At 76.0% G+C, this 47,966-nt stretch carries 41 protein-coding genes; 20 read left to right on the top strand and 21 right to left on the bottom strand.

All coding sequences use genetic code 11. The features are described from left to right. Window positions 1–66: 66 nt before the first annotated feature. Genes ACRYM6_RS19050 through ACRYM6_RS19040 form a run of 3 tightly spaced genes read right to left on the bottom strand, consistent with a single transcriptional unit; the run spans window position 67 to window position 3,045 of the window. Complete coding sequence (locus ACRYM6_RS19050; RefSeq protein WP_432544461.1) at window positions 67–1,488, bottom strand: glycosyltransferase family 2 protein; 1,422 nt, start codon at window positions 1,486–1,488, stop codon at window positions 67–69. Beyond that, complete coding sequence (locus ACRYM6_RS19045; protein WP_432544460.1) at window positions 1,481–2,056, bottom strand: hypothetical protein; 576 nt, start codon at window positions 2,054–2,056, stop codon at window positions 1,481–1,483. Before ACRYM6_RS19045 ends, ACRYM6_RS19050 begins: the two co-directional genes overlap by 8 nt. Further along, entirely contained in the window at window positions 2,053–3,045 is a 993-nt protein-coding gene (locus ACRYM6_RS19040) for a nucleotidyl cyclase domain-containing protein (protein WP_432544459.1), read from the bottom strand. The genes ACRYM6_RS19045 and ACRYM6_RS19040 overlap by 4 nt, the downstream gene beginning before the upstream one ends. A gap of 121 nt (window positions 3,046–3,166) precedes the next feature. On the opposite strand from ACRYM6_RS19040, the gene ACRYM6_RS19035 reads away from it, so the two are divergent. From ACRYM6_RS19035 to ACRYM6_RS19015, 5 genes are all read left to right on the top strand, one after another. Continuing rightward, window positions 3,167–5,044: an ATP-binding protein gene (locus tag ACRYM6_RS19035; RefSeq protein WP_432544458.1), complete on the top strand. Its 1,878-nt coding sequence runs from the start codon at window positions 3,167–3,169 to the stop codon at window positions 5,042–5,044. A gap of 120 nt (window positions 5,045–5,164) precedes the next feature. Continuing rightward, entirely contained in the window at window positions 5,165–6,628 is a 1,464-nt protein-coding gene (gene ahcY / locus ACRYM6_RS19030) for an adenosylhomocysteinase (protein ID WP_432544457.1), read from the top strand. A gap of 103 nt (window positions 6,629–6,731) precedes the next feature. Further along, entirely contained in the window at window positions 6,732–6,974 is a 243-nt protein-coding gene (locus ACRYM6_RS19025) for a hypothetical protein (protein ID WP_432544456.1), read from the top strand. Between the two features lie 41 nt (window positions 6,975–7,015). Next, the gene (gene glgX, locus ACRYM6_RS19020) at window positions 7,016–9,025 is read left to right on the top strand and encodes a glycogen debranching protein GlgX (protein WP_432544455.1); all 2,010 of its coding nucleotides are present in this window, start codon (window positions 7,016–7,018) and stop codon (window positions 9,023–9,025) included. Continuing rightward, window positions 9,022–9,495 carry a hypothetical protein gene (locus ACRYM6_RS19015; RefSeq protein ID WP_432544454.1) on the top strand — a complete coding sequence of 158 codons (474 nt, stop codon included), beginning with the start codon at window positions 9,022–9,024 and terminating at the stop codon, window positions 9,493–9,495. Before glgX ends, ACRYM6_RS19015 begins: the two co-directional genes overlap by 4 nt. 33 nt (window positions 9,496–9,528) lie before the next feature. Here the strand turns inward: ACRYM6_RS19015 and ACRYM6_RS19010 are convergent, their stop codons facing one another. Then, window positions 9,529–10,341 (bottom strand): RDD family protein, encoded by an 813-nt coding sequence (locus tag ACRYM6_RS19010; protein ID WP_432544453.1) that lies wholly within the window; start codon window positions 10,339–10,341, stop codon window positions 9,529–9,531. Window positions 10,342–10,373: 32 nt separating this feature from the next. On the opposite strand from ACRYM6_RS19010, the gene ACRYM6_RS19005 reads away from it, so the two are divergent. Then, window positions 10,374–12,326, top strand: a complete 1,953-nt coding sequence (locus ACRYM6_RS19005; protein ID WP_432544452.1) for a S9 family peptidase — start codon at window positions 10,374–10,376, stop codon at window positions 12,324–12,326. On the opposite strand, the gene gap is transcribed toward ACRYM6_RS19005, so the two are convergent. Then, the gene (gene gap, locus ACRYM6_RS19000) at window positions 12,313–13,311 is read right to left on the bottom strand and encodes a type I glyceraldehyde-3-phosphate dehydrogenase (RefSeq protein ID WP_432544451.1); all 999 of its coding nucleotides are present in this window, start codon (window positions 13,309–13,311) and stop codon (window positions 12,313–12,315) included. The genes ACRYM6_RS19005 and gap overlap by 14 nt on opposite strands. A 182-nt stretch (window positions 13,312–13,493) precedes the next feature. Here gap and ACRYM6_RS18995 point away from each other — a divergent pair, with 182 nt between their 5' ends. Then, window positions 13,494–14,018 carry a DUF4383 domain-containing protein gene (locus ACRYM6_RS18995; RefSeq protein WP_432544450.1) on the top strand — a complete coding sequence of 175 codons (525 nt, stop codon included), beginning with the start codon at window positions 13,494–13,496 and terminating at the stop codon, window positions 14,016–14,018. 39 nt (window positions 14,019–14,057) lie between these two features. Here ACRYM6_RS18995 and ACRYM6_RS18990 read toward each other — a convergent pair whose 3' ends face one another. Continuing rightward, a complete protein-coding gene (locus ACRYM6_RS18990) occupies window positions 14,058–14,993 on the bottom strand; it encodes a GlxA family transcriptional regulator (RefSeq protein ID WP_432544449.1) in 936 nt (311 codons plus the stop codon). A gap of 34 nt (window positions 14,994–15,027) precedes the next feature. Here ACRYM6_RS18990 and ACRYM6_RS18985 point away from each other — a divergent pair, with 34 nt between their 5' ends. Beyond that, a complete protein-coding gene (locus tag ACRYM6_RS18985) occupies window positions 15,028–16,026 on the top strand; it encodes a stage II sporulation protein M (protein WP_432544448.1) in 999 nt (332 codons plus the stop codon). Window positions 16,027–16,036: 10 nt separating this feature from the next. Here ACRYM6_RS18985 and ACRYM6_RS18980 read toward each other — a convergent pair whose 3' ends face one another. From ACRYM6_RS18980 to ACRYM6_RS18925, 12 genes are all read right to left on the bottom strand, one after another. Next, window positions 16,037–16,876 (bottom strand): serine hydrolase domain-containing protein, encoded by an 840-nt coding sequence (locus ACRYM6_RS18980; RefSeq protein WP_432544447.1) that lies wholly within the window; start codon window positions 16,874–16,876, stop codon window positions 16,037–16,039. Then, window positions 16,873–17,373 carry a hypothetical protein gene (locus ACRYM6_RS18975; RefSeq protein ID WP_432544446.1) on the bottom strand — a complete coding sequence of 167 codons (501 nt, stop codon included), beginning with the start codon at window positions 17,371–17,373 and terminating at the stop codon, window positions 16,873–16,875. The genes ACRYM6_RS18980 and ACRYM6_RS18975 overlap by 4 nt, the downstream gene beginning before the upstream one ends. A 78-nt stretch (window positions 17,374–17,451) precedes the next feature. Then, window positions 17,452–17,835, bottom strand: a complete 384-nt coding sequence (locus tag ACRYM6_RS18970) for an ATP-binding protein (protein ID WP_432544445.1) — start codon at window positions 17,833–17,835, stop codon at window positions 17,452–17,454. Window positions 17,836–17,888: 53 nt separating this feature from the next. Next, on the bottom strand, window positions 17,889–19,751 hold the full coding sequence (locus ACRYM6_RS18965; RefSeq protein ID WP_432544444.1) for an ABC transporter ATP-binding protein: 1,863 nt from the start codon (window positions 19,749–19,751) through the stop codon (window positions 17,889–17,891). Further along, window positions 19,748–21,319, bottom strand: coding sequence for an ABC transporter transmembrane domain-containing protein (locus ACRYM6_RS18960; protein WP_432544443.1), 1,572 nt, complete (start codon window positions 21,317–21,319; stop codon window positions 19,748–19,750). Before ACRYM6_RS18960 ends, ACRYM6_RS18965 begins: the two co-directional genes overlap by 4 nt. Window positions 21,320–21,373: 54 nt before the next feature. Further along, window positions 21,374–23,170 carry an ABC transporter ATP-binding protein gene (locus tag ACRYM6_RS18955; protein ID WP_432544442.1) on the bottom strand — a complete coding sequence of 599 codons (1,797 nt, stop codon included), beginning with the start codon at window positions 23,168–23,170 and terminating at the stop codon, window positions 21,374–21,376. Further along, window positions 23,170–24,894 carry an ABC transporter ATP-binding protein gene (locus ACRYM6_RS18950; RefSeq protein ID WP_432544441.1) on the bottom strand — a complete coding sequence of 575 codons (1,725 nt, stop codon included), beginning with the start codon at window positions 24,892–24,894 and terminating at the stop codon, window positions 23,170–23,172. Before ACRYM6_RS18950 ends, ACRYM6_RS18955 begins: the two co-directional genes overlap by 1 nt. A gap of 73 nt (window positions 24,895–24,967) precedes the next feature. Next, window positions 24,968–26,269, bottom strand: coding sequence for a DUF58 domain-containing protein (locus ACRYM6_RS18945; RefSeq protein ID WP_432544440.1), 1,302 nt, complete (start codon window positions 26,267–26,269; stop codon window positions 24,968–24,970). A 9-nt stretch (window positions 26,270–26,278) separates the two neighbouring features. Continuing rightward, window positions 26,279–27,256, bottom strand: coding sequence for an AAA family ATPase (locus ACRYM6_RS18940; protein WP_432544439.1), 978 nt, complete (start codon window positions 27,254–27,256; stop codon window positions 26,279–26,281). Next, window positions 27,253–28,386 carry a DUF4350 domain-containing protein gene (locus ACRYM6_RS18935; RefSeq protein WP_432544438.1) on the bottom strand — a complete coding sequence of 378 codons (1,134 nt, stop codon included), beginning with the start codon at window positions 28,384–28,386 and terminating at the stop codon, window positions 27,253–27,255. The genes ACRYM6_RS18940 and ACRYM6_RS18935 overlap by 4 nt, the downstream gene beginning before the upstream one ends. Further along, a complete protein-coding gene (locus ACRYM6_RS18930; RefSeq protein WP_432544437.1) occupies window positions 28,383–29,078 on the bottom strand; it encodes a DUF4129 domain-containing protein in 696 nt (231 codons plus the stop codon). The genes ACRYM6_RS18935 and ACRYM6_RS18930 overlap by 4 nt, the downstream gene beginning before the upstream one ends. After that, complete coding sequence (locus tag ACRYM6_RS18925; protein ID WP_432544436.1) at window positions 29,075–30,175, bottom strand: glycerophosphoryl diester phosphodiesterase membrane domain-containing protein; 1,101 nt, start codon at window positions 30,173–30,175, stop codon at window positions 29,075–29,077. Before ACRYM6_RS18925 ends, ACRYM6_RS18930 begins: the two co-directional genes overlap by 4 nt. Window positions 30,176–30,254: 79 nt before the next feature. On the opposite strand from ACRYM6_RS18925, the gene mtrA reads away from it, so the two are divergent. The 9 genes from mtrA (at window position 30,255) to secA (ending at window position 43,347) form a co-directional block, all read left to right on the top strand. Beyond that, window positions 30,255–30,932, top strand: coding sequence for an MtrAB system response regulator MtrA (gene mtrA, locus ACRYM6_RS18920; protein WP_432514816.1), 678 nt, complete (start codon window positions 30,255–30,257; stop codon window positions 30,930–30,932). 2 nt (window positions 30,933–30,934) lie between these two features. Continuing rightward, a complete protein-coding gene (gene mtrB, locus ACRYM6_RS18915) occupies window positions 30,935–32,536 on the top strand; it encodes an MtrAB system histidine kinase MtrB (protein ID WP_432544435.1) in 1,602 nt (533 codons plus the stop codon). After that, window positions 32,533–34,251: an LpqB family beta-propeller domain-containing protein gene (locus ACRYM6_RS18910; RefSeq protein WP_432544434.1), complete on the top strand. Its 1,719-nt coding sequence runs from the start codon at window positions 32,533–32,535 to the stop codon at window positions 34,249–34,251. The genes mtrB and ACRYM6_RS18910 overlap by 4 nt, the downstream gene beginning before the upstream one ends. A gap of 53 nt (window positions 34,252–34,304) precedes the next feature. Further along, window positions 34,305–34,967, top strand: a complete 663-nt coding sequence (locus ACRYM6_RS18905) for a ComF family protein (protein ID WP_432544433.1) — start codon at window positions 34,305–34,307, stop codon at window positions 34,965–34,967. Between the two features lie 267 nt (window positions 34,968–35,234). Beyond that, complete coding sequence (gene hpf, locus ACRYM6_RS18900; protein ID WP_432544432.1) at window positions 35,235–36,020, top strand: ribosome hibernation-promoting factor, HPF/YfiA family; 786 nt, start codon at window positions 35,235–35,237, stop codon at window positions 36,018–36,020. Between the two features lie 100 nt (window positions 36,021–36,120). Further along, a complete protein-coding gene (locus tag ACRYM6_RS18895) occupies window positions 36,121–36,792 on the top strand; it encodes a response regulator (protein ID WP_432544431.1) in 672 nt (223 codons plus the stop codon). Continuing rightward, window positions 36,792–38,015 (top strand): winged helix-turn-helix domain-containing protein, encoded by a 1,224-nt coding sequence (locus ACRYM6_RS18890; RefSeq protein ID WP_432544462.1) that lies wholly within the window; start codon window positions 36,792–36,794, stop codon window positions 38,013–38,015. Before ACRYM6_RS18895 ends, ACRYM6_RS18890 begins: the two co-directional genes overlap by 1 nt. Window positions 38,016–38,053: 38 nt before the next feature. Continuing rightward, the gene (locus tag ACRYM6_RS18885) at window positions 38,054–40,600 is read left to right on the top strand and encodes a putative bifunctional diguanylate cyclase/phosphodiesterase (RefSeq protein ID WP_432544430.1); all 2,547 of its coding nucleotides are present in this window, start codon (window positions 38,054–38,056) and stop codon (window positions 40,598–40,600) included. 59 nt (window positions 40,601–40,659) lie between these two features. Then, window positions 40,660–43,347, top strand: a complete 2,688-nt coding sequence (secA, locus tag ACRYM6_RS18880; protein ID WP_432544429.1) for a preprotein translocase subunit SecA — start codon at window positions 40,660–40,662, stop codon at window positions 43,345–43,347. A 3-nt stretch (window positions 43,348–43,350) separates the two neighbouring features. Here secA and ACRYM6_RS18875 read toward each other — a convergent pair whose 3' ends face one another. Together ACRYM6_RS18875 and ACRYM6_RS18870 are read right to left on the bottom strand one after the other, a co-directional pair. After that, window positions 43,351–43,842: an Rv3235 family protein gene (locus tag ACRYM6_RS18875; RefSeq protein WP_432544428.1), complete on the bottom strand. Its 492-nt coding sequence runs from the start codon at window positions 43,840–43,842 to the stop codon at window positions 43,351–43,353. 47 nt (window positions 43,843–43,889) lie between these two features. Further along, a complete protein-coding gene (locus tag ACRYM6_RS18870) occupies window positions 43,890–44,483 on the bottom strand; it encodes a LysM peptidoglycan-binding domain-containing protein (RefSeq protein ID WP_432544427.1) in 594 nt (197 codons plus the stop codon). 159 nt (window positions 44,484–44,642) lie between these two features. Between ACRYM6_RS18870 and ACRYM6_RS18865 the strand changes: the two genes are divergently transcribed. After that, window positions 44,643–45,155, top strand: coding sequence for a hypothetical protein (locus ACRYM6_RS18865; protein WP_432544426.1), 513 nt, complete (start codon window positions 44,643–44,645; stop codon window positions 45,153–45,155). Between the two features lie 3 nt (window positions 45,156–45,158). Here the strand turns inward: ACRYM6_RS18865 and ACRYM6_RS18860 are convergent, their stop codons facing one another. Then, entirely contained in the window at window positions 45,159–45,380 is a 222-nt protein-coding gene (locus ACRYM6_RS18860; protein WP_432544425.1) for a helix-turn-helix domain-containing protein, read from the bottom strand. 197 nt (window positions 45,381–45,577) lie between these two features. Between ACRYM6_RS18860 and ACRYM6_RS18855 the strand changes: the two genes are divergently transcribed. Both ACRYM6_RS18855 and ACRYM6_RS18850 read left to right on the top strand, forming a co-directional pair. After that, window positions 45,578–46,285, top strand: coding sequence for an SAF domain-containing protein (locus tag ACRYM6_RS18855; protein ID WP_432544424.1), 708 nt, complete (start codon window positions 45,578–45,580; stop codon window positions 46,283–46,285). Continuing rightward, window positions 46,282–47,541 (top strand): AAA family ATPase, encoded by a 1,260-nt coding sequence (locus ACRYM6_RS18850; protein ID WP_432544423.1) that lies wholly within the window; start codon window positions 46,282–46,284, stop codon window positions 47,539–47,541. Before ACRYM6_RS18855 ends, ACRYM6_RS18850 begins: the two co-directional genes overlap by 4 nt. The last annotated feature ends 425 nt before the right edge of the window (window positions 47,542–47,966 follow it).

Here is a 47,966-nt window from a genome sequence, read left to right as displayed (position 1 = left end):
CGCCCCCCCGGCCTTCACCACCCCACCCAAGGGGCGGCGGGGTGTGGTGTGGTCATTGTCGCAACATCAGCTCCTGGGTAGGGGGAGGGGGCGGGGGGGGGGGGCGGGGGGGGGGGGCTCCACGACGGGCCGGTCGTTGGCCCGGGCGGTCTTGTGCCACTCGGTGTGGCCCTTGAGGACGCGGAACAGCGCGCGCCAGGCGCAGATCTGCAGCAGGTAGCCGTAGCCGATGTTCGCCACGGCCATCCACAGGGCGCCGCGGCGGGTGACGAACGTGCCGCAGTGCGTCCGGTAGAAGAACCCCCACAGGGCGTGCGGGAGGACCCCGAACAGCAGGCCCAGCGGGATCAGGCCCCAGGCGCCGGCCAGCAGCCACCGGTCCGGGCCCTGCGGGTCGGTGAAGGCGTAGTAGCAGGTGACGACCGACGTCAGCGGGAACACGACGCTGCCGAACACCTGGGAGAACGGGACCCACATGTAGTGCGCGATCTCCAGCGCGCCCGGGATGGAGATGCGCTCGGAGTTCAGGACGCGCCACAGGTAGCGCAGGCACTGGATGTTCCCCTGCGACCACCGGGTCCGCTGGCGCAGCAGGGGTTTCACCGCGCTGAGGCCGTCCTGCGCCACGAACGTGTCGTGGCAGTACTCGGTGCGGTGACCGGCGAGCAGGACGTGCAGCCCCAGTTCGAAGTCCTCCAGCAGCGCGCCGTGCCACGGGGTGCCGTTCTCGCGGGCGACGTCGTCGAGGGCGGTGAGCCGGGTGAACTGCCCGTTGCCGCCCATCGCGACGCTGCCGGTGCGCCGCCGCAGGAACTGCATGGCGGCGATGGGGCCGGCGAACTCCAGGTCCTGCAGGCGGACCAGGATGTGGTCGCCCTTCGTGCGGGCCCGCGAACCCACGAGGCGGTCCAGGTCGGTCCCGACGAGGGCGTCGACGTCCTCGGTGATGCGCACCTGCACCTGCACCGCGCCGACTGTCGGGTCCCCGAACAGCGTCGGGCCGGCGATCACGTCGGGGCAGAACTGCTCCAGGCGCCCGTCGGCGTCGACGACGCCCACGACGACGCGGGAGCGGTCGGCCCCCTCGGGCAGTTCCGCGCAGATCCGCCGGTAGGCGTCGTTCAGGGCGTCGCCCTTGCCCTTGCGGGCCTCGGGGGGGCGGCGGCTGACGACGCGGACCTTCTCGTGCCGGGTCGCCAGCCAGGTGATCAGCTCGTGGGTGTGGTCGCGGGAGTCGTCGTCGATGCACCACACGGTCGCCTCGGGGAAGGTGTCCAGCAGGTGCTGCACGGTCCCGACGATGACCGTCTCCTCGTTCAGGCAGGGGATGAGGATGTGCCAGTCGAAGTCGGCCCGGTCCCCGAGCTCCACCTCGCGGTGGCGCAGGAACGGGCGCAGGACGACGACCACGTAGCTGAGGAACAGCACGCACAGCACGAAGGCCGCGGTGTTCAGCAGGGCCAGGCCGAGGTGGACGCTGCTACCCACGGCGCACCACCTGCGCCCCGCGGGTCAGCAGCACGAGGAACGTCAGCCCGCCCAGGACGATCCCGACGGTGCTGACGATCGAGCCGCCGAGGACGTGCGTGAGGCCGTACCCGCGTTCCAGCCCCCAGAAGTGGACGCCGGAGGCGATGGTCAGCAACCGCAGCTGGTTGACGGCCGCCACGACGAGGGCGGCGAAACCCAGGGCGCCGAGGGTGACGACGGCCGGCATCCGCCGGACCGGCAGCAGCAGCGCGGCGACGGCCACGAACGGCACGAGCAGCACGACGGCGCTGCACCCGATGGTCACGGTGTGCCCGACGAGCAGCCCGTCGACGCGGTAGAGGGTGTTGTCCGCCACGCAGCGGGCGCCGCTGTCCCACGCGGTCCGCACCAGCAGCGCCGACGCGCACGCCTCGGCGTGCCGGACGGCGCGGTCGTGGGTGAGCAGGACCACCGTGGCCACCAGCAGGCCGGCGGTGAGGGCGCAGCGCACCGGGCCGATCCCGCGCAGGGTGCCGGCGACGCGGGCGGCGCGGGCGGCGCGGGGCGCCGCGGCGGCGGCGCTCACGCGCCGTCCCCGTCGCGGCGGGCCCGGTAGAGGCGCTGCTCGGCCAGGGTCCACACGGTGCTGAGGTCCGCGGCCTCCCCGGACGCGGCCCAGGCCGTGGTGGCGTCGAACCCGGCGGCGCGCAGGCTCGTCGCCACCTCGCGCGCGGTGGCGTCGACCTCGTCGGGTTCGACGTCGGGCAGGATGACGCCGAACTGGCGGGCGGTGAGGCGGGAGACGGTGGCCTCGGGCAGCGCCCGCACGACGGTCTCGGTCGCCTTCTGCAACCGGGTCGAGGAGCGGACGCGGCCGATGTCGACGACGAGCAGGGCGACCGGCAGCCCGCGCTCGGCGGTGCGCCGGTCCTCCTGCTGCAGCAGCGAACCCCAGCCGACGCGGCTGGACAGCGCGGTGACCTTGTCGGAGGCGTCGCGGCGCACCGACAGCCGCTCGGCCTCGCGCTGGGCGTCGTCGGCGGCGACCTCGGCGGCCAGGGTCTGCGTGAGGAGCGCGGCGAAGGCGTCCATGAGCGCCTCCAGGCCGGGGGTGGGGACCGTGCCGGGGCGCGAGCTCCAGCCGGCCATCGCCCCCAGCAGCCGGCCGCTGTCGTCGCGCAGCGCCGTGCCGGCGTAGGCGGTCATCCGCAGCGCGATCGCCGAGGGCGCCCGCACGTAGTTCGGCACGAGGGTGATGTCGGGGGCCACGGCCGGTCCCAGGCCGTTGACCATGCGCCGGCACACGGTGTCCGACCACGGGATGCGCCGCCCCACGAGCACGCCGGTGGCCTCGTCGGAGACCGCCAGCGGCAGCATCGCGGCGCCGTCCAGGCGTCCCAGGTACCAGGTGTCCAGCCCGCTGCTCGCCGCGAGGGCCTCGACGACCTGGCGGGCGCTGCGGCGCAGCGAGGTGTCGGCCGCCCCCCGGGCGGCGGGCGGGCGGGCGACGGTGCGCAGCACCGCCGTCCCCGGTGCCGGGGACGGGGCGCGCCTCGCCAGTTCGACCATGCTCACGGGAGAGGCATCGGCCACCGGCTCGGGGTCCCTGAGGGGCTGAACGAGTAGTAGAAGTTCCCCGAGGCAGGTACTAGCGAACAGGCTGCAGCGCGGCAGCGGGGATGCCGATGGGGAGGGGGTGACCGACACCTCCGCGGGGACCAGCGGGTCCCGCCGCCGTCTGCTGGCCCACCGCGCCGCCGTCCTCGGGCTGCCCCTCGCGCTGCTGGGGGCCGGGATCGGGTCGAGCGCCGTCGTGAGCCACGTGCTGGAGCGTTCCGGGACGGAGCACGCCCGCGTCGCCGCCGACGAGCTCGCCGCCGGTGAGGCCACCGCGCTGGGCGAGGCGGTCCGCAGCTACACCAGCACGCTCGAGTCGCTGGCCGCCGTCGTGGGCAACCAGCCGGCGCTCACCGACGACCAGTTCCAGGACCTCACCGCCACGATGACCTCGCTGCCGGGCGTGGCCAACCTGTCCTACACCGTCCCCGTCGCCGACGACCCGCAGGCCGTGGCCCGGGCGCAGCAGGACCTGCGGGCCCAGCTCGGCACGCAGCTCACCCTCAAGCCCCAGCCCGTCACGATCGGGGAGCACCGCTTCGTCGTCAGCTACCGCGCGGTGGACGCCGTCGGGTCCTCCCTCGGCGCCGACGCGGCCGCGGTCCCGCAGATCGCCGCGGCGGCGACGGCGGCCCGCGACACCGGGCGGGTCGCCGTGACGGCGCCCTACGTCCTCATCGCCGACCGTTCCCTGCCGGTCGAGGAGCAGCAGCAGTCCGTCCTGTTCGTGGCCCCCGTCGTCGGCGGGCCCGGCCAGGCCGACAAGGGCGCCTTCCGCGGCTGGGTCTCCGCCGCGTTCCGCACCGGCACCGTCCTGGAGTCCACCGCGGAACGGCCCAGCGCCCTGGGGGCGGAGCTGACGCTGTGGGACACCACGGACGCGGCGGACCCGAAGGAGCTCACCGTCGTCGACCCCGAGGCCGCGCTGGCGGAGCACTCCACCGGCGCCGACGTCATCGCCGCCTCGCGCCGGTGGCGGCTGCAGGTGACGCCCACGGCCCGCGCCCACGCCGAGGAGGTCGGCCAGGGCCCGGTGGTCGCCTTCGCCGCGGGTGGCGCCGCGTCGCTGCTGCTGGCCGCGCTGCTGTTCTCGGTGACCGCCGGCCGCGAGCGGGCCCGGCGCAAGGTGGAGCAGGCGACCCTCGACCTCGCCGCGGAGGTGGCCTCCCGGCGCCGCAGCGAGGAGGCCCTGCGGACCCGCGAGTCCGAGCTCGGCGCCTACACCACCGTCGTCGCGGACCGGTTGCGGCTGCCGCTGTCCCGGTTGTCCGCCCTGGCCGACGCCGCCCGCGAGACCGAGTCGTGGACGTCCGCGGACTGGCACGAGCGGCTCGACGCCGTGGACCGCCGCCTCGACCGGGCCCGCCGGCTCGTGGACGACCTGCTGCTGTACGCGCAGGTCAGCGAGATGGCGCTGTCCGAGCGCGCCGTCGACCTGTTCGCCACCGGCACGCTCGTCGCCGACGAGCAGGAGGCCCTGAGCGCCCACCTGCCCGAGGAGCTGCAGCCGCGGATCGAGGTCGGCCCGCTGCCCGAGGTCGTGGGGGAGCCGTGGCTGCTGCACCAGCTGCTGGCGCGCCTGGTCGACAACGCGGTCGTCCACGCCCCCGCCGGGCAGCCGGCCGTCGTCACCCTCGGCGCGGAGCTGACCGGCTCCCGCTTCCGCGGGGAGGTCTGGCGCATCGAGGTCCGCGACCGGGGCCTGGGCGTGCCCTCGGACCGCCGCGCCAGCGTCTTCGAGCCGTTCGCGGGCGAGGCGGCCGACGTGGAGCTGGGCGGCAACCACCTCAGCCTGGCCCTGTGCCGGCGCATCGCCCTGCGCCTGGGCGGGGACATCGGCCTGGAGGACGACCCGCGCGGCGGCAGCGTCTTCTGGTTCACCCTGCCGGTGCGCAGCACGGCGGGGGTCCCGGTCGCCGCGGCCGCACCGGCCCCGCCGGTGCCCGCCCTCGCCTGAGGCCGGGGGCCCGGCGGCGGCCCGGCGCGTACCCTGGGAACTGCTCCGGCGTGCGGTGATGCCGCGAGGGGCCCAGAGGGGCTGCGCCGGGAACGTCACGAACCGCACGAGAGGGCTTCCATGTCTTTCGAGTACCGGGTCCGGGACCTCTCCCTGGCCGAGGCCGGACGCCACGAGCTGCGTCTGGCCGAGCACGAGATGCCCGGGCTGATGGCGCTGCGCGCCGAGTTCGGCGACTCCCAGCCGCTGGCCGGCGCCCGCATCGCCGGCTCCCTGCACATGACGGTCCAGACGGCCGTCCTCATCGAGACCCTCGTCGCCCTCGGCGCGCAGGTCCGCTGGGCCAGCTGCAACATCTTCTCCACCCAGGACCAGGCCGCCGCGGCGGTCGTCGTCGGCACCGGGACCCCCGAGGAGCCCGCGGGCGTGCCCGTGTTCGCCTGGAAGGGCGAGACGCTCGAGGAGTACTGGGCGCTGGCCGACCGGATCTTCGACTGGGGCACCGACGCCGAGGGCCACCGCGTCGGCCCGAACATGATCCTCGACGACGGCGGCGACGCCACCATGCTCGTCCTGGAGGGCAAGCGCTTCGAGGCCGCCGGCGTCGTCCCGGCGACCACCGAGGAGCACTCCGAGGAGTACGCCGTCGTCCTGGAGCTGCTGCGGAAGTCCCTCGCCGAGGACCCGCAGCGCTGGACGCGCATCGCCGAGGGCATCCAGGGCGTCACCGAGGAGACCACGACGGGCGTGCTGCGCCTGGCCGAGTACCACCGCGGCGGCGTCCTGCCCTTCCCGGCGGTCAACGTCAACGACTCGGTCACCAAGTCGAAGTTCGACAACAAGTACGGCACCCGCCACTCCCTCATCGACGGGATCAACCGCGGCACCGACGTCCTCATCGGCGGCAAGACGGCCGTCGTGTGCGGCTACGGCGACGTCGGCAAGGGCTGCGCGGAGTCCCTGCGCGGCCAGGGCGCGCGCGTCGTCGTCACCGAGATCGACCCCATCAACGCCCTGCAGGCCGCGATGGACGGGTACCAGGTCGTCCGCCTCGACGACGTCGTGGAGACCGCCGACCTCTTCATCACCGCGACCGGCAACAAGGACGTCATCATGGCGGCCGACATCGCGCGGATGAAGCACCAGGCGATCGTCGGGAACATCGGCCACTTCGACAACGAGATCGACATGGCCGGCCTGGCCCGCATCCCGGGCGTGGAGAAGGTCGAGATCAAGCCGCAGGTCCACGAGTGGCGCATCCCCGCCTCCGGGGACGTGCCGGCGCACAACGTCATCGTGCTGTCCGAGGGGCGGCTGCTGAACCTGGGGAACGCGACGGGCCACCCGAGCTTCGTCATGTCGAACTCGTTCGCCAACCAGGTCCTCGGCCAGATCGAGATCTTCACCAAGCCGGACAGCTACCCGATCGGGGTGCACCGCCTGCCCAAGCACCTGGACGAGAAGGTCGCCCGGCTGCACCTGGACGCCCTGGGCGTGCGGCTGACCGAGCTGACCAAGTCGCAGGCCGACTACCTCGGCGTCGACGTGGCCGGCCCGTACAAGACGGACCACTACCGGTACTGATCACCCGGTACCGATCACCCGGTACCGGTACCGGTCCCGGACCCGGCGCGCCCGGCACCCCCTCGGGGTGCCGGGCGTCGTCGTGGCTGGCACAGTGTCCCGGATGTCGCTGGAGGACGCCGCTTCCTGGGCCACCATCCTCGGTGGCGTCGCCGTGCTGGCCGCGTTCGCGCGCGGGTGCGTCCTGGTCGCGCTGAAGTACCACGCGCGCGAGGTCCGCCGCTGGCAGCAGACCGAGCAGGGCCTGGACGGCGGCCGGCTGCGCTGGTGGCTCTGGGTCCGGGCGCGCTGGCGGCTGCTGTGGGCCACGGGCCGGCTGCGGACCCGCCGGGAGGTGCAGGAGTAGTTCAGCGCGCGGGAACGCCGTGCGGGCCGCACGATCGATCGGTGGATGACAGCACCCCCTACCCCCTCGGCGTCTCGCTGCGCGAGAACGGGTTGAACGTGGCCGTGTACTCCGAGACGGCCGAGGCCGTCGACGTCGCGGTCTTCGACCCCGCCGGCGCCGAGACGGCCCACCGCCTGACGCAGCGCACCGGCCACGTGTTCCACGGCCTCGTCCCCGGAGGGGTCGGCACCCGGTACGGGTTGCGCGTCCACGGGGAGTGGGAACCGGGGGAGGGCCTGCGGCACAACGCCGCGAAACTGCTGCTCGACCCGTACGCCCGGGCCGTCGAGGGCTCCTGGGGCGCCGGGGAGGAGACGTTCGGGCACACGTTCGACGACCCCGAGCAGCGCAACGACGCCGACTCGGCCGCCTCCGTCGCCAAGGCCGTCGTGGTGGACCCCGCCTTCGACTGGGACGGCGACACCGCCCCGCGGGTCCCGCTGGCCGACACCGTCGTCTACGAGGTCCACGTCAAGGGCTTCACGAAGCAGCACCCCGACGTCCCGGAGGAGATCCGCGGGACGTACGCGGGCCTGGCGCACCCGGCCGCGATCCAGCACCTCGTGGACCTCGGGGTCACCACCGTCGAGCTGCTGCCCGTGCACCAGTTCGTCCAGGACTCCCACCTGGCCGAGAAGGGCCTGCGCAACTACTGGGGCTACAACTCCATCGGCTTCTTCGCCCCGCACAACGAGTACAGCGCCGCGGGCGACGACGGCTCCCAGGTCCGGGAGTTCAAGGAGATGGTCAAGGCCCTGCACGCCGCGGGCCTGGAGGTCGTCCTCGACGTCGTCTACAACCACACCGCCGAGGGCAACCACATGGGCCCGACGCTGTCGCTGAAGGGCATCGACAACGGGTCCTACTACCGGGTCGTGGAGGAGGAGCCGGAGAACTACTTCGACACCACCGGCACCGGGAACTCCCTCAACGTCTCCCACCCGGCCGCGCTGCAGCTGATCCTGGACTCGCTGCGCTACTGGGTCAGCGAGATGCACGTCGACGGGTTCCGCTTCGACCTGGCGACCACGCTGACCCGCCAGTGGGGCGACGCGCACGTGCACTCCGCGTTCCTCGACATCGTCCACCAGGACCCGGTGCTGGCCCCGGTCAAGCTCATCGCCGAGCCGTGGGACACCCAGGGCTACCAGGTCGGGGGTTTCCCGGCCCGCTGGTCGGAGTGGAACGGGAAGTACCGCGACGACGTCCGCGACTTCTGGCGCGGGCAGGGGACGCTGGGGGCGCTGACCCAGCGCATGACCGGCAGCCCCGACGTGTACGAGGCCGACCGGCGCTCGCCGCTGTGCAGCGTGAACTTCCTCACCGCCCACGACGGGTTCACCCTGGCCGACCTCACCGCCTACGACGAGAAGCACAACGAGGCCAACGGCGAGGGCAGCCGGGACGGCGAGAGCGACAACCGGTCCTGGAACTGCGGCGCGGAGGGCCCGACCGACGACGAGGGCGTCAACGCCCTGCGGGCCCGGCAGCGGCGGAACCTGCTGACGACGCTCCTGCTGAGCTCCGGGGTGCCGATGCTGCTCGGCGGCGACGAGTTCGGCCGGACCCAGGGCGGCAACAACAACGCCTACTGCCAGGACGACGAGATCTCCTGGTTCGACTGGGCCTCGGCCGACCGGGACCTGCTGGGGTTCACCCGGGAGCTGCTGCGGCTGCGCCGCGAGACGCCGGCGCTGCGCCCGACGTGGTTCGGCCCGAACACGGTGTCGCTGCGGGCCGACGGGGAACCGATGGGCCAGCAGGAGTGGGACGACGCGAACGCCCGCGCGTACTCCGTGCAGTTCGCCGCCGAGGGGTCCCCGACGGTGCTGCTGCTGGTGAACGGGGCCACGAACCCCGTGGAGTTCACGGTGCCGCCGGCGCCGGGCGGTCCGTGGAAGCTCGTGGTGTCCTCCGACCCGCAGCAGGAGGTCGGCCGGGAGGTCGCCGAGCTCCTGGTGGGGGAGTGGTCGACGACGGTGCTGAGGTCCGACATCATCGACGGGTGAGACCGCACCGCTGGCCACCGGCCGTCGCCCCCGAGGGTCTGGGCGCCGTCGTCCACGGGCCGGTGGTCCTGGCCCGGGCGACGGGCATCGTCGCCGGGCTGCGGTGCGTCTTCGCCCACGCCGACGGCCTGTGGCTGCCGTTCGTCCTGCGGGCCGAGGGCGTCCAGGCCGAGGCGGCGGCCCGGCAGAGCGCGTGGGGCGACGTCGGGGAGGACGGCCCCCAGGGCTGGTCCGAACCGGTCGTCGCGATCGAGGTCGCCGGCCGGGAGGGTCTGGCCGACCCGGCGCAGGCGAGCGGTTCGGCCGGGGAGGACGCCTACGACCTCGACGCCTGGTTCTGGGTGGACGTGCTGCCCACCGACGGCCGGCTCACCCTCACGGTGAGCTGGCCGCAGGCGGGGCTGCCGCTGACCCGCACGGAGCTGCGGCTGCGGCCCTGGTCGGGCGAGGAGGTCCTGCCGCTGCTGTGAGGGCCGCCTCCCGGGAGGCTCCCGCGGTGGGGGTCAGGTCCGCCCGATGGACCGTTCGAGGTCGCGGGTGCGGGCCTCGCGCCGCTCCAGCCGGGTCAGCTCGCGGTCGCGGCGCTCGACGAGCACCGCGACGAGGAACCGCTCGGGGTCGGTGCCCGGCGGCGGGGCGGGGGAGACGTGCGGCAGCAGGGCGTCGGCGAGCTCGACGCGCAGCGCGGCCCGCGAGGCCGGGTTCAGGCTCGCGGTGCGGGCCAGGAACTGCCGGGCCGCGGTCGCCGTCGCCAGCGGCAGCCGCCCGATGTCGGCGGTCCGGGCCCAGCCCGCCAGCTCCGGGGGCATCGGCGGCAGCGGCACGTGCCGGGCGGCGGTGCGCTCGCGCACGACGTACGTCCCGGCGAGCAGGTCGCCGACCCGCTTGCCGCGCGCGTTGACCAGCGAGCACACGATCGCGGGACTGCCGGCCAGCGCCCACAGCTCGAAGAACCCCACGACGTGCCGCACCAGGGCGTGCCGGAACCGGACCGGGCCGCCGTCGTCGCGCACGGCCCGCACCCCCAGGACGAGCTTGCCGACCGAGCGGCCCCGCGTGGCGGTCTCCACGGCCGTGGGGATGCCGACCAGGCACAGCACGCTCAGCGCCAGCCCGATCGCCGTCACCGTCGCCTCGGTGCTGTCGCTCAGCAGCGACGACGCCCCGAGGATCGCGGCCACGAGGACGATCCCGACGATCACGGCGTCCAGGAGGGCGGCCAGCATCCGGGACGCGAACGACGCGGCGCGCAGCCCCAGGACGACGGCCTCCCCGGTGACGATCTCACCGACGGGTTCCCCGGAGGACAGGCTCACCCGGTCACGGTACCCGGGGCTACGGTGACCGGGTGGGAGGTGCCGAGCGTCGCACCGGGCCCCGCGCCGCACCCCACGGGGCGTGGGCGTCGCCGCTGCGCGCCGCCGACGTCGCCGCCGCCGGGCGGCGGCTGTCGGGGGTGGCGCTGGCCGCGGACGGGGCGCTGTGGTGGGCCGAGGGCCGTCCCGCCGAGCACGGCCGGGTCGCGCTGGTGCGGCGCGGCCCCGACGGGCGGGTGCGGGAGGCGGCGCCCGCCCTGGACGCCCGCACCCGCGTGCACGAGTACGGCGGCGGGGCGTGGGGGCTGCTGCCCGGCGGCGGGGCGGTGCTGGCCTCGGCCGCCGACCAGCGCTGGTTCGCCGTCGAGGCCCCCGGGGCGCGGCCGCGGCCGCTGGTGCCCGCCGACGGCGTCCGGTACGCCGACCCGGCGCCGTGCGGCGAGGGGGTGGTCCTCGTCGCGGAGGACCACCGCCCCGGGTGGCCGCGGCGCAGCCTCGTGCACGTCCCGCTCGACGGGTCCGGGCCGCGGGAGCTGTTCGCCGGCCCGCGGTTCCTCGCGGCCCCGCGGGTCAGCCCGGACGGGACGCGGCTGGTGTGGATCAGCTGGGAGCACCCGGACATGCCGTGGCAGCGGACGCTGCTGTGGACGGCCGACCTCGCCGGGGGCGCGCTGTCCGCGCCGCGGGTGCTGCTGGGCGGGGACCGGCGCGAGTCCCTGGTCCACCCCGGTTTCACCCCCGACGGCACGGTGCTGGTGGTCGGCGACCGCAGCGGCTGGTGGAACCTGCTGGAGGTGCGCGAGGGATCCGGTGGTGCGCGCGTGCGCCCGGTCCACCCCGAGGCCGCCGAGCAGGGTTTCCCGCCGTGGACGTTCGCGACGACGTCGTGGGCCGCGCTGGACGAGGACCGCGTCGCGCTGGTCCACGCGGCGGGGGTGGGGTACCGGCTGGACGTCGTGGACCGCCGCACCGGCCGCCTGACGCCCCTGGACCTGCCGTTCACCGCGTACGCGCCGGCCCTGGCCGCGGGCGGTGGGCGGGTCGCCGCGGTCGCGGCGTCCCCGACGAGCCCGCCGGCGGTGGTGCTGGTGGACGTCCCCGGCCCGGGCGGCGGTGCGGGCGCGGTCGAGGTGGTGCGCGCGTCGGCACCGGCACCGGAGGCGGGGTTCCTGCCCGTGCCGCGGGCGCTGGAGGTCCCGAGCGCGGGCGGGCGCACGGTGCACGCGCACCACTACCCCCCGACCCACCCCGACCACCCCGACCCCGGCCCGGCCCCGCACGTCCTGTTCGTGCACGGCGGGCCGACGGCGCAGTCGCAGGCGGCCTGCTCGCCCGAGGTCGCGTTCTTCACCTCCCGCGGGCTCGGCGTCGTCGACGTCCAGTACGGCGGGTCGACGGGGTACGGCCGGGCCTACCGGGAGGCCCTGGACGGGAACTGGGGCGTCGTCGACGTGGAGGACTGCGCCGCGGTCGCGCGGTGGCTGGTGGAGCAGGGGCTCGCCCCGCCCGGGCGGGTCGCGATCCGCGGCGGCAGCGCCGGGGGTTTCACGGTGCTGGCCGCGCTGACGGGGACGGACGCGTTCTCGGCCGGGACGAGCTGCTACGGGGTCGCGGACCTGCGGGCGCTGGTGCGCGACACCCACGACTTCGAGTCGCGGTACCTGGACTCCCTGGTGGGCCCGTTGCCGCAGGCGGCGGACGTGTACGCCGAGCGGGCCCCGCTGAACCACGTCGACGGGCTGGACCGCCCGGTGCTGCTGCTGCAGGGCGAGCAGGACCCGGTGGTGCCGCCGAACCAGGCCCGCGCGTTCGCGGACGCGCTGCGCCGCAGGGGGGTGCCGCACGCCCTGGTGGTGTTCCCCGGCGAGCAGCACGGGTTCCGGCGGGCCGAGAACGTCGCCGCCGCGCTGGAGGCGGAACTGTCGTTCTACGGGCAGGTCTGGGGTTTCGACCCGCCGGGGGTGCCGCGGCTCAGCCTCGGCTGAGCAGTTCCAGCGTGTCGATCACGCGGTTCGAGAAGCCCCACTCGTTGTCGTACCAGGCGACGACCTTGACGTGCCGGCCGTCGACCCGGGTCAGGGCCGAGTCGAAGATCGACGAGTGCGGGTTGCCGGTGATGTCGCTGGAGACGAGCGGTTCGTCGGAGAACTCCAGGACCCCCCGCAGCGCGCCGGACGCCGCGTCGCGGTAGGCCGCGACGACCTCCTCGCGGGTGACCTCGCGGGACACCGCGGTGTTGAGCTCCACGATCGAGCCGACCGGGACGGGCACCCGGATGGAGTCGCCGGACAGCTTGCCGTCCAGCTGCGGCAGGACCAGGCCGATGGCCTTGGCGGCGCCGGTGCTGGTGGGGACGATGTTCACGCCGGCGGCGCGGGCGCGACGGGGGTCGCGGTGCGGGCCGTCCTGGAGGTTCTGCTCCTGGGTGTAGGCGTGGACGGTCGTCATGAACCCGTGCTCGATGCCGGCGAGGTCGTCGAGGACCTTCGCGAGCGGGGCGAGCGCGTTGGTGGTGCAGGACGCGTTCGAGACGACGACGTGCCGCGCGGGGTCGTAGGCGTCGGTGTTCACGCCGTACGCCAGGGTCACGTCGGCGCCGTCGGAGGGCGCGGAGACGAGGACCTTGCGGGCCCCGGCGGCCAGGTGCGCCTTCGCGGCGTCGGCGGAGGTGAACCGGCCGGTGGACTCCAGGACGAGGTCGACGTCCAGGTCGGCCCAGGGCAGGTTCGCGGGGTCGCGCTCGGCCAGGACGCGGATGACCCGGCCGTCCACGACGAGGTTCGCGCCGTCGACCTCGACGGTGCCGTCGAAGCGGCCGAGGGAGGAGTCGTAGCGCAGCAGGTGCGCCAGGGCGTCGGGGGCGGTGAGGTCGTTGACGGCGACGACCTGCAGGCCGGTCTCGCGGGCGAGCAGGGCGCGCAGGGTGTTGCGGCCGATGCGGCCGAACCCGTTGATGGCGATCCGAGTCATGGCTCCAGGGTCGGCGCCGCCGGGGGGCCCGGCCAGTGGCGAGGGAGCCATCGTCCGCAAGCTTCTCGCCACCTCGTGCGGGGGCCGCCCCCGTTCGGAGATGCCCTCCGCCGACGCCCTGCCTACCGTGGGTGACGGGTCGAGCCGGGGCCCGCCGCGTCCACCGAGCCCAGGAGACGACCGTGAGCAGGAACACCGAGAACGCCCGCAGCGCCGACCGCACCACGACGTCCGGGCTGTCCGTCAGCCGTTCCCCCGTGTCGCTGACGTCCCTGCTCGTCGGCGCCGCCTTCCTCCTCGTCGGGGTCCTCGGGTTCGTGCCCGGGATCACCACGAACTACAGCGCCCTCGGCGGCGCGGGCCACCACTCCGGGGCGATGCTGCTCGGGGTGTTCCAGGTGTCGGTCCTGCACAACGTCCTGCACCTGCTCTTCGGCGTCCTCGGCGTCGCGCTCTCACGGGTCCCGACGCTGGCCAAGGCGTACCTCGTCGTCGGCGGGGTCGCCTACCTCGGGCTGTGGGTCTACGGCCTGGTCACCGCCGACGACAGCGCGGCGAACTTCGTGCCCCTCAACGCCGCCGACGACTGGCTGCACCTCGCCCTCGGGCTGGGCATGCTCGTGCTCGGCCTCGTCATGCCGCGCCGCGCCTCCCGCGGGACCGCCGCCACCTACTACGGGCCGACCGCCGGCGGCCGCATCCAGTGACCGCCCCGGGCGCGCTGACCGGCTGACCGGCTGACCCGATCACGCCGAGAACGTGTGCCGGTACTCCGTGGGGGACGTGCCCAGGATCCGCTGGAAGTGGGTCCGCAGGTTCGCCCCCGTCCCCAGCCCCACCCGGTCGGCGATCTGCTCCACGCCCAGGTCGGACCGCTCCAGCAGTTCGCGGGCCGCGTCGACCCGGGCCCGCAGCACCCACTGCATCGGGGTGTACCCGGTGTTCTCCACGAACCGGCGGGAGAACGTGCGGGCCGACACCCGCGCGTGCCGGGCCAGGGCGTCCAGCGTCAGCGGTTCGTCCAGGTGGGCCAGCGCCCACTCCCGCGTCCCGGCGAACACCTCGCCCACGCCCTCCGGCACGCTGCGCGGCACGTACTGCGCCTGCCCGCCGCTGCGGTACGGCGCCGCCACCAGCCGCCGCGCGACGTGGTTGGCCGCGCCCACGCCGTGGTCGCGGCGCACCAGGTGCAGGCACAGGTCGAGGCCCGACGCCGCACCCGCCGACGTCAGCACCTGACCGGAGTCGACGAACAGGACGTTCTCGTCGACCTGCACCCGCGGGTGCCGCCGGGCCAGCGCGCGGGTGTAGTGCCAGTGCGTCGTGGCGCGCTGACCGTCCAGCAACCCCGTCGCGGCCAGCGCGAACGCCCCCGTCGAGATGGCCGCCAGCCGCGCCCCGCGCCGGTGCGCGGCCCGCAGCGCCTCCACGACGGCGGCCGGCGGTTCGGTCGCCGCCGGTTCCCGGTACCCGGGGATGAAGATCGTCTGGGCCCACGCGAACGTCTCCAGCCCGGAGTCGACGTGGTACGACAACCCCTCCCCGCCACGCACCCGCCCCGGCGCGGCCCCGCACACCCGCAGGTCGTACGGCATCGAGGGCCGGTTCGAGAACACCTGCGCGGGGATCCCCACGTCCAGGGGTTTCGCCCCGTCGAGGACGAGGACCGCGACCCTGTGCACCCCCGGACGGTACCGCCGCCGATACCCTCGGCGGGTGGACGTCGACGCCTTCCGGGCCGTGCACGAGCACGAGTGGACGCGGCTGCGCCGCCTGGTCTCCCGGCGCACCCTCGACGGCGACGAGGCCGACGAGCTCGTCGTGCTCTACCAGCGCACCGCCACCCACCTGTCGGCGCTGCGCTCGGCCCAGTCCGAACCGGTGCTCCTCGACGAGCTGTCCACGCTGCTGGTCAAGGCCCGCGCCCGGCTCACCGGCTCGCGGTACACCGCGTGGCGGCAGCTGGTCCACTACGCCACCCGCGGGCTGCCCGCGGCCCTGTGGCGGCTGCGGTGGTGGACGACCGGCACCTTCCTGTTCACCACCGTCCTCGCCGTCGTCGCCGGGGTGTGGATCGCGGGGAACCCCACCGCCCAGGCCAGCGTGTTCGGTTCCGACGAGGAGATCCGCCAGCTCGTCGAGTCCGACTTCGCGGGCTACTACTCCGAGTACGGCAACGCCGCCTTCGCCGGCCGGGTCTGGACGAACAACGCCTGGGTCGCGGCCACCTGCGTGGCCCTCGGCATCGCCGGGGTCCCCGTCGTCGTCGCGCTCGCGGTCAACGCCCTGAACGTCGGGCTGCAGGGCGGGCTGCTCATCGACAACGGCCGGGGGGAGCTGTTCTTCGGGCTCATCGCCCCGCACGGCATCCTCGAGCTCACCGCCGTGTTCGTGGCCGCCGGCGCCGGGCTGAAGCTGTTCTGGTCGTGGGTCTCACCCGGCCCGCGCAGCCGGTCCGTGGCCCTGGCGACCGAGGGCCGGGCCATGATGGGCGTCGCCCTCGGGCTCGTGTTCGTGCTGTTCGTCTCCGGCGTCATCGAGGGTTTCGTCACCCCCTCGGGCCTGCCGACGTGGGCGCGGGTCGGGATCGGCGTGCTCGCCGGGGTCGTCTTCTGGAGCTACTGCCTGCTGCTGGGCCGCCCCGCCGCGCGCGCCGGGGAGACCGGTGACCTGGAGGAGCGGTACGCGGGGGACTCGGTGCCCACGGCGGGCTGAGCCCCGGCGGTCAGCCGGCCGCCGCGGGCCGGTCGGTCAGCAGGACCCGGCAGGTGCCCGCGGCGGGGTCCAGCACCAGCGACGCCCCGGGGGAGCCCGTCCCGGCCGCGCCGGCGGTGCGCCACCCGCCCCCCAGCGTCCCGGCCAGCAGGGCCCGGCCCAGCGCGTGGACCTCCCCGGCGGTCCCGCGCAGCCCGGTGTGACCCACCGGACGGGCCAGCGACCGGGCCAGCTCGTCGCCGGGGGCGCTGCTCCCCGCTCCCAGCACGGGCCCGGGCACCGGGCCGAACCGCGGGCCGTCCAGGCCCAGGGGGAGCGTGACGAACTCCTCGACGAGGGAGTCCAGCCCCTGCCCCGTGGCGTCCTCCAGCAGGTCGCCCAGCACGACGAACCCCACGTCGGAGTCGCGGACCACCTCCCCGGGGGCCGACAGCAGCGGGGAGTCCAGGACCCGCTGGAGCTTCTGCGCCGGGCGCAGGTCGGTGCGCCGCCACGCGTCGCTGCCCGCGGGCAGGCCCGAGGTGTGCTCCAGGAGCTGGCGGGGGGTGAAACCCCGTGCGGTGGGCCGGTCGAGGTCGACCGCGCCGACCTGCGCGAGCTCGTGCGCGACCGCCGCCGTCCACACCCGCGTCAGCGGCCCCAGGTCCGCGCGGGTCGCGGGGGTGACGGGGGTCGGGTCGCCGGGCGCCACCGTCCCGGCCGCGGCGCGGTGCACCCGGCCGTCCGCGCCGGACCACGCCGCGCTCGCGCCGCCGAACCGCCCCCGGCGCACCCCCTCGGCGAGGTCGCCGGCGAGCTCGCCGGCGAGGTCGCCGGCCGGGTCGCCGGTCAGGTCGTGCGCGGGGTTCACGGCGCCCCCCACGGCGCCAGCCGGTCGGCGCGGGAGGGGTCCAGGGCGATCTCGGCGCGCAGGCCGCCGTCGAACTCGACGGTCCAGACCCGCCAGCCGGGCGACAGCCACAGCAGCTCGGCGCCCCGTGCCGGGCGCGACCCGCCCGGGGCGAGCCGCCCGCCGCGCAGTTCGCGCCCGCGCCAGCGCAGCGTCCCGTCACCGGTCACGACGGCCGCCCCGAGCGCGCCCCAGGACCGGCTGATCCCGCCGCTGGGGGAGGCCAGGGACCGGACGCCCGCGTCGAACGCGGTGTCGCCGTGCACCGAGCGCAGCGCCCGCGCCCGCAGGACCCGCCCCGCCCGGGCGCCGGCGGTCCCGAGGAGCAGGCCCGTGAGCAGCCCCCGCACCCACCACGGCCCGCCGAGGGCGTCCACGACGTACCCGGCCGCCAGCGCCCCGCCGATCCCGAGCAGCAGCCACGGCCAGACGCGGGGGCGGCGGGGTCCGGGAGGCACCGCGCCAGGGTGCCAGGGGGGCGACGGCCCGGCGACACCGGCGCGGCGGCCGGGTCAGGCGGCGGGTCAGGCGGCGGGTCAGGCGCTCAGGGTGAACCAGACGGTCTTGCCGTCCGCGTGCGGCAGCACCCCCCAGTCGTCGCTGATGTAGTCGACGAGCGTCATGCCCCGCCCGTCCTCGGCGTCGGCCGCGGCCCGGCGGGGGCCCGGCGCGTTCGGCTCGCCGTCGCTGACGTGGACCTGCAGGCCGCTGCTGCCGTCGCAGGCCACCTCCAGGGTGATCGGCGGGGCCGCGTGCCGCACCCCGTTGCCGACCAGCTCGGAGACCAGCAGCTCCGCGCTGTCGAGCACCGAGGCGGCGTGCGCCCGGCAGATCGCGGCCCGCAGGAAGCGGCGGGCTTCGCCGGCCGCGCGCGGGTGCAGGGGCAGCGTCGTCCGCACCGCGGGTGTCTGTTCACACACGGTAATGAGAATGCCACTTTCTGTTATGGCGCGCTGGGTGGGCGCCGCCGGGCCTACGCGTCGGCCACCCGCTGCGGGGCGTGCGCCGGCCGCGACCACGTCTCCCACAGCCGGGCGTACCGGCCGCCGAGGGCGAGCAGCTCGGCGTGGGTGCCGATCTCGGCGATCAGCCCGTCGGCCATGACCGCGATCCGGTCGCACGCGGCGGCCTGGCTCAGCCGGTGCGCCACCACGAGCGCGGTCCGGCCCCGCACGACCGCGACGGCGGCCTGCTCCAGGTCGCGGGCCCCGGCGCTGCCGGCCTCGGCGGTGGCCTCGTCGAGCACGACCACGGGCGGGTCGCGCAGCACCAGGCGCGCCAGCGCGAGCTGCTGGGCGCGGGCCTGCGACAGCGGCAGCTCCCCGGGACCGACGCGGGTGCCCAGCCCCTCGGGCAGCGCGGCGACCCAGTCCTCGGCGCCCACGACGTCCAGCGCGTGGTGCACCTGCTCGTCGGTGGCGTCCGGGCGGGCCAGGGTGAGGTCCTCGCGCAGCGTGCCGGTGAACACGTGCGACTCCTGGGCGATGACGCCGATGCGGTCGCGGACCGCCTCGGCGTCCAGGTCGGCCAGCGCGACCGGCCCGTGCTCCCCGGTCAGCTCGACGGTCCCGCCGGTGGCGGGGAACACCCCGCCCACGATCGCGGCCAGCGTCGTCTTGCCGGCCCCGCTCTCCCCGACGACAGCCAGCGAGGTGCCCGCGGGGACCTCCACGTCGATGCCGCGCAGGACCAGCGGCCCGTCGGGGGCCTCGCCGCCGGTCGTGGCGTGGGGGTAGGAGTGGGTCAGGCCCCGCACGACGATCCCGACGTCGCGCCGGGCGGCGCGGGCCAGGACGGCCGGGTCGGCGGCCGGGTCGGCGGGCAGGTCGACGACCCCGACGAGCCGGTTCAGCGCGGCCGCGGCCCGCGACACCTCGTCGAAGGACAGCAGCAGCACCCCCAGCGGCCCGAACAGCCGGTGGAACAGCAGCGCGGCGGCGGTCACGGCCCCGACGGTGACGAGGTCGGCGCGGGCCAGCCAGAACCCGGTGAGCAGCAGCGCCGACAACCCCACGGCCTCGGCGCCGTTCATGGACATCGAGAACCGCGCGAAGGTGCCCAGCGCCCTGCGCGAGGCCCCCACGGTGCGGGCCGAGGCGGTCTCGACGCGGTCGCCCTGCAGGTCGGACATGCCGTAGGCGTGCACGGTCGAGGCGCCGTGCAGGGACTGCAGGAACACCTGCGAGCGCTGCGCCGCGACGGACCGCTCGGTGGCGTACAGCGGGCCCGCCTTCGGCAGGTACCAGCGCAGGCTCGCCGCGTAGACGGGGAACACGACGCAGAACGCCAGCGCGAGGCGCCAGTCCAGCGCGAGGAACCCCACGGCCGACAGGACCACCGTGACGGCGGAGGTCAGGACGTTCGCGGCGAGCTGCACCGAGGCGGTGAACAGCTCGACGTCCTCGGTGACGCGGGAGGCGACGTCACCGGCCCCGGCGCGTTCCAGGACCCTCGGGTTCATCCGCAGCGAGCGGTCGACGACCCGCTCGCGCAGGTCGGCGGCGACGCTGGCGCCGAGGCGCTCGGCGTCGCGGCGGGCCAGGGCGGTGGTGACGGCGGTCAGGACCGCCACGACCGACAGCTGCACCAGCAGCGGCGCGAGGGACTCGCGGGCGCGCACGACGTCGACGGCCCGGCCCAGCAGCAGCGGCAGCAGCACGGTCCCGGCGCTGGACAGGACCGTCGTGGTGACGGCCCGGGCCAGCTCGCCGGGGTGGGCGGCGGCGGTGCGCCACAGGACGGCGGCGCTGCGCCGGCCGGTGGCGACGGGCAGGGCGCCGGCGGGGGAGGAGACGGGGGAGGAGTCGGGGGAGGAGGCGGGGGTGGGGGTGCTCACCGGGCCACCGCCGCCGCGTACTCGGAGCCGAGGTCGGGGTGGTCCAGCAGCTCGGCGTGGGTGCCGCTGGCGTGCCGGCCGTCGCCGGTCAGCAGCACCACCCGGTCGCAGCGCGACAGCAGCAGCGGCGAGGACGTGATGAGCACCGTGGTGCCCGTCCCGGCCCGCAGGGCGCGGACACCGGCCGCGACGCGGTCCTCGGTGACGGCGTCCAGCGCCGTCGTGGGGTCGCGCAGCACGAGCACCTCGCGGTCGGCGGCCAGCGCCCGCGCCAGGCCGATGCGCTGGCGCTGCCCGCCGGAGAAGTTGGTGCCGCCGTCGGCCAGCGGGGCGTCCAGGTCGGTGGGGGCGGCGGCCGCGGCCAGGGCGTCGGCCAGGGCGACCCCGCGCCCGGCCGGGACGGGCCCGGAGTCCAGGGCCTGGGCGAGGGTGTCGCCGAGCAGGTGCGTCTCGGCCGGCTCGACGAGGGTGCTGCGCCCGTCACCGGCGGCGCGCAGGCCCGCGGTGACGGCGTCGGCGGTGGCGGTGTCGGTCGCCACGACGCCCAGGACCTCGCCCGGGGTGAGGGCCGGGGCCAGGGGCGCGGGCAGGGCGGTCCCGGCCTCGGCGGCGCGGGGCGCCGGCGGGGCCAGCAGCGCCGCGACGCGGCGGGCGCTGGCGCGGGACACGGCCAGCTGCTGCACGCAGGAGCTGATGTTGCGCACCGGGTCGGCCAGGAAGCTGGCCATCCCGACGACGGTGACGAACTCCCCGACGTCGAGCCGGCCGCTCGCCACGAACGCGCCGGCGACCCCGGCGGTGGCGACCAGGACCGCCCCGGTGGCCAGGGTGCTGACGCCGACGACGACGGAGGTGGCCCCCGCGGCGCCGACGGCCGCGCGGCGCGAGACGGCGCTGGCCAGGTGGTAGCGGCGGACGGCCTCCGGCACGCCCCCGAACCCGCGCAGCGGGCGCAGCCCGGCGAGCAGGTCGGCGGCGACGGCGGCGGCCAGCCCCGCGCTGCGCTGGCGGTCGTGGACGCGGGCCTCCAGCTGCGGGGTGAGGGCCTGCAGGCCCAGGACCAGCAGGGGGACCGCGACGAGCAGCCCGAGGCCGAGGGCGACGTCGATGCGCAGCAGCACGACGGCCGCGACGACCATCCCGAAGCAGCCCGAGGCCAGGAAGCTGACCAGCCCGAGGGCCTCGGCGGTGTGCCGGGTGTCGGAGGTCGCCACCGACAGGGCGTCCCCGACCTGCCGGTCGCGCAGGACGGCGGGGTCGCGCAGGACCGCGCGGGCCACCGCGGTGCGCAGGTGGTGCGCCTCGTCGAACTGGGCGCGGTCGATGACGACGAACGCGTACGTCCCGGCGCTGGTCAGGACGGCGAACAGCAGCAGGACGCCCAGGACGGACAGCAGGATCGCCGGGACGTCGTCGGTGCCGATGACGCGGTCGACGACGAGGCCGATCGCGACCGGCACGAGGGCCTCGCACGTCTGGTGGACCATCGAGGACCCGCAGCCGACGGCGGCCGCGCGGCGGTGCCGGCGCAGGACGTCGAGCACCGGGCGGGAGGGGGGTGGAGCCATGTGAGGTGAGCCTAATCCTTCGGTGCGGGGCGTCGGGGAGGTTTTCGGCCGGGGTCAGTCGACCTCCGCCGCGGCACCGGCGAACTGCGCCCGGTGCAGCCGCGCGTACGCGCCGCCGGCGGCCACCAGCTCCTCGTGCCGGCCCTGCTCCACGACCCGGCCCGACTCCATCACCAGGATCAGGTCGGCGTCGCGGACCGTGGACAGCCGGTGGGCGATGACCAGGCTGGTGCGGTCGCGCCGCAGCCGCGCCATCGCGTGCTGCACGGCGCGCTCGGTGCGGGTGTCCACCGAGCTCGTCGCCTCGTCCAGCACGAGCACCTGCGGCCGGGCCAGGTGCGCCCGCGCGATCGTCACCAGCTGCTTCTCCCCGGCGCTGAGCCGGCCCGCGTCGTCGTCCACGACCGTCGCGTAACCGTCCGGCAGCGCCGCGACCACCGTGTCGACCGACGCGGCGCGCGCGGCCTCCCGGACCTCCTCGTCGCCGGCCCCGGGCCGGGAGTAGGCGATGTTCTCCGCGATGGTCCCCTCGAACAGCCAGGTGTCCTGCAGCACGATCGCCGCCCGCGAGCGCAGGTCCTGCCGCGACATCGCGGCCGTGTCGACGCCGTCGAGCAGGATGCGGCCGGAGTCGACCTCGTAGTACCGCAGCAGCAGGTTCACCAGCGTGGTCTTGCCCGCGCCGGTGGGCCCGACGACCGCGACGGTGTGGCCCGGTTCGGCGGTGAACGACAGGTCCTCGATGAGCGGGCTGTCGGGGTGGTACCGGAACGAGACGTGCTGGAACTCGATGCGGCCCGGGCCGGCCGGGCGCGGCCCGCCGGCCGGCTCCGGGCTCAGCTCCGGGGCGTCGAGGAGCTCGAAGACCCGCTCGGCCGAGGCGACCCCGGACTGCAGCAGGTTCGCCATGGACCCCAGCTGCGCCAGCGGCTGGGTGAACTGCCGGGAGTACTGCACGAACGCCTGCACCCCGCCGATGGTGACGGACCCGCCGGTCACCATCGTCGCGCCCACCACGGCGATCGCGACGTACACCAGGTTCCCGATGAGCATCGTCGACGGCATGATCGTGCCGGAGAGGAACTGCGCGCCGGAGCCGGCGGTGAACAGCTCGGCGTTCTTCGCCGCGAACCGGGCCCGGACCTCCTCGCGGCGGCCGAACGCGGTGACGACGTCGTGACCGGTGAAGGCCTCCTCGATCTGCGCGTTCAGGGCGCCGGTCTCGCGCCACTGCGTGACGAACAGCGGCTGGGAGTGCCGGGCGATGAGCGCGACGACGACGAGCGTCAGCGGGACCGCGACCAGCGCGAGCAGCGCGAGCCGCCAGTCGATCGTGAACATCATCACCACGACCCCGACGACGGTCAGGGCCGAGACGAGGGCCTGCGACACGGTCTGCTGCAGGCTCTGGGAGACGTTGTCGATGTCGTTCGTCACCCGGGACAGCAGTTCCCCGCGGGGGGTGGAGTCGACGTGCGACAGCGGCAGCCGGTGCAGCTTGTCCTCCACGTCGGCGCGCAGCCGGAACACCGTCCGCTGCACGACCCGGTTCAGCAGCAGGCCCTGCAGGAACGACCCGCCCGCCGACAGCACGCACACCGCGACGACCAGCGCGATCGTGCGGGTCAGCGCCGCGCGGTCCAGCGGCAGGCCGCCGAACGCGGCGTCCACGACGACGTCGGTGGCCTCGCCCAGCAGCTTGGGCACCCACACGGTCAGGACGACGCTGGCGAGCGCCAGGACGAGCACCAGCGCCAGCCGCGCCGCGTCCGGGCCCATCCGGGACAGCAGGCGCCGGGCGGAGGGGCCGAAGTCCACCGAGGTCTGCGGGGGCGCGCCGCGCATCGCCATCAGACCGCCACCTCCTCCTGGCTGGACACGATCTCCCGGTACGTCGGGCACGTCCGGAGCAGGTCGTCGTGCCGGCCGCGCCCGACGACGCGGCCGCCCTCCAGGACGACGATCTCGTCGGCGTCGACGATGGTGGAGACCCGTTGCGCCACCACGAGGACCGCCGCGCCGGGCCGGTCGTGGGCCAGCGCCGCCCGCAGCCGGGCGTCGGTGGCGGTGTCGAGGGCGGAGAACGCGTCGTCGAAGACGAGGACGCCGGGGTCGCTGACGAGCAGCCGCGCGATGGACAGCCGCTGCCGCTGACCGCCGGAGACGTTCGTCCCGCCCTGGGAGACCGGGGCGTCGAGCCCCTCGGGGCGGGCCCGGACGAACTCCTCGGCCTGCGCGGTGCGCAGCGCCGCCCACAGCTCCTCGTCGGTGGCCCCGGGCCGCCCGAACCGCAGGTTCGTGGCGATCGTCCCGGAGAACAGGTACGGCCGCTGCGGGACGAGGCCGACGCGGCGGCGCAGCTCGTCCTGCGCGACGGAGCGCACGTCCACGCCGTCGAGCAGGACCGCGCCGGAGGTGACGTCGACGAGGCGGGTGGCGAGGTTCACGACGGTGGTCTTGCCCGAACCGGTGGAGCCGATCACCGCGGTCGTGCGGCCGGGGGCGACGGAGAACGTGACGGCGTCCAGGACGGGCCGGTCGGCGCCGGGGTAGCGGAACGACACCTCCCGGAACTCCAGCGACCCCGGCCCCGCCGGGGTGAGCGGCACCTCCGGCTCGTGCACGCTCGGCGTCGTCCGCAGGACCTCCCCGATGCGGCCGGCCGAGACCGCGGCCCGCGGGCCCACCACGGCCAGGAACGTCGTCATCATGACGCCGGTGAGGATCTGCACCAGGTAGGTCAGGAACGCGACGAGGGAACCGATCCGCAGGTCCCCGCTCTCGACGCGGCCCGCGCCGAACCACACGACGGCCGCGCTCGCCAGGTTCATGACGAGCACCACGACCGGGAAGACGACGGCGAACAGCCGCCCGGTGCGGATCGCCACGTCCGTCAGGCCGGTGTTGGCGCTGGCGAACCGGGCCCGCTCGGCGTCCTCGCGCACGAAGCCCCGCACGACCCGCAACCCCGTCAGCTGCTCGCGCAGCACCCGGTTCACGACGTCGAGGCGTTCCTGCAGCTGCCCGAACAGCGGCCCGAGCCGGACCATGACCAGGGCCATCACCGCGACCAGGACGGGAACGGCCACCACGACGAGCCGGCTGAGCCAGACGTCCTCGCGCAGCGCCATGACGACGCCGCCGACGCACAGGACGGGCGCCGAGACGATCATCGTGCAGGTCATCAGGACGAGCACCTGCACCTGCTGCACGTCGTTGGTGCCGCGGGTGATGAGCGAGGCGGTGCCGAAGCGGCCCACCTCGGCCCCGGAGAAACCCAGCACGTGGTCGAAGACCGCGGCCCGCACGTCGCGGCCCAGGGCCATCGCGACGCGGGCCCCGCACCAGACGGCCGCGATCGTGGCGACCACCTGCACGAACGTGACGGCGAGCATCACGGCGCCGGTGCGCCAGATGTACCCGGTGTCGCCGGTGGCCACGCCCCGGTCGATGACGTCGGCGTTGAGCCGGGGCAGGTACAGCGACGCGGCCGTCTGCAGGACCTGCAGGGCCACGACCGCCGCCAGCAGCCCGCGGTGCGGGCGCAGGTGCTCGCGCAGGAGGGTGAGCAGCACGGGAGTCAGGTCTAGCACCCGGGCGGCCCGCGCCACACCGGGTTTCGTGTCCCCGGCGAACCGGGCACAGCCGTCAGAGCCGCCCGGCGGCCTTCAGCGCCAGGTACCGGTCGGCCAGCGCCGGGGCGAGCCCGTCGGGGCCGGCGTGCACGACCTCCACGCCCAGCCGCGACAGCAGCCGCGCCGTGCGGTCCCGCGTCGCGGTCGCCGTCTCGGCCGCGGCGGCGGTGTACACGGCCTCGGCGTCGGAGCGGTCCCGGGCCAGCCGGCCCAGCGCCGGGTCGTCGACGGCGGCCAGGACCACGGTGTGCCGGGTGGCGAGCTGTTCCAGGACCCCCAGCAGCCCGGAGTCCAGGACCGAGGAGTCCAGCGCGGTGAGCAGGACCACCAGCGAGCGCTGCCGGGTGGTGGTGCGGACCTCGGTGGCGACCGCGTCCCAGTCGGCCTCCACCAGGGACGGCTCCAGCGGGGCGAGGGCCTCCACCAGCGAGGGCAGCAGGTCCCCGCGGGACCCGCCGCGCACCCGGGCCCGCACCCGCCGGTCGTGCGCCACCAGGTCCACGCGGTCCCCGGCCCGCGAGGCCAGCGCGGCGGTCAGCAGCGCGGCCTCGATCTGGGCGTCGAGGCGGACGGTCGGGGTGGGCCCGTCGAGGCGGGCCGCGGAGGTGCGCGAGCAGTCCAGGACCAGCAGCACCCGCCGGTCCCGCTCCGGGCGCCAGGTCCGCACCACGACGGCCTGCCGGCGCGCGCTGGCCCGCCAGTCGATGGAACGCACGTCGTCGCCGTCGACGTAGTCGCGCAGCGAGTCGAACTCGGTGCCCTGGCCGCGGTGCTGCACGGCGCTGCGGCCGTCGAGCTCGCGCAGCCGCGCCAGCCGCGACGGCAGGTGCTTGCGGGAGGTGAACGGCGGCAGCACGCGCAGCCGGCCCGGCACCGGCGTAGAGCGCTGCCGCGCGGCCAGGCCCAGCGGGCCGCGGGTGCGGACGGTGACGCGGTCGGCGAGCCGGTCCCCGCGGCGGGTCGGCACCAGGACGACCTCGAAGCGGCGGCGCTCCCCGGGCGGCACGTCGAGCCGGTGCCGGGTCCGTCGCGCGCCCGCGGAGGGGACCCACGCGTCGCGCAGCACCCCGCGCAGCGGCCGGTCCCCGGTGTTCTGCACCAGCAGCTCGGCGGTGCGCGGCTCCCCGAGCCGGACGGCCGGCAGCGGGGGCCGGGTGATCGCGAGCCGGCGCGGGGACGGGGCGAGCACGACGTCGAGCGCGACGAGCAGCACGCACACGACCAGCCACACCCAGAACGCGGCCCACCCGGGCCAGGCGACGACGAGGACCAGCCCGGCCAGGGCCAGCCCGGCCGCGCGTCCCGTGACGGTCACCGGGTCGTCCTACCGGGGGACCGGGACGGACCCGAGCACCGAGTCGAGGACGGCGTCGACGCTCACGCCGTCGAGCTCGGCCTCCGGGCGCAGCTGCACGCGGTGCCGCAGGGTCGGGCGGGCCAGCGACTTCACGTCGTCGGGGGAGACGTAGTCGCGGCCCGACAGCCACGCCCAGGCGCGGGCGGCGGCCAGCAGCGACGTCGCCCCGCGCGGGGAGACGCCCAGGGCCAGCGAGGGGGAGTCGCGGGTGGCGCGGCACACGTCGACGACGTAGCCGATGACCTCCCGGGAGACCTGCACGCGGCGCACCGCGTCGGCGGCGATGGCGAGCTGCTCGGGGGTCGCGACGGCCCGCACCCCGGCCGCGGCCAGGTCACGCGGGTCGAACCCGGTGGCGTGCCGGGCCAGCACCTCGACCTCGTCCTCGCGCGGGGGCAGCGGCAGGGTGAGCTTGAGCAGGAACCGGTCCAGCTGCGCCTCCGGCAGCGGGTAGGTGCCCTCGTACTCGACGGGGTTCTGGGTGGCGGCCACGATGAACGGGTCCGGCAGCCGGCGCGGTTCGCCCTCCACCGAGACCTGCTTCTCCTCCATGGCCTCCAGCAGGGACGCCTGCGTCTTCGGCGGCGTCCGGTTGATCTCGTCGGCCAGCAGGATGTTCGTGAAGACGGGGCCCTCGCGGAAGGAGAACCGGGCGCTCTGGGCGTCGTACACCAGCGAGCCCGTCACGTCGCCCGGCATCAGGTCGGGGGTGAACTGCACGCGCTTGGTGTCCAGCGCCAGCGAGGCCGACAGGCTGCGCACCAGCAGCGTCTTCGCCACGCCGGGGACGCCCTCGAGCAGGACGTGCCCGCGGCACAGGACGGCGATGACGAGGCCGGTGACGGCCGCGTCCTGGCCGACGACGGCCTTGGCGACCTCCTGACGGACCGCGCGCAGGGCCTGCCGCGCGTCCTCGACGGCTTCGGTCGAGGGGCTCTGGGTCACTGTTGGTCGACCTTCCTGGGTGAGGGGGTGCGGACGTCCCGTTCGAGGGCGTCGAGGGCGAGGGCGAGGGCCACGAGGGCGGGGTCGTCGCGGGGCGGGGCGCCGGCGAGGAGCTCGCGGACCGCGGCCGCGGGGCGGCCGGTGATCCACGCGACCTGGTCGGCGACGTCGGCGACCCCGGCGCGGGCGTCCAGGCCCGTCCCGGCGCGCAGCCGCCGCAGCGTCGCGGTCCGCAGGGCGTGCGCGGCGCGGTCACCGGCGCGGGCGCTGGCGTACAGCCGCCCGTGCCCCTCGACGGTCTCGGCGGCGCGCACCACGACCGGCAGCGGCTCGGCGACCAGCCGGCCCAGCCGCCGCCCCCGCCACAGCAGCGCCAGGGCCGCGGCGAGCGCGACGACGGCTCCGGCCGGGCCCAGCCAGCGCGGCAGCAGCGCGCTCAGCGGGACGGTCGGGGAGTCGGTGTCCAGCGGGTCCGGCAGGTACCAGACGAGGTCGCGGTGCGCGCCCAGGGTGCGCAGCGCCAGGGCGGCGTTGCCGTCCTGCGCGACCCACCGGTTGGTGAGCAGCCCCGCCTGGCCCACGACGGTGAGGGTGCCGCCGGGCAGCCCGGCGCGGACCCAGGACCCGCCGTAGCAGGCGGTGGCGTCCCCGGAGGCGGTGTAGACGGAGCCGCCGGCGCGGGCCGTCCCGGCGGCGCGGGCGTCGGGGTCGTCGCAGCCGGGGTCGCGCACGGCGGCCGGGACGGTCCCGTCGGGGACGGTCGCGTCCGGGACGACGTCGCCGGTCACGGCCTCGAGCGTCGCCGCGCCGGGCCGCAGCAGCACCAGGTCCGCCCCGGAGGCCGCGAGCTCGCGCAGCCGGCCCTCCGACAGCAGGTCCGGGCGGGTGACGAGGACCGTGGAGCCGGCGCCGGCGGCGCCGGCGGCCGCCGACCAGGACCGCACGTGCGCGATCTCGACGCCCCGGTCGGCCAGCACCCGCGCGACCGCCCGGCCCCCGCCGGGGGCGACGGACTCGGGGGAGAACTCGGCCTCGTCGCTGCGGGGGGTCAGCAGCGCGACGAGCACGGCGGTGGCCAGCACGAGCGCGACGACGGCCAGCACCCCGCGGTAGCGGCGCACGAGCGTCATCCGGCGCGCTCCGCGGCGACGGCGGCGGGCCCGGCGGCGGGTTCGGCGGCGGCGGGCCGGGCGGCGGCCACCTGCCGCACCACGGCCCGCAGGTCCTCGTCGGTGGTGGCCGCGGCGGGCCGGCCGCCGTAGCGCACGTCGTCGAAGGTGCGCGCGGCCCGGTGCAGGGCGTCGGCGGCGTCGGGCAGGGCGCGGGCGCCCAGGGCGGCGATCTCCGAGGCCGTCCGGCCCGCCCGGGGGTCCAGCAGCGCCCGCTCCTCCAGCGCGCGGACCAGGCCGCGGAACCGCTCGGCCACGGCCAGGCCGTGGTCCCCGGCGGCGGCCGCGGCGTCGGCGCGCGCGAAGTGCGCCGCGGACGGCTCGGCCGCGGCCTCGAACACCGGCTCGGCCGGGGCCTGCCGGGCGCTGCGCCGCAACGGGCCCGCCACCAGGTGCACCACGACCAGCAGCGCCAGCAGCAGGAGGACGACGACCACGACCGACGTCCAGCCCGTCCCCAGGCCCGGCACGGACACGCCCTCCAGCCGCTGCCACAGCCAGTCCCACGCCCGCGCCAGCCAGGACCCCTGCTGCTGCCGGTACTCCGGGCCCGCGAGCTCCTCGGCCAGCCAGCCGCGGGCGGTGGCCCGGTCCGGCTGGACGGGCACGGCCACCGCGACGGCGCCGGCGGCGGTCGGCGGCAGGACCGTCACCGCGTCGCGGCCCGGTGCAGTTCCACGTCCAGCCCCTCGCGGCGCATCCGCAGGTCCACGTACAGCAGCGCCGTCACCGACGCCAGGAACGGGTAGGCGACGATGCTGCCGATCATCGAGCCCAGCGTCGCGATCGACTGCTGCGCGGCGAGCGCCGCCGAGCCGGTGGGGTCGCTGAACAGGGCCGAGACGACCCCGCCCACGGCCCCGAACGGGACCGAGACGGCCGCCACGACGAAGTACACGACGACGGCGGTGAGCAGCTGGATGCCCAGCAGCCGCCAGAACGAGCGCCGGGTCAGCCCGAACGACCGCTTCATCGACGCGCCCACCCCCAGGCCCTCCAGGAGCATCGCGGGCGTCGCCATCGACCACTTCACCCACAGGTACGCGCCCCCCGCGGCCCAGGCCAGGACGCCCAGCAGCAGCGCCACTACCCCCACCCCGGTGACGAGGTCGGACCCGCTGAGGGCGACCAGCGCGATCCCCGGCGCCAGCGTCACCGCACCCACGGCCACCGAGGCGACGGTGATGACGATCGACAGCGCGATCAGCCGCAGCAGCCGCGGCCGGCACAGCGCCCACAGCTCCCCGAACCCGACGGTGCGGCCGATGACGGCGCGGCTGACGCTGACGATGAGCATCCCGTTGAGGGCCTGCACCGCGACCAGCTGCAGCACCCCGCTCAGCACCAGCAGCGGCACCGAGCGCTGCACCGTGGAGAACAGCTCGTCCGCGGAGCCGTCACCGGCCTCGAAGCTGCTGATGACGCCGAGCAGGTCGCGGGTCGTCACGAAGGAGGCGACGAGCCCCGCGATCGAGGTGATGACCACGACGATCGCGGACAGGCCGACCATGACCTTCGGGTTCTGCCGGAACGCGCGGAACGCGCCGTCCCAGATCTCCCCGAGCCCCAGCGGGCGCAGCGGCACGATCCCGGGCCGCGGGGCCACCGGCCGCTGCGGCGGGCCGGGGGTGCCCACCGGGCCGGCGGGGGCCTGGCCCCAGCCGGTGGGCGGGGGCTGCCGGGGGGCGTCCCAGCCGTCCCGGCCACCACCCGGACCCTCGTCCGGGCGCTGCCACTGATCGCTCCCCATGCCGCCACATCGTGCCAGAGGGGCGTGCGCGCGGCGTGGTGGTGACCGCGGACCGGTCCCGGCGGGGCAGGATGGCCCCATGAGGGGACGCGTCCTCGTGGTGGACGACGACACCGCGCTCGCCGAGATGCTGGGGATCGTGCTGCAGGGGGAGGGTCTGGAGACCCGCTTCTGCGCCGACGGGGACGAGGCGCTGGGCGCGTTCCGGGCCACCCGCCCGGACGTGGTCCTGCTGGACCTGATGCTGCCCGGCACCGACGGCATGGAGGTGTGCCGGCAGATCCGCGCCGAGTCCGGCGTGCCCATCGTCATGCTGACCGCCAAGAGCGACACCGTCGACGTCGTCCTGGGCCTGGAGGCCGGCGCCGACGACTACGTCGTCAAGCCGTTCAAGCCCAAGGAGCTCGTCGCCCGCGTCCGGGCCCGGCTGCGCACCGCCGGGGACCGCCCGCCGGAGACCCTGCGCATCGGCGACCTGACCATCGACGTCGCCGGGCACTCTGTGCGCCGCGACGGCCGGTCGCTGCCGCTGACGCCGCTGGAGTTCGAGCTGCTGGTCACCCTGGCCCGCAAGCCGTGGCAGGCGTTCACCCGCGAGCTGCTGCTGGAGCAGGTGTGGGGCTACCGGCACGCCGCCGACACCCGCCTGGTCAACGTCCACGTCCAGCGGTTGCGCTCGAAGATCGAGCGCGACCCCGAGCACCCCGAGATCGTCGTCACGGTCCGCGGGGTGGGGTACCGCGCCGGGCCGCTCTGACGATGCGCCGGGTCCTCGCCCGCTGGCGCGCCTCCCTGCAGCTGCGGGTCGTCGTCCTCACCACCATGCTCGGGCTGGCCGTCGTCGTGGGCGTCGGCTCGTTCCTGCTGGACGGGATCGCCGACGGCCTCGTCGCCGAGCGGCAGGAGGTGGCGCTGGCCGACGCCGCGCGCAGCGCCCAGACCGCCCAGCAGCAGTTCGACGCCGCCACCACCACCGGCCCGGCCGAGGTCGACCAGCTCGCCGGGGACGTCGTGTCCTCCCTGGAGGGCGCCGGGCCCGACCGGGTCCGCGGGGTCGTCCTGCTGCGCGCGGCCGGCGCGCCGGACACCGCCGCCAGCGGCCAGGTCGTCGTGCGCGACGTCGCCTCCGAGGGCCTGCAGGCCGCCGACGTCCCGATGGCCCTGCGCCGCGCCGTGGTGTCCTCCGACGTCCAGCAGCTGCAGATCGTCGACGTGCCCGACGCCACCGGCGCCCCCTCCCTCGTCGTGGGCTCGACGGTGACGCTGCCGCGGGCGGGGGAGTACGAGCTGTACTTCGTGTACTCCCTGGCCAGCGAGCAGCAGACGGTCTCGCTGGTGCGCACCACGTTCGTCGGCGGCGGCATCGCGCTGGTGCTGCTGGTGGGGGCGGTGGCGTGGGTCGTGGCCCGGATGGTCGTCGAACCGGTCCGGGAGGCCGCCGGGACGGCCGAGCGGCTCACCGGCGGGCACCTCGACGAGCGGATGCGGGTGCGCGGCAGCGACGACCTGGCCCGGCTGGCGCGCGCGTTCAACGAGATGGCCGCCGGGATGCAGCAGCACATCGAGCAGCTGGAGGAGCTGTCCCGGCTCCAGCGCCGCTTCGTCTCCGACGTCAGCCACGAGCTGCGGACCCCGCTGACGACGATCCGGATGGCCGGGGAGGTCCTGCACGACGCGCGGGAGGGCTTCGACCCGGCCTCGGCGCGCTCGGCCGAGCTCCTGATGACCCAGCTGGAGCGGTTCGACACGCTGCTGTCGGACCTGCTGGAGATCTCCCGCTTCGACGCCGGGGCCGCGGCGCTGGAACCGGACCCGCAGGACGTGCGGGCCCTGGTGCACCGCGTCGTGGAGTTCACCTCCGCGCTGGCCGAGCGGCGCGGCTCGCAGGTCCTGGTGTCCGAGCCGTCCGGCCCGTGCACGGCCGAGGTCGACGCGCGCCGCATCGAGCGGGTCCTGCGCAACCTGGTGGGCAACGCGATCGAGCACGGCGAGGCCCGCCCCATCGAGGTCACCGTGGTGTGCGACGAGCACGCCGTCGCCGTCGGCGTCCGCGACCACGGCGTCGGGCTGGGGGCCCAGCAGCTGCCCCGGGTGTTCGACCGGTTCTGGCGCGCCGACCCGGCCCGCGCGCGGACCACCGGCGGCAGCGGCCTCGGGCTGGCGATCGCCCTGGAGGACACCCGGCTGCACGGCGGGTGGCTGGAGGTGTGGGGGCACCCGGGGCAGGGGTGCCACTTCGTCCTGACCGTGCCCCGCACCGCCGGGCGGTCCCTGCGCAGCTCCCCGCTGCCGGTGGTCCCGGTGGGCTGGCGCGAACCGGTCGCCGCGCTGCCCCCGGGCCCGCGCCGGGACCCGGCGTGAGGCGCCGCCGGGCGGCGGCGCCGCTGGTCCTGGTGCTGGCGCTCGCCGTGGCCGGGTGCGGCGGCATCCCCCGCTCCGGGGACGTCGTCGCCGGGTCCCGGGTGGAGGCCGACCCGCGGGTGGGGCTGCTGCAGGTCATCGCCGACGGCCCGGTCCGCGGGGCCGGGCCCGTCGACGTCGTCCGCGGCTTCCTGCTGGCCGCGGCGTCCTCCGACGACGACCACGCCGTCGCGCGGGAGTTCCTCACCGGGGCCGCCGCGCAGACCTGGCGGCCGGACGCCTCCACGACCATCGTCACCGCCGCGCCCGACCTGGCCCTGGTCTCCCTCGACGGCCCCGAGGCCGTGGTGTCCCTGTCCAGCACCACCGCCGCCGTCATCGACGCCGCCGGGCACTACGTGGAGCAGGCGCCGGGGCCCCCCACGACCCGGCAGGTGCGGCTGGTCCGGGAGGACGGGCAGTGGCGGCTGGCCGACCCCGGCGACGGGGTCGTCCTGACCAGCCTGGACGCCTCGCGGACCGTGCGCTCCTTCCCGGTGCACTTCGTCACGGCCGGGCCGTCCCCGCAGCTCGTCGCCGACGTCCGCTGGTTCGGCTACGACTCCTCCACCGCCACCCGGATCGTGCGGGCCCTGCTGGAGGGGCCCTCGCCGTGGCTGGCGCCCGGGGTCGTCTCCGGCGCGCCCCGCGGCACGTCGCTGCGGGTGGGGACCGTGCCGGTGGCGGCGGGCACCGCGACGGTCGACCTGTCCGACACGGCCCTGGAGGCCGGTCCCGAGCAGCGCTCCACGCTGCTGGCGCAGCTGCGCGCCAGCCTGACCGGCCTGCCCGGGGTCGCCGAGGTCACCGTGTCCGTCGACGGCGCCGAGCTGACCCGCGACGGGTCCCGCGGCGCGGACCTGCCCCGCTCGGCGGTGCCCGCCGACGCCCGGCTGGTCGTCCTGGGCCCGGAGGGGCTCTCGCGCTGGGACCGGCAGGCGCTGCGCCCGGTGGCCGGCACCGGCCCGGGGCTGAGCAGCGCCGAGGGGGCCGCGCACCCGGCCGCGGCCCCCGACGGCGCGACGTACGCCGTGCTCACCGACGAGGGCCGCGTCGCGCGCGTGCAGACCGCCGGGGGGCCGCTGCAACCGGCCGTCAGCGGCCGCGGGCCCCTGCTGCCGCCCGCCGTCGACCGCTTCGGCTGGCTGTGGACCGCGGCCGCCGCCACCGGCGAGCCGCTCGTGGTGCCCGTCGCGGCCCCCGCCACGCCCGCCGGCCTCGTCGAGCCGCCGCCCGGCGGGTTCGGCGGGACGCTCACCGGGCTGCGCGTCTCCCGCGACGGGGCGCGGGTGCTCGTCGTGGTCCGCGACGCCGGGGGCGGCTGGCACGTGCGCGTCCACGGCGTCGTGCGCGACGGGCAGGGCCGGCCGCTGCGGCTGGGGGAGGCGAGCGCCGACCTGGCCCCCGGCGCCGGGGAGGTCCTCGACGCGGCGTGGCTGGTCGAGGACCGGTTCGCGCTGCTGGTCCGGCGCCCCGACGGCAGCACCGTCCCGGTGCTGGCCGAGGTCTCCGGCCCCAGCGCACCGCTGCCGCCGGTCCCCGGCGCCGTGTCGGTCGCCGGGGGCTGGAGCGACCGCGACCTCGTCGTCGGCACCGCCGACGGGAAGCTGCTGACCCGCAGCGGCGCCGACTGGATCGTCGTCGCGGACGGGCGGGACCCCAGCTACCCCGGGTGAGCCCCTGTGGACGACGCCGCCGCGCCCGCGCCGCGCCCGGCAGGCTGGGGACCGTGCGCGCCCTCACCGCGACCCTCACCGCGACCCTGACCGCGACCCTGTCCCCGGTCGCCGACCTGGTGTGGCCCGCGCACTGCGCCGGGTGCGGCCGTCCCGGCGCCGTCTGCTGCGCGCCCTGCCGGCGGGCGCTGCGCGCCGGGGCCCGCGCCGACCTGCCCGACGGCACCCCCGTGCACGGCTGCGCCCCGCACGACGGCCCCGCCCGCCAGGTCCTGCTCGCCGTGAAGGACCGCGGCCGCGCCGAGGCGCGCCCCGCCCTGGCCGACGCCCTCGCCCACCGGCTCGCCGCGCTGGCCCCCCGCGTCGCGCTCGTCCCCGTCCCCACCCGCGCCGCCAGCCGCCGCGCCCGCGGCGGGGACCTCGTGGCCGACCTCGCCGCCCGCGCCGCGGCCACCGCCCGCCGCCGCGGCCACGACGTCGACGTCGAGCGGTGCCTGCGCCTGGTCCGCCGGGTCCGCGACCAGACCGACCTGGACGCCCGCGGCCGCCGCGCCAACGTCCACGGCGCCTTCACCCTCACCGGGCCGCCCCCCGACCGGCCCTGCCTCGTCCTCGACGACGTCGTGACGACCACCGCCACCGCCGCCGAGGCCGTCCGCGCGCTGCGCGCCGGCGGGGCCCGGGTGGAGGGCGTGCTGACGGTGACGATCGCGTGAGGGAGCCGGTCCCGGCGCCGCACGCCTGTGCGCCGGAGCCGCCGGGGGTCTAGCGTTGGTGCATGGCAGCCAGGAACGGTGTCACGGCGGGTCGCACCCCGGCGGTGTCCGAGGACGGACCCGGCACCCGGGGCGCTCACCGGCGCCGTCCCTGCCCGCCTGCTCACCGCGCCCACCCCCGGGGGGTGGCTCGCGGCACGAGGTGACGGTCCGAGGCGGGCCGGCCCCACGTGCCGGTGCCGCCAGCTCGAACGAGGGAGGCATCCCGTGGAAGTTGTGGTCACCGGACGGCACACCGACGTCAAGGAGAGGTTCCGCCGGCACGTCGAGGACAAGCTGGAGGCGAAGGTCACCCAGCTCGCCCCGCGCGCCCAGCGCATCGACGTCGAGGTTTCCCACGAGAAGAACCGTCGACAGGCCAGCAGTTGCGAGCGCGTCGAGATCACCGTGCGGGACAAGGGACCCGTGGTGCGCGCCGAGGCCTGCGCCGACGACCCCTACGCCGCGCTCGACCTGGCCACCACGAAGCTGCTCGAGCGGTTGCGGCGCGCCCGCGACCGCCGCAAGGTCCACCACGGCCGGCACCGGCCCACCTCGGTGCACCAGGCGACGGCCGGCCTGTCCGACGAGGTCCTCACCGGCGCCTTCGACCCCGCCCGCCCGCTGGCCGAGCAGGTCGACCCCGCAGCCGCCGCCGACGGCGCGGTGCCCACCCCGGCCGTCATGGCCGGCAGCCACCCGCCCACCGCCGAGGCACCCGAGGCCGCGGTCGCGGACGCCTCGCCGGTCGTCATCCGGGAGAAGCGGCACGACGCGCACCCGATGACCCTGGACCAGGCGCTGTACGAGATGGAGCTCGTGGGCCACGACTTCTACCTGTTCGTCGACGCGGCCACCGGCAGCCCCAGCGTGGTGTACCGCCGCCGCGGCTGGGACTACGGCGTCATCCACCTCGACGTGAAGCCCGCTCCCGCCGAGGAGGCCGAGCAGGACCACCGGGGCACGACGGACGCCGCGCTCGCGGCCGCCGCCGTCGGGGCCGCGCTGCGCTGAGCCGCCCGCACCGGTGCCACCGCGGCCTCCGCGGTGGCACCGGTGCCGCTCGTGCCAAGATCGACCGACGCGCACGCCGACGGCGACCAGGGGGACGGGCATGAGCGAGGCCATCCGGATCGTGGTCGTCGACGACCACTCGCTGTTCCGCCGGGGGCTGCAGATGGTCCTGTCCACCGAGGACGACCTCGAGGTCGTCGGCGAGGCCTCCGACGGCGCCGAGGCCGTGCAGCGCGTCGAGGAGCTGCTGCCCGACGTCGTCCTCATGGACGTGTGGATGCCGCGGCGCTCCGGGATCGACGCCTGCGCCCAGATCAAGGCCGTCGCCCCCTCCACCAAGATCCTCATGCTCACCTCCTCCGAGGAGGAGGACGACCTGTTCGGCGCCGTGCGCGCCGGCGCCAACGGGTACCTGCTCAAGGACGTGCCCGCCGAGGACGTCGCCGACGCGGTCCGCTCGGTCATGACCGGGCAGTCGCTCATCACCCCCAAGATGGCCGGGCTGCTGCTCGGGGAGTTCAACGCGATGCGCCGGCGCGACGAGGAGCGCAACCTCGGCCTGCCCGGCGCGCCGCGGCTGTCCCCGCGCGAGCTCGACGTCCTGCGGCTGCTGGCCCGCGGCATGGCCAACCGGGAGATCGCCGGGGAACTGGGCATCAGCGAGAACACCGTGAAGAACCACGTCCGCAACCTGCTGGAGAAGCTGCAGCTGCACTCGCGGATGGAGGCCGTCGTCTACGCGGTCCGGGAGAAGATCGTCGAGCTGTCGTGATCGAGGAGATCTCGGCCCGCACGGCCCGCCGGGCGGCGCTCGCGGCCCAGGGCTTCGACCGCCGCCGCCCGGCCACCGTCACCGCCGCCCACGTCGGCCGCGTCGTGGACCGGCTCGGCGTCGTGCAGATCGACAGCGTGAACGTGCTGTGCCGCAGCCACTACCTGCCCTTCTTCAGCCGCCTCGGGCCCTACCGGGCCGACCTGGTGGACCGCGCCGCGCAGCGCGGCCCGCGCCGGCTGGTGGAGTACTGGGCGCACGAGGCCAGCTACGTCGCACCCGCCACCCACCTGCTGCTGCGCTGGCGCATGGAGCGCGCCGACCACGACGCCTGGGGCAGCATCCGGTCCATCGCCCGCGAGCGCCCCGACCTGCTGGAGGCCGTCGAGGAGCACGTCGCCGGCGCCGGGCCGCGCACCGCGCGGGAGCTGGAGGCGGCGCTGGGGCCGGCCGCGCCGCGGGCCAAGGAGCACTGGGGCTGGAACTGGTCGGACGTGAAGCGGGCCTGCGAGCACCTGTTCTTCGCCGGCCGGCTGTCCGTGGCGGGCCGCACCGCGCAGTTCGAGCGGCGCTACGACCTCACCTCCCGCGTGCTGCCCGCCGCCGTCCGCGACCTGCCCGTCCCGGCCCCCGAGGACGCCGTCCGCGACCTCGTGCGGATCGCGGCCCGCGCCACCGGCGTGGCCACCGAGCCCACGCTGCGCGACTACTTCCGGCTCACCCCCGCCCTGGCCCGGCGCGCCGTCGCCGAGCTCGTGGAGGCCGGGGAGCTCGAACCGGTCCGGGTCGCCGGGTGGGCCGCGCACCGCCCCGCCTACCGGTGGGCCGGGGCCCGCGCCCCCCGCGTCCGGGCCCGGGCGCTGCTGACGCCCTTCGACCCGCTGGTGTGGCACCGCGCCCGCACCGAGGAGGTCTTCGGGGTGACGGTCCGGCTGGAGTTCTACGTGCCCCGCGACAAGCGCGTCCACGGCTACTACGTGCTGCCGTTCCTGCTGGGCGAGGACGTCGTGGGCCGCGTCGACCTCAAGGCCGACCGGGCGGGCCGGGTGCTGCGCGTGGAGGCCGCGCACGCCGAGCCGTCCGCGCCCGCCGGGACGGCCGAGGAGCTCGCCGCGGAGCTGCGCGACCTGGCCGGCTGGCTGGACCTGGACGACGTGGCCGTCGCCGGGCGCGGGGACCTGGCGGCCGACCTGGCCGGTGCCGTCGCCCGAACGGCGCACTGACGCCTCAACACCGTTCCCCGCGGCGCCGACACCCCACTGTGGACGTCGCCGCTCTCACCCCCGACCAGGTCGGGCTCGCCAGCCAGCTGCTCGAGCACGTCCTCACCGAGCTGTCGGCGGGCACGTCCGAGCGCGACGTCCTGAGCCGGGCCGCAGCCCTGGCCGCCGACCTCGTCGACGCCGACGTCGTGGTGGTCTGCGAGGGCGCGCACGTCCACGGCGGGGTGGGCCTGGGGCAGCGCTTCCTGCCCGAGCGGGGGCTGGCGCGGGTGGTGCGCGACGGCGGCGGGTCCTTCGCCGTCCCCGGCCTGGGCCGGGTGCACGCCGCGGTCGTGGAGGTGCCGGCACTGGCCGGCGTGCACGTCGTCGTCGGCCGCGCCGAGGGCGCCGGGGTCCCCGAGGCGTCCCTGGCGGCGGTCCGGCTCGTCGCCCGGGCCCTGGGGCTGGTCGTCCTGAGCCGGCACGGCCGCGAGCGGGAGCGGTGGCACCGCCAGCAGGGCGCCCGCGGCGCGGCCGAGCGCGGTCGCCTGCAGCAGGCGCTGCGCCAGCGCGAGCAGGTGCTCACCACATCGGTGCGGTTCCAGCGCGCCGTCTCCAGCCGCCGCCCGCTGCCGGAGCTGCTCGTGCAGATCGCCGCGAGCTCCTCGGAGCTGATGGACCACCGCGCGGTCGCCCTCGTCCTGGCCGACCCGCGCTCGCAGATGCGGATGAGCGTCGTGGCCGCCGTCGGGGAACCGGCGCTGGACCCCGAGCTGGCGCTGGCGGCGACGCACGCCCTCGGCGGGTTCGGCGTGGCGGTCGGCGACGAGGCGACCCCGGCGGCCGCGGCGGTGCACATCAACGGCCGCAGCGTGGGGGCCCTGGTCCTGGACACCCTGGGCAGCGGCCCGCTGGACCCGGTGGGGGCGACGGTCCTGCGCGCCTTCGCCGAGCACGCCAGCATGGCGCTGAGCCACGCCGACACGGTGCGGGCCGTCGAGGCCGCCTCCTCGGACTCCCTGACGAGCCTGCCCAACCGGGCGACCCTGCTGCGCCACCTGGAGGTGGCGCTGCGCGTGGGCGAGTCCGACGGGCTCGGCACGGCCGTCCTGTTCATCGACCTCAACGGCTTCAAGCAGGTCAACGACTCCCTGGGCCACGCCGCCGGCGACGAGGTGCTGTCCCGGGTGGCGCGCCGGCTGCGCCGCTGCCTGCGCGGGGACGACGTCGCGGCGCGCCTGGGCGGTGACGAGTTCGCGCTCGTGGTGCGCGACCTCGAGCCGGGCCGGGCCGCGCAGCGCATCGCCGCCCGCGTGCAGGCCGACGTGGCGCAGCCGTTCGAGACGGGCGGCACGACGGTGCGGGTGGGCGCCAGCATCGGCATCGCCGTCGCGGCCGACGGGGTGGGGGCCGCGGAGCTGCTGCGCCGCGCCGACAGCGCGATGTACATCGCCAAGGGCGAGGCGCACGACGCCGGCCCGGAGGCCGGGACCGGGATCGTGCCCAGCTGCGTGGTGGTCTTCGAGGCCGACGTGCACGACGCCGACCGGCTGCGCCGCCAGCTGGAGCACGACCTGCTGCGCGCGGTGCACGACGACGAGTTCGAGCTGGCCTACCAGCCGATCGTGCGGCTGGCCGACGGCGCCGTGGTGGGGGCCGAGGCCCTGCTGCGGTGGCGGCACCGCACGCGGGGGCTGCTGGAGCCGGGCGCGTTCCTCGCCGGCGCGGAGCGGTCCCCGGCGGTGGAGGAGCTGTGGCGCTGGGTGCTGCGGACGGCGTGCGCGCAGGCCGTGGCCTGGCGCGAGCAGGTGCCGGACCTGTCGGTGACGGTGAACCTGTCGGCGGCGCACGTCATGACCCGCGGCGCCGCCGACGACGTCCGCGCGGCCCTGACGGGCGCGGGGCTGGACCCGACGGCCCTGGTGCTGGACGTGCCGGCGGACCTGCTGGGGGAGGACCCGGACCTGCTGGCCGCGCGGCTGAAGAAGCTGCGCGCGACCGGCGCCCGCATCCTGCTGGACGACTTCGCGACGCTGGACCCGGGCCACGGCGGGGTGCTGGTGAACCACTCCCTGGCGCCGTTGCGCCAGCTGCCGGTCGACGGGGTGAAGCTGGACCGGACCCTCGTCGCCGAGATCGACGGCGCCGACGGCGCGGACGCCCTGGCGGCGGTCCGGACGCTGTGCGAGCTGGGCGCCGCGCTGGACCTGGGGGTGGTGGCCGAGGGCGTGGAGCGCACCGAGCAGGCGCTGCTGCTGACCGAGGCGGGGTGCGCGGTCGCGCAGGGCGTCCTGCTGGGCGCGCCCCGGTCGGTCGCGGAGCTGGGCTCGGAGCTGACGGAGCTGGGGCCGGTGGAGCGGGCCGCGGCCGGGCCGGCGCTCGCGGACCTGGTGGAGCTCGCGGAGCTCGGGGAGGCGCAGGAGCCGGGGGAGCCGGACGCGCTGGACCCGGCCGCGCTGTTCGCCCGCGAGTTCGGCCCGGTGGAGGTGCCGCGCGCGGGGGCGGTGGCCGGCGGGCCCGCCGTCCCGGCGACGGGGCCGGTCCCGGTGCCGATCAGCGGTCTGCGTCCCCACGACCTGCGGGCGATGCTCGACCGCTCGCGCTGAGCCACCGCTGCGGTCCGTGCTGTCACCGTCACCAGGCGTTGCGCCGCTAGAGTGAAGGGGTGCCAGCGATCGTCGAAAAGGTCCTCCGCGCCGGTGAGGGCCGCGTGGTCAAGCGTCTGCACCGCATCGCGGAGCAGGTCAACGCCCTCGAACCCGACTTCGAGGGGATGAGCGACGCGGAGCTGCGCGGTGAGACGGACCGCTTCAAGGAGCGGCTGGCCGGCGGTGAGACCCTCGACGACCTGCTGCCGGAGGCCTTCGCGGTGGTCCGCGAGGCCGCCCGCCGCACGCTGGGGCAGCGGCACTTCGACGTGCAGCTCATGGGCGGCGCCGCCCTGCACCAGGGCAACATCGCCGAGATGCGCACCGGGGAGGGCAAGACCCTCGTCGCGACGCTGCCGGCGTACCTCAACGCCCTGACCGGCAAGGGCGTCCACGTCATCACGGTCAACGACTTCCTCGCCGAGTACCAGTCCGACCTCATGGGGCGCGTCTACCGCTTCCTGGGCCTGACCAGCTCCTGCATCCTGTCGCGGATGCGCCCCGACGAGCGGCGCGAGGCCTACGCGGCCGACATCACGTACGGCACGAACAACGAGTTCGGCTTCGACTACCTGCGCGACAACATGGCGTGGAGCACCGCGGAGATGGTCCAGCGCGGCCACCACTTCGCCATCGTCGACGAGGTCGACTCGATCCTCATCGACGAGGCCCGCACGCCGCTGATCATCTCCGGGCCGGCCGACCAGGCGACCAAGTGGTACAGCGAGTTCGCCAAGATCGTCCGCCGCCTGACGGTCGACGTCGACTACGAGGTCGACGAGAAGAAGCGCACCGTCGGCATCCTCGAGGCCGGGATCGAGAAGGTCGAGGACCTGCTCGGCATCGAGAACCTCTACGAGAGCGTGAACACCCCGCTCATCGGGTTCCTCAACAACGCCGTGAAGGCCAAGGAGCTGTTCAAGCGGGACAAGGACTACGTCGTGTCCCCGAACAACGAGGTGCTCATCGTCGACGAGCACACCGGCCGCATCCTGGCCGGCCGCCGGTACAACGAGGGCATGCACCAGGCCATCGAGGCCAAGGAGGGGGTGCCGATCCAGAACGAGAACCAGACGCTGGCGACCATCACCCTGCAGAACTTCTTCCGCATGTACGACAAGCTCTCGGGGATGACCGGCACGGCCATGACCGAGGCCGCCGAGTTCCACCAGACGTACAAGCTGGGCGTCGTCCCCATCCCCACCAACAGGCCGGCCGTGCGCATCGACCAGCCCGACCTGGTCTACAAGAACGAGCAGGCCAAGTTCGCCGCCGTGGTGGAGGACATCGCCGAGAAGCACGCGACGGGGCAGCCGGTCCTGGTGGGCACCACGAGCGTGGAGAAGAGCGAGTACCTGTCGGGCCTGCTGACCAAGGCCGGGGTCGAGCACACCGTCCTCAACGCCAAGCAGCACGAGCGCGAGGCCTCCATCGTCGCCATGGCCGGCCGCAAGGGCGCCGTCACCGTGGCGACGAACATGGCCGGCCGCGGGACCGACATCATCCTGGGCGGCAACGCCGAGTTCCTCGCCGTGCAGGCCATGAGGGACAAGGGCCTGGACCCCGACGAGGCGCCGGAGGCGTACGAGGCCGCCTGGCCCGAGGTCCTGGAGCAGGCCAACGCCTCCGTGAAGGCTGAGCACGACGAGGTCCGCGACCTCGGCGGCCTGTACGTCCTGGGCACCGAGCGCCACGAGTCGCGCCGCATCGACAACCAGCTGCGCGGCCGGTCGGGCCGTCAGGGCGACCCGGGGGAGTCCCGCTTCTACCTGTCGCTGACCGACGACCTGATGCGGCTGTTCAACGCGGCGCTGGTCGAGACGTTCCTGACCCGCACGGGCATCCCCGAGGACGTGCCGATCGAGTCGAAGATGGTCTCGCGGGCCATCCAGAGCGCCCAGGGCCAGGTCGAGGGGCGCAACTTCGAGATCCGCAAGAACGTCCTGAAGTACGACGACGTCCTGAACCGCCAGCGCGAGGTGATCTACGCCGAGCGGCGCAAGGTCCTCGAGGGCGAGGACCTGCACGTGCAGATCCGCCACTTCATCGACGACGTCGTGACGGCCTACGTCTCGGAGGCCACCGCGCGCGGCTTCGGGGAGGACTGGGACCTCGAGGAGCTGTTCACGGCGCTGCGCAGCCTCTACCCGGTCTCGGTCACGCCCGAGGAGGTCGTCGAGGCCGCCGGTGGCCGCGGCAACCTGACCGTCGACCGGTTGCTGGAGGAGATGCGCGCGGACGCGCAGGCCTGCTACGACGCCCGTGAGCAGGAGCTCGGCGAGGGCGTCGTCCGCGACCTCGAGCGCCGCGTGGTGCTGTCGGTGCTGGACCGCAAGTGGCGCGAGCACCTGTACGAGATGGACTACCTGCAGGAGGGCATCGGGCTGCGGGCCATGGCCCAGCGCGACCCGCTCGTGGAGTACCAGCGCGAGGGGTACCAGCTGTTCGGCGCGATGACCGACGCCATCAAGGAGGAGTCGGTCGGGTACCTGTTCTCCCTGCAGGTGCAGCCCGCCGCCCAGGCCGGGGTGGCCCCGCCGACCCCGGGGTTCGGCGCCCCGCCGGTCCGCCAGCAGCTGCAGTACTCCGCGCCGACGGCCGAGGGCGACGTCGAGGTGCACTCCGGTGACGCCCAGGCGACCGAGGCCGCCACGGGCAACCGGGCCCAGCGCCGCGCCGCGGACCGCCAGCAGCGCCCTGACTGACCCTCAGCCCAGCTCCAGGGCGGTGACCCGCCAGCGCTGCCCGGAGCGGTCGGTGCAGCGCTCGACGCGCAGCGCGGCGGCCCGCACCCGGTCGGTGTCCCGCAGGACGGCGCCGACCTCGGCGACCCCCTCGCCGGGGAAGGAGACCCGCAGGGTCGTGACGCGGGCCGCGCGCACGGGCGTGCCGGTGCGGGCGGTCCGCAGGCGCGCCTGGAGGGCGGCGCGGCGCTGCACCCCGGCGTAGATGTCGGGGGTGGACCAGCGCAGCAGCTGCTGCGTGGGCCGCAGGCCGGTGAGGACCTCCAGCAGCGTCACCAGGTAGCGGCGGGTCCAGCCGGTGACCTCGGGCAGCTCCGCCGGGGGCCGCAGCCGCGCGTCGACGAGGTCGAGCGCCAGCACGCCCTGGTCGGGGCTCAGGTGCGTCAGCACCGGGCCCTCGGGGCCGTGGGCGTCCTCGTCGTCGAGGTAGAGCGGGAGGCGGGTGGTGCTGGACACGTGCGGGGCTCCTCGGCGTTCGGGTGGGTCTGGGGTTCTCGGGGGGATCAGGGCAGGCGCAGGACCTGGCCGGGCCGCAGGACGTCGGGGTCCTCGCCGATGACCTCGGCGTTCGCGGCGTAGAGGCGCTGCTGCTCGGCGAGCACCTCGGCCCGGTCGGCTCCGGGGCCGCACCGGAGCCGGGCCAGCGACCACAGGCTGTCGCCGCGGTGGACGACCAGTTCGGCACCGGCGGCGGTCGGGCGCGGCGCGCCGGCGACCGGTGCGGGTGCCGCGGGGGCCGCGGCGAGCCCGGGCGTGGGCGCCCAGCCGGGTTCGACGGGTGCGCTCAGGGCCCACCCGGCCTCGGGCGGGTGGACGGCGGCCCCGCGCTCGGCGGCGACGGCGGACAGCGCGCTGGAGCCGACCAGGACGCCGACGACCAGGGCCACCAGCCGGCGGACGACGACCGGAACCCCGGGGGTCAGGCGCACCGCGCGTCGCGGCGAGCGGCGGACCCGCACCTCGTCGACCAGGGCGACGAGCACGCTGAGCGCCAGCCACAGGACGACGAGCGCCCCGGCGACGGTGCACACGCCGACGACCACGTCCGCCGGCGTCCGCACGGTGACCTGCGGGGCGATCCAGTGCGGTAGGTGCACGTTGAGCCTTCCGGGTGTCATTGGGTGCTGTTTGATGCTGTTTGGTGTCGCATGTCTACCCAGAGCCTGTGCGCAGGACCAGCGAATCGCCCATCTATGCCCCGTTCGGAAGGCACCGCCTGACCGACGGTCACGGCGGATCACTCGTAGCGTGGGTCCGTGCGGTGGGACGACCTCTTCGAGGACCTGGAGGCGCAGGCCGAGCACGGGCGCCGGGAGGACCTCGCCGCCGAGGTGGCCGACCGCACCGCCCGCGAGGAGGCCACGGTCGCCCTGGCGGACCGCCTGCGGGCCGCGACCGCGGAGGTCACCTGGGTCCTGCACGACGGGTGGGCGGTCACCGGCGCCGTGCTGGGGGCCGGTCCGGGCTGGTCGCTGGTGGGCGAGCGCGACGGTCGCCAGGTCCTCGTCCCCACCCACGCGGTGGCGCTCCTGCGGGGCGTGCCGGCGCACAGCGCCGCCCCGGCCGGGCCGGTCGCGGCGCGCCGGACGTTCCTCATGGCGGTGCGGGCGCTGGCGGGAGCGCGGGAGCGGGTGACGGTGCGCACCACGGCGGGTGCGGTCCCGGGCACGATCCGCCGGGTCTGCGCCGACCACCTCGACGTCGAGGACGGGGCCGGCGCGCGGACGATCCCCTTCGGCGCCGTGCTGGCGGTGCTCGAACGGGGGTGAACCTCAGTCGGTGAGCGGGTCCTCGCCGGCGTGGACCATCTCGCGGGTCTGGGCGTACATGCGCTGGATGTAGTCCTCCAGCTCGGACTCCTCGACCCGCCACTGCCCCCGGCCGCCGACCTTGATCGCCCGCAGCTCACCCGTCCGGACCAGCGCGTAGGCCTGCGCCGAGGAGATCGCCAGCGTCTCGGCGACGTCCGCGAGGGGGAGGAATCGGGCAGGCACGGGGGCTCCTGGGCACTGGGAGGGTCACTGCCGGGTGCGGGACCCGACCGTGCCCGCATCTTGCCACGCGGCCGGCCGGTCGCCGCTGACCCGATCGGGTGGCCTGTGGACAACCCCGGCCGGCCCCGCGGCGCGACCCGCACCATGGGTCGTCGGTCGAGGACGGCCGGCTCGGACGGGGTGGGGGAGCGGGACGGGTGCGGACAGCGGTGCGGCCGGTGCGGGGGCGCGACGTGGCGGACGGCGGGGCGGCGACGCGCCGGGTCAGCGCCCCGTCGTGGCGCGACCCCCGGTTCCTGGTCGGGGTGGTCCTGGTGCTGGCCGGCGTGGTCGCCGGGGCCCGGGTCGTGGAGCAGGCGCGCGACACCGTCGGGGTGTGGGCGCTGAGCCGGCCGGTCGGGGCGGGGCAGACCCTCACCGCGGCCGACCTCACCGTCGCCGAGGTGCACCTGGACGAGGCGACCGCGGCCACCTACGTCAGCGCGGGCACGGCGCCGGGTGGCCTCGTGGCCCTGCGGGGCCTGGCGGCGGGCGAGCTGCTGCCCCGGACCTCGGTCGGGGGTGCCGACGACCTCACGGCCCGTCCGGTGACCGTGCCGGTGGCCGGGGCGGTGCCCCCGGGCGTCGCGGTGGGCGCGCTGGTGGACGTGTGGGTCGTCCCGGCCCCGGACCCGGCCGACCCGGGCGGTGCGGACGGGCCGTCCGCACCGGAGCGGCTCGTCGAAGCGGCCGAGGTGTCCGCCGTCGTCGACGGCGGCGGGGCCCTGAGCGCCCGCGGCGGCGCCGACGTGCAGGTCGTGGTCCCCCAGGGCGCCCTGCCGGCGGTCCTGCAGGCGGTCTCGGCCGAGGACGACCTCGTCCTGGTGCCGGTGCCCGGCAGCGCGGCCGCGGGGACGCGCTCGTGACGCTGCCCGTCCTGGTCGCCATCCCCGGGCCGGGGGAGGCGCGCCTGCTGGCCGGCTGGGAGGGGCTGCGCCGCGAGCTGGTGGTGGTGCGTCGCTGCGCGGACGTGGCCGACGTCCTGGCCGCCGCCGCGGCGGGGCTGGCCCGCGCGGTGGTGGTGGGCGCCGACCTGCCCGGCTGCGACACGGAGGTCGTGGCCGCCCTGCGGCGCCACGGCGTGGGGGTGCTGGTCCTGCTGCCCACCGGGCCGGAGGGCGAGCAGGCCGAGCGGCGCTGGCGCGGCCTGGGCGTCGGCCGCTTCGCGGTGCAGGACCAGGACCCGACCCGGATCGCCCGCGAGGTCGCGCTGACCGTGGTCGCGGACGGGGAGCCGGCCCCCGCGCAGGAGGCCCCGGCCGAGCCGGCGACCGGCGCCCCGGGGCGGGTGGTCGCGGTGTGGGGGCCGCACGGTTCGTGCGGCCGGACGACCGTCGCCGTCAACGTCGCCGCGGAGCTCGCCGCCACCGGTCAGACGGTGCTGCTGGTGGACGCCGACACCCGTGGCGCCTCGGTGGCCCAGGCGCTGGGCCTGCTGGACGACGCCCCGTCGCTGCTGGCGTGCGTGCGGGCCGCGGCCGACGGGAGGCTGGACGTCGCGGCTCTGCGGGCCAGGGCGGCGACCCCGGCCACCGGGCTGTCCGTCCTGTCCGGTGCCTCGGAGCCGTCCCGTTGGAGCGAGCTGCGGCCCGTGGCGCTGCGGCGGGTGCTCGAGGTCGGCGCCCTGGCCCACGACTGGACGGTCGTGGACCTCGCCGGCGGGTGCGACGACCTGCCCGAGGAGTCGGGCCGGGACGCGGCCCTGCAGACGGTGCTCGACTCCGCCGACGTGCTCGTGGTGGTGGGGGCCGGGGACCCGGTCGGGCTGCAGAGGCTGTCGCGCACCTGGCTGCGCCTGGCCGACCTCGTGCCCGACGCGCTCCTCGTCCCGGTCGTGAACCGGGTGCGCACCTCGTCGCTGGGATCACCGGCCGTGCGGCGCACCACGTCGGTGCTCCGGCGGTCGGCCGGGATCGAGGACGTGGTGACCCTGCCGCACGACGACGCGGCCGACGGAGCGCTGCTGGCGGGGCGGACGGTCGCCGAGCACGCTGGGCGCAGCCTCCTGCGCCGGGCCCTGCAGGGCCTGGCCGCACGCGTCGAGGCGCTGGCCGATGCCCCGGTCCCCGTCGAGGTGGACGACCTGACGAGCGGATTTGACCCGCTGCTGGCCCGCAGTTAACGTAGTTGTCACACCCCAGCGGGGAGGAACGGACGGGAAGCCGGCCGGTCTCCGTGGTGGTGGGGAGCTCCGATCGAGATCGGTCGCCGCGAACGCTCAAGAGCGTGCGGGGCCAGCCGATGAACAAGGAGCGTCCTGACCGGGCCTGGAGGTCCGGTAAGGTGGACGAAGTCCGCAGACGAGAAGCCACGGAAGTGGCCGACAGTCGTGCGTCCGGTTCTTGAGAACTCAACAGTGTGCCATAAATGTTGATGCCAATGCATTAACCCCCAATGGCCGTCGCTCATGTACGGGTGGCGGTCGGGGTTCCTTTGGGATCTACCCCTGTTCTGGCTTGCCAGCTCGGGACAGGGTTTGGAGTCCAAGGTCAACTATGAAGTGAAATGATCTACACCGGCTGGTCTGTTTCCTGTGATTCGTCGCGG

Origin of the sequence: Kineococcus rugosus, assembly GCF_050871975.1 — a bacterium.
In the GTDB taxonomy this organism is placed as follows: Bacteria; Actinomycetota; Actinomycetes; order Actinomycetales; family Kineococcaceae; genus Kineococcus.
Note: the sequence above shows the minus strand (reverse complement) of the source record. Positions and strands in the feature narration are given on the sequence as shown.

Bases quoted from the DNA above. Each gene is read 5' to 3' on its own strand.
- ACRYM6_RS18925 (WP_432544436.1), bottom strand. From the start codon at position 30,175: ATGGGGAGCGATCAGTGGCAGCGCCCGGACGAGGGTCCGGGTGGTGGC.
- gap (WP_432544451.1), bottom strand. From the start codon at position 13,311: ATGACTCGGATCGCCATCAACGGGTTCGGCCGCATCGGCCGCAACACC.
- ACRYM6_RS18955 (WP_432544442.1), bottom strand. From the start codon at position 23,170: ATGGCGATGCGCGGCGCGCCCCCGCAGACCTCGGTGGACTTCGGCCCC.
- ACRYM6_RS19025 (WP_432544456.1), top strand. From the start codon at position 6,732: ATGTCGCTGGAGGACGCCGCTTCCTGGGCCACCATCCTCGGTGGCGTC.
- ACRYM6_RS18935 (WP_432544438.1), bottom strand. From the start codon at position 28,386: ATGACGCTCGTGCGCCGCTACCGCGGGGTGCTGGCCGTCGTCGCGCTC.
- ahcY (WP_432544457.1), top strand. From the start codon at position 5,165: ATGTCTTTCGAGTACCGGGTCCGGGACCTCTCCCTGGCCGAGGCCGGA.
- mtrB (WP_432544435.1), top strand. From the start codon at position 30,935: ATGCGCCGGGTCCTCGCCCGCTGGCGCGCCTCCCTGCAGCTGCGGGTC.
- mtrA (WP_432514816.1), top strand. From the start codon at position 30,255: ATGAGGGGACGCGTCCTCGTGGTGGACGACGACACCGCGCTCGCCGAG.
- ACRYM6_RS18895 (WP_432544431.1), top strand. From the start codon at position 36,121: ATGAGCGAGGCCATCCGGATCGTGGTCGTCGACGACCACTCGCTGTTC.
- ACRYM6_RS18960 (WP_432544443.1), bottom strand. From the start codon at position 21,319: ATGGCTCCACCCCCCTCCCGCCCGGTGCTCGACGTCCTGCGCCGGCAC.